Below are 45061 nucleotides of genomic sequence, written 5' to 3' on the forward strand. Positions count from 1 at the left end.
TCGGCCTGGTGCACGTGGACTTCGAGACGCAGGCACGGACGCCCAAGGCGTCGTACGCCTGGTATCAGGAGCTCCTCCGGGCCCAGAGGTGACCACGGCCTTCGCGGAACCCGTCGACCGGGTCGGTAAGGGCTGGACGGCGGCCCTGTCGCTGGCCAACGTGGCGATCTGGGTGGGCTGGTACGGCCCGTTGCAGATCCTGCTCGCCCGGCAGGCGGAGGACTTCGCGCCCGGTACGGGCATGTCGAAGGAGACGCTGCTGGCGTGGGTGGCGGCGGTGGGCGCCGTGGTGTCGCTGGCGGCCAACCCGTTCTTCGGCGCGCTGTCGGACCGCACCACGGCCCACTGGGGCCGCCGTACGCCGTGGATCGTGGCCGGCGCGGCGGGCGGCGCGCTGTCGCTGCTGCTCCTCGCGGGTGCGGGCGGGCTGTGGACGATGGCGGTGGGCTGGTGCCTGGTCCAGCTGACCCTGAACGCGTCCTTCGCGGCGGTCACGGCGGCGGTGCCGGACCGCGTGCCGCGGCTGCAACGGGGGTCGGTGGGCGGGTGGTTGGGGGCGGCGCAGATCCTGGGGGCCGTGGTCGGTACGGGGCTGGCGACGGCGGCGGGCGGGATCGCGGCGGGCTATGCGGCGTGCGCGGTGTTCGCGCTGGCGGGTGTCCTGCCGTACGTGCTGCGGTACGGGGATCTCAGGCTGGAGGCCGCGGACCGGCCGGCGTGGTCGGCGAAGACCTTCTTCGGGGGCTTCTGGCTGAGCCCGCGCCGCTACCCGGACTTCGGCTGGGCCTGGCTGACCCGCTTCCTGATCAACCTCAGCAACGCCCTCGTGATCCTCTACCTGCTCTACTACCTGCGGGACCGCCTCCACTACGACGACCCCGAGGAGGGCGTCCTGATCCTGACCGCGGTGAACAGCGTGACGCTGCTCGCCACGGTCGTCGTGGGCGGCATCTGGTCCGACCGCTCGGGCCGCCGCAAGCCCTTCGTGCGCTGGTCCGGAGTGCTGATGGCCGCGGCCACGGCCCTGCTGGCCGGCTGGCAGACCTGGACGAGCGCGATCATCGTGGCAGCGCTGCTGGGCCTGGGCCTCGGGGTGTTCATGTCGGTCGACTTCGCCCTGATGACGGACGTCCTGCCGAAGGCCCGGGACCGGGGCAAGGACCTCGGCGTCATCAACGTGGCCAACGCCCTGCCCCAGGCGGCGGCACCCGCCCTGGCCGCCCCCATCGTGACGCACCTGGGTGGCTACCGGGTGCTGTATCTGGTGGCCGCGGGGGTCGGGTTGGCCGGAGCGTTGCTGGTGAGCCGGATAAGAGGGGTGGACTAGGCGCCCCACAGGGGCGCGGGGAACTGCGCGACCAGCCACAACGGACCCGCAGACGAAAGACGGTGCCGCCCTACAGCGCTCCCGCGTCCCGAGCCGACCACACGCTCGGGAAAGTCGGCCGGAAACCAAGCTCCCGCCGAATCCGCTGCGTGGACATGATCCCGAACCACGGGTCCGGGTCCGTGTTGGTGTGCAGCTCCGCGGGGATCTCGACGCCGTTGAGCTGGTACAGCTCGACCGCCGTGACGGGCGCGTCGTCGGCGATGTTGTAGACACGGCCATCGGCTCCCGGCGCGTACAGCAGCCGCAACAGACCCTGGGCGACGTCCACATGGTGGGCCATCTGAAGCCGCTGGGCCGGCGCCCAGTTCGCGGCCCACATCAGCGACTGGGCGAGGTGCGGATCGCCCTCGCCGTACACGAAGGGGAGCCGGCCGACGCGCACGTCCATGCCGTCCAGCGCGAGCAGCTCCCGCTCGGCCTCGATCTTGGACTCGTTGTAGGCCCCCCACATCTCGCCGCCGGGCCGGGACTCGTCGTCCTCGGTCAGCGGGCGGCCCCGTCCGACGCCGTACACCATCCCTGTGCTGACCTGCACGAAGCGCTGTACACCGGAGGCCAGCGCGGCACGGCCCAGGGCCACGGCCGCGTCCCGGTTGACGGCCCACGCCTCCTCGTCGGGCACCCCGCGGAAGGACGCCGCGACGTTCACGACCGCGTCCACTCCCGCGACCGCCTTGCCGAGCGCGTCCTCGTCCCGCAGGTCCCCGACGACGACCTCAGCGCCCAGCTCCGCCAGCCGCTCCGCGCGCGCGGCATCACGCACGAGCACCCGCACCCTCTCCCCCGCCGCGGCCTGCGCCAGCAGCCTCGGCGTGAACCGTCGGCCGACCTGCCCCGTCGTCCCCGTCACCAGTGTCAGCATGATCTGCTCCTCACGAACCGGATGTTCTCGTGCCACCACCCTCGGAGAGACTCGCGCCGGCCGGGAGAGACCCGTTGATCAGGGGATCGAGAGTCCCTGGATAAGGCGGGCGGGCTGTCGCACGCTGGAGGGGTGAACCGAGCCGAACTCGCAGACTTCCTGCGCCGGGGCCGCGCCCGTCTCTCCCCGTCGGACGTGGGCCTGACGCCGGGCGCCCGCCGCCGTACGGCCGGTCTGCGGCGCGAGGAGGTGGCGCAGCTGGCGGGCATGTCGGTGGACTACTACACGCGCCTGGAGCAGTCCCGGGGTCCGCGCCCGTCCCGGCAGATGCTGGCGGCGCTGGCCCGCGCGCTGCGTCTCACCGCCGACGAGCGCGACCATCTGTTCCACCTGGCCGGCGAGGAGCCGCCGCGCCGCGAGACGGCGTCGACGCACGTCCCGCCCGGCCTGATGCTGATCCTGGACCGGCTGCACGACACACCGGCGCAGGTGGTGACGGACTGCGGCGAGGTGCTGGCCCAGAACACCATGGCGAGGGCACTGACCCACGATGTGATGTCCCGCCCCCGGGGCGAGCGCAACCTCCTCCGCCTCTATTTCCTGGACCCCGAGGCGCGCACCCTGTTCCCGGAGGAGGACCGGGCCGATCACGCACGCGCCCATGTGGCCAATCTGCGTGCGGTGGCCGCCGCCCGCCCCGACGACCCGGAGCCGGCCGCGCTGGTCGCCGAACTCCGGTCGTCGAGCGAGGAGTTCACGCGCCTGTGGGACGAGCACGAGGTGTCGCTGCGGCACCGGGCGACCAAACGCTTCCGGCACCCTGTGGTCGGCCTGCTCGACCTCGACTGCGAGGTCATGCTCAGCCACGAACACCACCAGCTCCTGGTCATCCACACCGCCCGCCCGGGCACGGAGTCCTACGAACGTCTACAGCTGCTGCGCGTGGTGGGCCTTCAGGACATGTCGGTGGGTAAACCCTGACCCCACCGAACGGTCACAGAGGGTAAGACCCATGAGCCGGTCCGATGAAAAGACCTACGGCGATGTCAGTCTCCCGGCGTACCCTTGAAATCGCCAGGCCGCCCTTGTGGCGGGCGAGATGTAATGAGGAGGACGTGCAGGCCTACAGAGCCGGCCCATGACTCAGACACCTACAGCTGACACTCCTGCGCAGGGGCAGGCACGAGCACAGTTCACCGTCCCCGCCCAGCACCCCATGGTCACCGTCCTGGGGTCCGGCGACTCCCTTCTGCGCGTGATCGAGAAGGCCTTCCCGGCGGCCGACATCCACGTCCGGGGCAATGAGATCAGCGCGGTCGGCGACGCCGCTGAAGTCGTCCTCATCCAGCGCCTGTTCGACGAGATGATGCTGGTGCTCCGCACCGGACAGCCGATGACGGAGGACGCAGTGGAACGCTCGATCGCCATGCTCAGGGCGAGTGAGAACGGGGAGAGCGACGGCGAGGAGACCCCCGCCGAGGTGCTCACCCAGAACATCCTCTCCTCCCGCGGCCGCACGATCCGCCCCAAGACCCTCAACCAGAAGCGGTACGTCGACGCGATCGACAAGCACACGATCGTCTTCGGCATCGGCCCCGCCGGTACCGGCAAGACCTATCTCGCCATGGCCAAGGCGGTGCAGGCCCTTCAGTCCAAGCAGGTCAACCGCATCATCCTGACGCGACCCGCGGTCGAGGCGGGCGAGCGGCTGGGCTTCCTGCCGGGCACGCTCTACGAGAAGATCGATCCCTATCTGCGGCCGTTGTACGACGCGCTGCACGACATGCTCGACCCCGACTCGATCCCGCGGCTCATGGCGGCGGGCACGATCGAGGTCGCGCCGCTGGCGTACATGCGCGGCCGTACGCTCAACGACGCGTTCATCATCCTGGACGAGGCCCAGAACACCAGCCCCGAACAGATGAAGATGTTCCTGACCCGCCTCGGCTTCGAATCGAAGATCGTGATCACGGGTGATGTGACACAGGTCGACCTGCCCAGCGGCACCAAGTCCGGTCTGCGTCAGGTCCAGGACATCCTGGAGGGCCTCGACGACGTCCACTTCTCCCGTCTGTCGTCCCAGGACGTCGTACGGCACAAGCTGGTCGGCCGTATCGTCGACGCGTACGAGAAGTACGACAGCCACCACGGCACGGAGAACGGCACCCACAAGGGCAGCCGTAACAAGCGGAAGTAGACAAGCCAGCACCATGTCGATCGACGTCAACAACGAGTCCGGAACCGAGGTCGACGAGCAGGCGGTCCTCGACATCGCCCGCTACGCGCTCGCGCGGATGCGCATCCACCCGCTCTCCGAGCTCTCGGTGATCGTCGTGGACGCCGACGCCATGGAACAGCTGCACATCCAGTGGATGGACCTGCCGGGCGCGACGGACGTCATGTCCTTCCCGATGGACGAGCTGCGTCCGCCGATGAAGGACGACGACGAGCCGCCGCAGGGTCTGCTCGGCGACATCGTGCTGTGCCCCGAGGTCGCCGAGAAGCAGGGCAAGGAAGCCGAGACGCAGCACTCCATGGACGAGGAGCTCCAGCTCCTGACCGTCCATGGAGTGCTGCACCTGCTCGGCTACGACCATGAGGAAGCGGACGAGAAGGCCGAGATGTTCGGTCTCCAGGCCGCCATCGTGGACGGGTGGCGTGCGGAGAAGGGCTTCACCGGCCCGTCCCCGGCCCCGACCGTGTCATGAGCCTCCCGCTGATCTCCGGCGCCGTCGCGCTGGTCGTCGTCGCCTGGCTCGCCGCCTGCGCGGAGGCAGGTCTGGCCCGCGTCTCCAGCTTCCGCGCCGAGGAGGCCGTCAGGTCCGGCCGCCGCGGCAGCGAGAAACTCGCCCAGGTCGCCGCCGACCCGACCCGCTACCTCAATGTCGCCCTGCTGGTCCGCGTCGCCTGCGAAATGGCCGCCGCCGCGCTGGTCACGTACGCCTGTCTGAAGGAGATCGACAGCACCACACAGGCCCTGCTCGCCGCGATCGGCGTCATGGTCCTCGTGTCGTACGTCGCCGTCGGCGTCTCTCCGCGCACCATCGGCCGCCAGCACCCGCTGAACACCGCGACGGCGGCGGCGTACGTCCTGCTGCCGCTGGCCCGGGTGATGGGCCCGATCCCGCCGCTGCTGATCCTCATCGGCAACGCCCTCACCCCCGGCAAGGGCTTCCGCCGCGGCCCCTTCGCCTCCGAGGCGGAGCTGCGCGCGCTGGTCGACCTCGCCGAGAAGGAGTCCCTCATCGAGGACGAGGAGCGCCGCATGGTGCACTCCGTCTTCGAGCTGGGTGACACGCTCGTGCGGGAGGTCATGGTCCCGCGCACCGACCTGGTGGTCATCGAGCGCTACAAGACCATCCGCCAGGCCCTCACCCTCGCCCTCCGCTCCGGTTTCTCCCGCATTCCGGTGACCGGCGAGAGCGAGGACGACATCGTCGGGATCGTGTACCTGAAGGACCTGGCCCGTAAGACGCACATCAGCCGGGACGCCGAGTCCGAGCTGGTGTCCACGGCCATGCGGCCCGCCGCCTTCGTGCCCGACACCAAGAACGCCGGCGATCTGCTCCGCGAGATGCAGCAGGACCGCAATCACGTCGCCGTCGTCATCGACGAGTACGGCGGCACGGCCGGCATCGTCACCATCGAGGACATCCTCGAGGAGATCGTCGGCGAGATCACCGACGAGTACGACCGCGAACTCCCGCCCGTCGAGGAGCTCGGCGACGACCGCCACCGCGTCACCGCCCGCCTCGACATCGGCGATCTCGGCGAGCTGTACGACCTGGAGTCGTACGACGACGAGGACGTGGAAACCGTCGGCGGACTCCTCGCCAAGGCCCTCGGCCGCGTCCCCATCGCCGGCGCGTCGTCCGTCGTCGAACTCCCCGACGGCCGCAAGCTGCGCCTCACCGCCGAGGCCGCCGCGGGCCGCCGGAACAAGATCGTGACGGTGCTGGTGGAGCCGGTGGGGCCACTGGATCCGCCGGAGGAGGAGAAGGAGTCGCAGTGACCCCTCAGCAGCTGCACGCCCTCTGTCTGTCCTTCAACGCGGCCGTGGAGGACTTTCCGTTCAACCCGGAGACGTCCGTCTTCAAGGTTCTGGGCAAGCTCTTCGCCCTGACGAACCTGGGCGCGCGGCCGCTGACGGTCAATCTCAAGTGCGACCCGGAGGACGCGATCCGGCTGCGTGGTGAGTACGAGGGCCTGATCATCCCGGGCTGGCACATGAACAAGCGGCACTGGAACACGGTCACCGTGGACGGAGAGCTCCCGGACCGGCTGGTCCGGGAGCTCGTCGAGGACTCGTACGACCTGGTGGTCGCCGGTCTACCGCGCGCCGACCGGCTTCGCCTCGACCGCCCCTGACACCCGCAGCCCGAGCGCGACCAGTACGGCCGCGGCCAGCACGATCGCCGCGTCGATCGCCACGACCGTGTGCACGCCGGACATCAGGTCCGAGGACGTCGTGGCCAGTACACCGAGCAGCGGGATGCCGATCGTGAGGCCCACCTGCTGGGTCGAGGTGACCAGCCCGGTGGCCAGCCCCTGTTCCCCGTCCGGGACGCCGGAGGTGACGGTCAGGCCGTACGAGATGATCGCGCCGAGGTGGCACATGCTGGCCAGGGAGACGGCGGCCGTGGCGAGCCAGACGGACCAGGTGCGCGTGTCGAGGCCCAGCAGGGCGGCCGTGAGTGCGCCCTGTCCGGCGAGCGAGGCGACCAGCGTGCGGCGGGCTCCGATGAGGCCGACGATCCTCGGCGTGTACACGCCCGCGACCACCGACAGCACGCCCTGGAAGCCGAAGACGAGGCCCGTCTCGAAGGCGGACAGGTCCAGGATCTCCTGGAGGTAGAGGGTCAGCACGAAGACCACCGTCGACATCATCGAGAAGGTGACCAGACCGCCCAGGTTGCCCCACGCCACCGTCCCGCGGCGCAGCATCGGCAGGGACACCAGCGGGGCGGCGGTGCGGGACTCGACGTAGCCGAAGGCCGCGAGCAGCAGGACGCCCGCGATGAGCGTCACGATGACGTCCGGACGGCCGAAGCCGTGGTCGGCGGCCGTCGACAGGGCGTAGATCAGCGAGAGCAGACCTCCGGTGACGGTGATCGCGCCGGGCACGTCCAGGTGCGGGCGCTCAGGGGTGCGGGACTCCGGCAGCAGGCCGGGCGCCAGCGGCAGTACGAGCATCGCGAACAGTGCGAGCAGGCCCATCGTCGAGCGCCAGCCGAACGCGTCCGTGAGGGTCCCGCCGGCCACCATGCCGACGGTGAAGCCCAGGGAGAGCAGCGTGCCGGAGATACCGACCGCGCGATCGCGGGCCGGGCCCTCCGGGAAGGTCGTCGTCAGCAGGGACATGCCGGTCGGGACGATCGCCGCCGCACCGACGCCCTGCAACGCCCGGCCCGCCAGGAACGACGCCGGATCCCATGCGAACGTCGCCAGCACCGAGGCCGCGCCGAACAGCGCCAGGCCGGTCAGGAACAGCCGGCGACGCCCGTACAGGTCGCCGATCCGGCCGAAGAGGAGCAGGAATCCGCCGGACGGCAGCGCGAACGCCGTGACCGCCCACTGGAGCGCGGACTGGCTCATGCCCAGGTCCGCGCCGAGGACGGGCAGCGCCACGTTCAGCACGGAGAAGTCGAGGGCGACCATGAACTGGGCGGCGCACAGGACGAAGAGGACGAGCCTGTCGCGGGGTGAGAGCCGGGCCGCGGGGGTGGTCGGGGGCGGAGGAGTGGATGCGGTGTCGATCGCCATGGGTACGAGCCTCGTGGCGCCGGAATAGCCGTGGGGAGCGGGAAGTTGTGCTGGTGGTGGCACCACCAGGCAGCGCACAACGGGGGGCGTACGTGGCGGACGTGATCGAGACCGGGCCGGGCAGGGCGCATCGGCGGCGTGAACTGCGCGAGTTCCTGATGAGCCGGCGGGCCCGGGTCTCCCCGGCCGAGGCGGGCCTGCCCGACGGCGGTGCGCGGCGCCGTACGCCGGGACTGCGCCGTGAGGAGGTCGCCGTACTCGCCGGAGTGGGCGCCTCCTGGTACCAGTGGCTGGAGCAGGGCCGGGACATCTCCGTCTCGCCGCAGGTCCTCGACGCCGTCGCCCGTGTGCTGCGGCTCAGCAACACCGAGCGGCGCCACCTGTACATCCTGGCCGGGCTCAACCCGCCGGTGCCCGAGGTCGAGCCCGAGAAGGAGGACATGTGCGAGGGGCTGCGGCGGCTCATCGACGCCTGGCAGCCGTATCCGGCCCACATCGTGGACATGTACTACAACTGCGTGTTGTACAACGACGCGGCCGCGGCGGTGCTCGGCATGCGGCCCGGCAGCACCCAGAACTGCGTCGTCGACTTCTTCACCGACCCGCTGTACCGCTCTCGGTCCAAGAGCTGGGAGCGAAACGCCCGTACGGTCGTCGCCCAGTTCCGGGCAGCGTGCTCGGCCTGCCCCGACGATGAGGGATTTCAAGCCGTGCTCGCCGAAGTGAAGGCGGCGAGCGCGGAGTTCACGGCGCTGTGGGAGCAACGGGACATCGAGGACGCCGGGCAGATCCGCAAGGAGCTGGACCATCCGGTGGTGGGGCTGCTGGTGGTCGAGTCGACGCAGATGAAACTGCCGGCGCGGCCCGACCTGACCGTCGTACTCCACACTCCGCTGGACGAGGCGAACAGCGCGGCCAAGCTGGAGTGGCTGGCCTCGCCGGAGGGGCGGCGCGGGGCGATGTACCCCGTGGCGGGATGAGCGGGCGGGTTCTTCGTATGCTCAGGTCATGACCGACAGCAGCGCGCTCGACCCCGAGGACCGCAAGATCGTCACCCTGGCCCGTTCCGCGCGGGCCCGCAACGGCGTGCCCGAGGGGGCGGCCGTACGGGACGAGACCGGCCGCACCTATGTCGCCGGGACCGTCGCCCTCGACTCCCTGAAGCTGAGCGCGTTGCGGACCGCGGTGGCCATGGCGGTGGCGTCCGGGGCGAAGTCGCTGGAGGCGGCGGCCGTGGTCACGGAGGCCGAGTCGGTGCCGGCCGAGGACCGGGCGGCGGTGGCGGACCTCGGCGGACCGGGGACGGCGGTGTTGATCGCCGGGCCCGACGGCACTGTGCGGAGCACCGTCACCGCAGGCTGAAAATCGTCGTTTTCAGAGTCGTCCGGAATTCGTCCTTGCCGACCCGCGTCTCACACGCATCAATGGGACCCGTAGTTCCGACGGTCCGTCAGATTCTTCCCCCCACCCCCCACCGAGCGTCCCGCACCGCGCGCGTCGACGGCCCCCGTCGGGCTCTCCCAATCCATCCCCACATGGCATTTCCCAGATACGGGAAGGGAGCCGGATTCCCCATGAAACGCATAGCAACGGGTGCGGCACTGACGGTCGGGGCCCTCGCGGTCACCGGCCTGGCCTTCGCCCCAGCCGCCCTCGCCGTCGCCCCAGGGTCGGCGACGATCACCGCCGACTGCGGCAGCTTCGGCGGTGGCGAGGCCACACTCACGGCCACGCAGGACGGCACCGCAGCAACCATGACCCTCACGTCCTCCGCCATCACCGCGCCGATCGCGCTGGGCGCGGACTCCATCACGTCCACCCTCACCCTCGTGAAGGCGAGCGGCGGCACCACCACCTTCACCGCCACGGAGAACCCGGCCATGGCGGCCGGCGACGACGTCCAGGTCGGTCCGCTCCCCGGGACCGTGGCCTCCGGCGACAGCCTGGAGGCGTTCGGCGGATCGCTGACGATGTCGGTCCTCGGCATCACCATCACCTGCACGGCGACCGGGCCGCAGTCGCCGGGTCCGTTCGTGTTCGACTGACAGACGGCAGCGCACCATAGCCGAGGGGTCGTCAGTTCCTGGTAGGAGCACAGGAACTGACGACCCGTCAGGAACTGGGCGCCGAGCGCATCATCGCCATGAGCTGCCACGCCTCCCGAGTCGGGGAGCGCGTCGTTCTTCGCGCTGCCGTGGCTGGTGGGCGTGGTGCTGCTGGTCGTGGCGGTGGTCGGGTCGTGCTCGTGATCAGAGCGCGTCGGGGCCGCGCTCGCCCGTCCGTACTCGTACGACCGTCTCCACGGGCAGCGCCCACACCTTCCCGTCCCCGATCTTCCCCGTCTGCGCGGCCTTGACGATCGTGTCGATGACGGCTTCCGAGTCGGCGTCCTCGACGACGACCTCGATACGGACCTTCGGCACCAGGTCGACCTGGTACTCGGCGCCGCGGTACACCTCGGTGTGGCCGCGCTGACGGCCGTAGCCGCTGGCCTCGGTGACGGTCAGGCCGTGCACGCCGAGCTCCTGGAGCGCGGTCTTGACCTCGTCGAGGCGGTACGGCTTGACGATCGCGGTGATCAGCTTCATGCCTGGCTCTTGACCTTCTGGGCGGAGGGGACGGGGGCGCGCCGACCGGGGCGCCGGGGCCCAGGACGCCGCGATCGTATGCCGTCTCGGCGTGCACCGTAAGGGCGCGGGGCGTGCGCTGGTGCGGCGGGGGCCTTTGGATCAGGGAGAATGGGCGCCATGAGCGTTCGCACCCAGTCATCCGAGCCGTCCGAGGCCACACACCGCGCCGGCTTCGCCTGCTTCGTGGGCCGCCCCAACGCGGGCAAGTCCACCCTGACGAACGCTCTGGTCGGCCAGAAGGTGGCGATCACCGCGAACCAGCCGCAGACCACGCGGCACACGGTACGGGGCATCGTGCACCGGCCCGACGCGCAGCTGATCCTGGTGGACACCCCGGGGCTGCACAAGCCGCGCACGCTGCTCGGCGAGCGGCTGAACGACATCGTCCGCACCACCTGGGCCGAGGTCGACGTGATCGGCTTCTGTCTGCCGGCGAACGAGAAGCTCGGCCCCGGTGACCGGTTCATCGCGAAGGAACTGGCGTCCATCAAGAAGACGCCGAAGATCGCGATCGTCACGAAGACCGACCTCGTGGACAGCAAGACGCTGGCCGAGCAGCTCATCGCCATCGACCAGCTCGGCAAGGAACTCGGTTTCGAGTGGTCGGAGATCGTGCCGGTGTCGGCGGTCGCGGACCAGCAGGTGGGCCTGCTGGCCGACCTGATCGTGCCGTTGCTGCCGGAGGGTCCCGCCCTCTATCCCGAGGGCGACCTGACCGACGAGCCGGAACAGGTCATGATCGCGGAGCTGATCCGCGAGGCCGCGCTGGAGGGCGTACGCGATGAGCTGCCGCACTCCATCGCGGTGGTGGTCGAGGAGATGCTGCCCCGCGAAGGGCGCCCCGCCGACAAGCCGCTCCTCGACATCCACGCCTTCGTCTACATCGAGCGCCCCAGCCAGAAGGGCATCATCATCGGCCCCAAGGGCAAGCGCCTGAAGGACGTCGGCATCAAGTCCCGCAAGCAGATCGAGGCACTGCTGGGCACGCCGGTCTTCTTGGACCTGCATGTGAAGGTGGCGAAGGACTGGCAGCGGGACCCGCGGCAGCTGCGGAAGCTGGGGTTCTGAGCCCTCAGGTCGTACGGCTGCCGGGTGGCCGTACGACGTCAGGCCGCCCGGCGTCAGGTCGACCCGCGGAAGCCGATCGTCGGGACCGCGCGGGCCAGTGGCCAAGGGCGGGCCGGGGCCTCCGGGACCAGGGGCTGAAGGAACGCGTACCGCTGGAGCGCTGCCTGGTCCTGGCCCTCCAGGGACCGCACCTCGCGCCACCAGGTGGCGATCTCGCTCCAGCCGGGGGCCGACAGGGAGCCGCCGAACTCCTGGACGGACAGGGCGGCGGTCAGACCGGCGAAGGCGAGGCGGTCGGCGAGGGGCCAGCCGGCCAGGGTGCCGGTGACGAAGCCGGCCACGAAGACATCTCCGGCACCGGTCGGGTCGAGGGCCTCCACGGCGATCGCGGGCACCTCGGCGGTCTCGCCGGTGCGCCGGTCGACGGCGTACGCACCATCCTTGCCGAGGGTGACGACGGCGAGCGGCACATGTTCGGCGAGGGCGTGGGCGGCGGCGCGCGGGCAGGTGGCGCCGGTGTAGCGCATGGCCTCGTCGGCGTTCGGCAGGAACGCCTCGCAGTACTTGAGGTCGGACAGGCCCGCCAGATCCCAGGCACCGGTGTCGTCCCAGCCGACGTCGGCGAAGATACGGGCGCCCTTGCTCGCGGCCTGGGCGACCCAGACGTCGGGCTTGCCCGGGGTGAGTGAGGCGATGGCGGCACGCGCGCGTGGCGGGCAGTCCGGCGCGGGCTCCTCCGGCGGCGGCTCGTGGCCGTGGGAGACCATCGTGCGCTCGCCCTCGTACGCCATGGAGACGGTGACCGAGGAGTGCCAGCCGGGCACCGTGCGCGACGGCGACAGGTCGATGCCCTCGCCGTGCGCGAGGGCGTCCCAGCAGTACTCGCCGTAGTGGTCGTCGCCGAACGCCGCGGCGAGGGACGTCTTCAGGCCGAGGCGGGCCAGCGCGGTCGCCATGTTGGCGACGCCGCCGGGGCTGGAACCCATCCCCCGCGCCCAGGACTCGGTGCCTCGCACGGGGGCCGAGTCGAGGCCGGTGAAGATGATGTCGAGGAAGACGGTGCCGGTGAGGTACACGTCCCACGGCGGGTCGCCGGGCCTGCGCAGAGCGGCCAAGGGGTCGACCTGGGCCTGGCAGTGGTGTCCCTCTCTGTTGGACGCGATCACGGTGCGCTCCCTGACATGGTGCGGATCAGGCCAGTCTGCCTCACACCACTGACAACGCGCCGCCGCTCACCGGCGGCCGTCCCCCGTATCAGCCCACCGCAGGTCCGGGGTGTGCGGTCCGGGCCGCGCCGGGCGTCACCTCGGGTGCCGTGGCCGTGGAAGCCTTCGCCGGCCGTGTACGGATCCGGTCATCGCGTCCGCCAGCCGGGTAACGCCTGGCCCCGCGCCCGACATCGATCAGCGCTACCAACGAGGCACTGTCGGCGTCACCCACCCCGGCTCGGCGACCCGCATCGCCGCCGCGTCGTCGCGCTCGCGCAGCGAACCGTCGTCGTCGAGCCACCTCTGGTGGAGGAACCGCAGCTTGTCCCGGTCGAGTTCGACACCCAGGCCGGGCGCGTCCGGGACGGCGACGCTGCCGTCCTCGAACACCAGCCGCTCGGTGAGCACGTCCTCCGACTGCCAGGGGTAGTGGGAGTCGCAGGCGTGGTGGAGATCGGGGACGGTGGACGCGACATGGGTCATCGCGGTCAGGGAGATGCCCAGGTGGGTGTTGGAGTGCATGGACACCCCGACGCCGAACGTGCGGCAGATGGCGGCCAGTTGCTGTGTGTTCCGCAGCCCGCCCCAGTAGTGATGGTCGGAGAGGACGACCTGCACGGCGTCCTTCGCGAACGCCTCCTTGATCTCGGCGAACGTCGTCACACACATGTTGGTGGCGAGCGGCACGTCGGTCGCCGCGGAGACCTCGGCCATGGCGGGCGTTCCGAGCGCCGGGTCCTCAAGGTATTCGAGGACATCCCCCAGCTCCTTCGCCACCTTCAGCGAAGTCTCCACGGACCAGGCGCCGTTGGGGTCGAGGCGCAACGGGTGCCCGGGGAAGGCCTCCGCGAGGGCGCGTACGGCGGCGATCTCCTCGTCGGGCGGGAAGACACCGCCCTTGAGCTTGAAGGACGTGAAGCCGTACCGCTCCTTGAACTTCCGCGCCTGCTCGACGACCCCGGCCGGGTCGACGGCGGCACCCCAGTCGTCCTTCTCGGCCGCGACGCCCTCGGGGTGGTCGGCCCACTTGTAGAAGAGGTACGCGCTGTACTCGACGGCATCCCGCACCTTGCCGCCGAGCAGCGCGTGCACGGGCAGCCCGAGCGCCTTGCCGAGCGCGTCCAGGCAGGCCACCTCGAAGCCGGAGACGACGGACAGCCGCAGCTTGTCGGCGGTCTGGACGCCGCGCAGCCCGCCGACGTCGACCTGGCCAGAGACCCGTGACCGGTCGACGGAGACCTCGTCGGCGACCGTGAACAGGCCGTTCAGATCGGAGACCTGCCGGCCGACCAGCTTCTCGGCGAAGGGGCGCGCCAGCTCCAGGTACTTCGTGTCGCCGTACGTCTCGCCGACTCCCGTGATCCCGTCGGCCGTCACGACCTCCACGATCAGCCGGGGCGTGTACGGCTGGTGGACGCCCTGGGTGTTCAGCAGGGGCGGGTCGGCGACGAGGATCGGCGTCAGCCGTACGTCGGTGATGGCGAGGTTCACAGGGCGGCTCCTACGAGGTCGAGTCCGGTGACGAGCAGGGTCCTGAGGCCGGCCAGATCGGCGGCCGACGGGTCGGTGAGCGGGGCGCGGACGGGTCCCACCGGACGGCCGCGCAGCCGTGCCGCCGCCTTCACCAGCGACACGGCGTACCCGGGGACGCGGTCGCGGAGTTCGACGAGCGGGACGTAGAAGTCGCGCAGCAGCTTCTCCACGGTGCCGTCGTCGCCGCCCTTCAGAGCCTCGAAGAAGGCGTTCGCGATCTCGGGGGCGAAGGCGTGGACGGCGGAGGAGTAGGCGGGGACGCCGACGGCGGCGTAGGCGCGGGCCTGGATCTCGGCGGTGGCGGCCCCGTTGAAGAACAGAAATCCCTCGGGTGCGGCGAGCGTGAGGCGCTGGAGCCGGTCGAGGTCGCTGTGGCCGTCCTTGAGACCGATGACGCCCGGGATCTCCGTGATCTGCCTCAACGCGTCCACCCCGAAGGCGACCTGGCCCCGCTGGTAGGCGATGAGCGGCAGCCGGGTGCGGGCGGCGAGCTGCTCCAGCTGGGCGACCAGCCCGTCCTGCGGAGCGGCGACGAGGTAGTGCGGCAGCACGAGCAGGGCGTCGGCGCCGGCCTCCTCGGCGATCCGCGCGAGGCGAGCGGCCTGCGCCCAGCCGTATCCGGTCCCGGCCACGACGGGCACGCTCCCCCACGCTCGAACACCCTCGCGCGGGGGGACCCCCATCGCCGCCTCCTCGACCGCGATGGTCACGACCGTCCGGTACTCGTCCTCGTCCAGCGAGAAGAACTCGCCGGTGCCGCAGGCGGGGAAGACGGCACCGGGAGCGGTGGCCAGCCGGTCGGCGACATGGGCCCGGAAGCCGTCGGGGTCGAGGGAGCCGTCGTCGTGGAAGGAAGTCAGCGGGAAGGACAGCACACCGCCCGCCATACCGTCCCGCAGTCGCCGGGTCACGGCCTCCGTGGCCGGTGCGCCGCCCATCACATCATCTCCCCATGTAGACGTCATCCACGTATGAAGACAGAGATTAGATACGCGAACAGGGACCGTCAATGGTTCTCACTGGTCCCGACCGCCGCGGATTACGATCGGCCCATGTCAGAGACAGGGGGCGTCCGCGAGGTGAAGTCCGCGGCGCGAACGGTCGAGTTGCTGGAAGTCCTGGCCGCGCGCGGCGACCGCCCGGCCCGGCTCCAGGAGCTGGCGGACGAGCTGGAGGTGCCGCGCAGCTCCATGTACGCACTCCTGAAGACCCTGATCTCCCGCGGCTGGGTCCGCACGGACGTCACCGGCTCTCTCTACGGCATCGGCATCCGCGCCCTGCTCACCGGCACGAGCTACCTCGACTCCGACCCGCGCGTGAGGGTCGTACGCCCCTATCTGGACGAGGCGTCCCAGGCGCTCGGCGAGACGATCCACCTGGGCCGGCTGGACGGCCGGGACGTGGCCTATCTGGCGACGCGCGAATCGCACGAATACCTGCGGACGATCAGCCGGGTCGGGCGGCGGCTGCCGGCGCACGTGGGCGCGCTCGGCAAGGCGCTGCTGGCCGAGCGCCCGGACACCGAGCTGCCGGAAGGGCCGTACGAGGCCAGCACGCCCAACACGCACACGAGCCGGGAGTCATTGGCGGCCGACCTCGCGGAGGTCCGCACGCGCGGCTACTCCATCGACCGCGAGGAGGGCGTGACCGGGATCGTCGGCTTCGGTTTCGCGCTGCGGTACGACTCTCCGGCCCAGGACGCGATCAGCTGCTCGGTGCCGGTGGCCCGGCTGACGCCGGAGCACGAGGGGCAGATCGTCGCGGTGATGCGGGAGATCCGGCTGAAGATCGAAACGACGGCGCCTGCGGCCGGCGGGGCCGTGCACTGGCGTTAGCGTCCGTAAACGCCGGACGGGCCGGAATGGGCTGACCGACGCCCTCGTCTACCCGGCATCGTCACCCCCAAACAGGACGTGCCTCAGATCACACCCCCCGAACTTCTCTCCCGAACCGCGTGCTTGATACAAATTGCCCGCGCGTTCCTGTCCGTCGACGGATGGCGCCCAACCCCCTTCTTGTCCCGTCGCTTTCGCATGCCCTGGGAACGCCCGTGTTCGCCCGCACCACCACGCCCTGGCCTCTCGTTGCCCTTTTCACGGCCGGGTACCTCGCCCCGTACCTCCTCCCGACCACCGTCGGCAGGCTCGACTCGGGACTCGCCCTCTCCGCCACCCAGGCGGGCGCCATCGGCAGTGCGCTGCTGCTGAGTTCGGCGTCGGCGGGCTTCCTGCTCGCCTCCCGCGTCGACCGCATCGGCCCGCGCACCCTCGCCCGCCTCGGCCTCGCCCTCGCCGCCGTCGGCTACGGCGGGGCCACGCTCACGCACACCGTCCCGGCCGTCGTCGCGGGCGCGGTCGTCGGTGGTTTCGGGTCGGGTACGGTCACCGCCGTCGCCGCCACCGGGATCGCCCGCCGGCCCGACCCGCACCGCGTCACCACGCTCGGGCTGCTCTGCGTCTCCGCGCTCGCGGGCGCCGTGTATCTGACGGTCCCGCATCTCGGTGCCGGGCACGGTCAGCCGCTTGCCGCCATCGCGCTCACAGCTCTGGCGGTATGGCCCGTGACCACTCGGCTCCCCGACCGGTCGGGCCCCGAACCGACGACCGGGCCCGAGCAGACCCCGCTCCCCCACCGGCGCTCCGGCCTCGTCCTCGCCGCCACCCTGCTGTGCTGGTCCCTCGCCCAGAACTCCCTCTGGGGCGTCAGCGGCCGCATCGGCCTGATCCAGGCGCACCTCACCGAAGTCACCGTCGGCGCGGTGTTCGCCGTAGGCCTGGGCACAGGACTGCTCGGGGTGGTCGGCGCGAGCGCGCTGGGCCCCCGCCTCGGGCTCGCACTGCCGATCGGCGCCGGCACGGCCGTCATCGCCGGCTGCATCGTGCTCAGCGCGTCCGCGACCGACCTGACGACCTTCGCGACCGGCGAGATCGCCTGGAACACCCTCTACCCGATCGTCCTGTCCTACCTCATCGGCCTCGCCGCCTCCCTCGACCCACGCGGCCGCTGGGCAGTCCTGGCCGGCTCCGCATCCTCACTGGGCACGGCAGCGGGCCCGCTGGCGGGGAGCGTTCTGTCCGCGCAGGCCGGTTTCCCTGCCATGGGCGCGATGCTCGCGATCGGACTCCTCGTCATCGCGGTCCCGATGACGGCGGTCGCGCTGCACGTCGGGCGTTCGCAGGTGACGGAGATCGTCGAGATCCCACTGGACACACTGCCCGGAGTCCCCGCCCAGCGCAGGGCATACGACACGGCAGGACCCCGGCGATCGGGTACCGATTGAGCGCCGACTGGTAAACGCCGGTGCAGTGCAGCGCCCCGTCAGGGGCGCGGGGAACTGCGCGACCAGCCCCCACCGGCCCGCAGCAAAGCGACTACTCAGCGGCTCTCAGCCGAACTCATACGCCTCGACCTCCGCGAGATACCCCGCCCGCCGCTCCTCATCGTGCTCCAGGAAGGACGCGAGGAAGGAGTTGCGGGCCAGCTCCCGCAGCCGTTCCTCACCAAGCCCCAGCGCCGAACGCACCGCGTCGAAGTTGTCGCCCGCATAGCCACCGAAGTAGGCAGGATCGTCGGAGTTGACCGTGCACAGCAGCCCGGCGTCGAGCATCGCAGGGAGGGGGTGGTCGGCGAGGACATCGACGGTGCGCAGCCGGACATTCGACAGAGGGCACAGAGTCAGCGGCACGCGATCCCGCACCAGCCTCTCGACGAGTCCCTCGTCCTCCATGCACCGAAGCCCGTGGTCGATCCGCTCGACTCCCAGCACATCCAGGGCCTCGACGATGTACGACGGCGGCCCCTCCTCCCCCGCGTGCGCGACGCGCCGCAGCCCCATCTCCGCCGCCGCCTCGTACACCTCGCGGAACTTCACCGGCGGATGCCCGACCTCGGCGGAGTCGAGTCCGATGCCGACGATCCGGTCGAGATACGGCCTGGCCGCCTGAAGGGTCGCCATGGCCGACTCGGCGGGCTGGTCGCGCAGGAAGCACATGATCAGCTGCGTGGAGACCCCGTGCGCCTCCTCGCTGCGGCCGAGTGCGCGGGACAGCCCCTCGACGACCGTCCCCATCGCCACCCCCCGGGCGATATGGGCCTGCGGGTCGAAGAAGATCTCCGCATGCCGCACACCCTGCGCGGCGGCGCGGGCGAGGTAGGCGTCGGCGAGGTCCTCGAAGTCCTGTTCCGTCCGCAGGACGGCCATGAGCTCGTAGTACAGGTTCAGGAACGACTGGAGATCATCGAAGAGATACGCCTTGCGCAGCTCTTCGGTGTCGGCGTACCGAAGCTTGACGCCGTTGCGCGCGGCGAGCTCGAAGGCCAGCTCGGGCTCGAGCGTGCCTTCGATATGGAGGTGCAGTTCTGCTTTGGGGAGGGGCATCGAAATATCGTACGGGCGGTTTACCGCCGTTTCGGAACCGGCACTCTCAGTAGATCGTGTGCCACGGTCAGCTCCCCCTCGAACCCGGCCGCCCGCGCCTGCCGCTCGAACTCCTCGGGGTCGGTGTACCGCTGGCTGAAGTGGGTGAGCACGAGATGCCGTACGCCACTCTCCTTCGCCACCCGCGCCGCCTGACCGGCCGTCAAATGACCATGATCTACGGCGAGTTGCTCGTCCTCGTCGAGGAACGTGGACTCGATGACGAGCAGGTCGCAGCCCTCGGCGAGGGCGTACGCCCCCTCGCACAGCCGGGTGTCCATGACGAACGCGAACCGCTGTCCGTGCCGGACCTCACTGACGTCCTCCAGCGTGACGCCGCCCAGGGCGCCCTCGCGCTGGATCCGGCCGACGTCCGGGCCCTTGATGCCGTGCGCGGCGAGCCGGTCGGGGAGCATGCGGCGGCCGTCGGGTTCGACGACGCGGTAGCCGTAGGACTCGACGGGGTGGGAGAGCTTTCGGGCTTCCAGCGTGTAGGCGGGCGCCTCGGCGAGCACGCCGTCGGCGGCCACGGGGGCCTGGGTGAGCCGGACCGTCTCCCGGTAGGCGGTGGCGTACCGCAGCCGGTCGAAGAAACGCTGTCCGGACTTCGGGTAGTGGGCGGTGATCTCGTGCGGGACCTGGTCGAGGTTGATGCGCTGGATGACACCGGCGAGGCCCAGCGAATGGTCCCCGTGGAAGTGGGTGACACAGATCCGGTTCAGGTCGTGTGCGGCGACGCCGGCGCGCAGCATCTGGCGCTGTGTGCCCTCGCCGGGGTCGAACAGGATGCCCTCGGCGTCCCAGCGCAGCAGATAGCCGTTGTGGTTGCGGTGCCGGGTCGGGACCTGGCTGGCCGTCCCGAGGACCACCAATTCACGTACGGACACGGCGACTTACCCGGGCGGCCACTGCATGCCGCGGCCGCCGAGGACATGGGCGTGGGCGTGGAAGACGGTCTGGCCGGCGCCGGTGCCGGTGTTGAAGATGACGCGGTAGCTCTCCAGCTTGTCCTCGTCGGCGACGGACTGCGCTTCGCGCAGGAGGTCGGCGGCGATCGCGGGTTCCGCGGCGGCCAGCTCGGCGGCGTTCGGGTAGTGCGCCCTCGGGATCACCAGGACGTGGGTGGGCGCCTGGGGGTTGATGTCCCGAAACGCGACCGTTGTCTCCGTCTCTCGGACGATCGTCGCCGGGATGTGCCCCTCGGCGATCTTGCAGAACAGGCAATCGTCCTGCGGTTCCCCTGCCATTCGGTTCCCTCCGAGGTTGGGCCGTGTACAGCTGGCATCGTATCGTCGTCGGCTGCGGGTGCTTCGTGGCTTGTCGCGCCCACGCGGCGGAGCCGCAAATCGATACAGCCCCGCGCCCCTAGGTCGGCAAAGGCGGCGGCGTTTTCGCGGGACTGTTCTCCAACGCCTCCAAAGCGATCCTCACCGCCTCGTCCAGCTGGACATCCCTCCCCGCCGCATAATCCTGCGGGCGCTGTACGACCTCCACGTCCGGATCCACCCCGTGGTTCTCGACGCCCCAGCCGTAATTCTCCAGCCAGAACGCGTACTTGGGCTGGGTGACGAGCGTGCCGTCGACGAGGCGGTAGCGGTTGTCGATGCCGATGACGCCGCCCCAGGTGCGGGTGCCCACCACCGGGCCGATGCCGAGCGCCTTGATCGCGGCGTTGACGATGTCGCCGTCGGAGCCGGAGTACTCGTTGGCGACGGCGACGACCGGGCCGCGCGGGGCGTCCTCGGGATAGCTGTAGGGCCGCATGCCGCGCGGTGACGCCCAGCCGACGATGCGCCGGGCGAGCTTCTCGACGACCAGCTGGGAGGTGTGGCCGCCCCGGTTCTCACGGACGTCGACGACCAGCCCCTCCCGGGCGACCTCCACCCGGAGGTCACGGTGGATCTGGGCCCAGCCGGGCGCCTGCATGTCGGGCACGTGGAGGTAGCCGAGCCGGCCGCCGGAGCGTTCGTGGACGTAGGCCCGCCGGTCGGCGACCCAGGCGTGGTAGCGGAGCGGCTCCTCGTCGGCGACGGGGACGACGACGGCGTGCCGGGGGTCCCCGCCGCCGGCGGGTGACACCGTCAGCTCGACCGGCTTGCCCGCCGTACCGACGAGGAGGGGGCCGGGTCCGGTCACCGGGTCGACCGGGACGCCGTTCACCGCCACGATGGCGTCTCCTGCCCGCACGGCCACGCCGGGCGCGGCGAGCGGGGCGCGGGCCTGCGGGTCGGACGTCTCCGAGGGCAGGATCCGGTCGATGCGCCAAGTGCCTTCCGGACCACGGGAGATGTCGGCGCCGAGCAGCCCCTGCCGGTCCCCGCCGTGACCGCCGCGCGGCATGACGTACGCGTGCGAGGTGCCCAGCTCGCCGTGCACCTCCCACAGCAGGTCGACCAGGTCGTCGTGGGTGGCGACCCGGTCGAGGAGGGGTCGGTAGCGGTCGAGGACGCCGGTCCAGTCGACGCCGCTGAGGTCGGGCCGCCAGAAGTTGTCCCGCATGATGCGGCCGTTCTCCTCGTACATCTGCCGCCACTCGGCTCCCGGGTCGACGGTCTGACGTACCCGGCCGAGGTCGACGGTGATGTTCGTGTCGCTGTCGTCGTCGTTCCCGGCGCGCCGGTCGCTGGGGACGACCTTCAGCTTGCCGTCGGTCCACAGCAGGACCCGCTTGCCGTCGCCGCTGACCCTGAAGTGGTCGGCGTCGTCCGCGAGATGCTCCACACGCCGCTGGACGAGGTCGTACCGCTCCAGCTCGGACTTGGGGTCGGGGTCGTCCGGGTTGGCCCGGGTGGCGCCCAGCGCCCCGCGCACGGGGTGGCGCAGCCACAGCACGCCGTCCTTCGCGGCGCGCAGGCCGGAGTAGCGGGCCGCCTCGACCGGGAACGGCACGATCCGGTCGGCGAGGCCCTCCAGGTCGACGCGGGTGGTCGGGGCGCCCTCGCTGTCCGGGGTCTCGTCCTTGTCCGGCGCGTCGAAGGGGCGGCCGTGCCGCTGCGGGCCGAAGGGGGACGGGGTCGTCGCGGCCAGCGTGATCAGGTGCGGGCGGGCGCCGACCACGAAGGCCAGGTCGAAGACGTGCTCGTCGTAGACCGGGTCGAACGAGCGTGTCGACAGGAAGGCGAGGTGCTTGCCGTCGAGGGTGAAGGCGGGCGCGTAGTCCTGGAAGCGCAGCGGGGTCGCCTCGGTGACCGACAGGTCGGTGGTGTTGGCGAGCTTGAGGTGGCGCAGTGGGCGCGGGCCGGGGTGCGACCAGGCCAGCCACCCCGAGTCCGGCGAGAAGACCAGGCCGGAGGCGTCGCCGTCCTCGCTGCGGTCGACCTCGCGCACCTCGCCCGTCTCGCGTTCGACGAGCAGGACGCGTCCGTCGTGCGAGGCGACGGCGGCCCGGCTGCCGTCGGGTGCCATCGCGAGGGCGAGGACGCGGCCGAGCTGCCCGGCGGCGAGCCGGCGCGGGGTCGCGCCCGGCGCGAGTCCGGTGGCCGGGGCGAACTCCAGGGCGTCGTCGCCCTCGGCGTCCGTCACCCACACCACCCACTCCTCGCCGTCCGCGCGGAACGTGCGCGGCAGCCGGGCCCGTACGCCGGGTTCGGCGGCGAGCGCGCGGGCCGGGCCCGAGCGGTGGGTGACCCAGTGCACGGCGCCGCGCACGGCGACCGCGCTGCCGCGCGCGGTGTGGTCGGGAGAGGCCGACCCGAACCAGCGGGCGGCGTTCACCGGGTAGGGCTGCCGGTCGGTGCGCTGCCCGCCCAGCCGGATGTCGAGCCTGCGCGGCTCGGCACCGTCGAGGTCGTCCAGGACCCGGAGTTCACCGGCACAGGAGTAGACGACGCGGGTGCCGTCGCCGGAGGCGTGCCGGGCGTAGAAGCCCTCGGCCGGAGTGTGCCGCCGTAGATCCGAACCGTCGGCGAGGGAGGAGTACAGCGCCCCGACACCCTCGTGGTCGGAGAGAAACGCGATCCGCTCCCCGGCCCACACCGGGTACTCGATGTTGCCGTCGACGGCTTCATGCAGCCGTACGAACTCCCCGTCCCCCTCGCGGTCGATCCACAACTTGCCCGCCGTACCGCCCCGGTACCGCTTCCACCACGCCGCCTCGCGTCCCATGGGCGAGGAGAGCAGCACAGCGCTCGGGCCGTAGGCGACGTGGCCGACCCAGCCGTACGGCAGGACGGTCGACGGTCCGCCGTCGAGCGGGACGGCGTGGGCCCAGCTGCGGCGGAGGTTGGCCTGGCCGTGGGTGGTGATGGCGAGGACCTGGCCGTCGGGGGTCCAGCCGCGCACCTGGGTGCGCGAACTGCCCCAGTGCGTCAGGCGCTTGGCGGGACCGCCGTCGACGGGGGCGATGTGCACCTCGGGGGCGCCGTCGCGGGTGGAGGTCCACGCCACCGTCGTACCGTCGGGCGAGATACGCGGCAGGGTGACCGGCACGTTGTCGGCGCTGACCCGCCAGGCCCGGCCGCCGTCGAGGGGCGCGAGCCAGACGTCGTCCTCGGCGGTGAAGGCGACCAGGTCGCCGTGCAGGTGCGGAAAGCGGAGATACGCGGCGGATCCAGGCTCTGTCACCCGATCACCCTATGCAGGGGCGGCGCCACTGGACAGGGCTTTGGATCACTTGCCCTCGGGCCAGCAGTCCGGTTGCTCCTTGCACCACAGGGTCTTGGTCTCGGTGACCGTGACCGTGGCTCCGGGCTGCTGCGGGTTGTTGACCGGCGGGGTGTTCGCCGCGTCGCAGTCACCGAGCCCCTCGACGTGGAACCACTCCTTGCCGTCGATCTTGGCGGTGAGGTCTCCGCGTACGCACTTGCCGTTGACCGCGCGGGTCACCTTGCCGGTGACGGTGATGTCCTGGCCCTGATCGGTGCGCCCCTGGCAGTCGACGGTGGCGACGGCGTTCGCGGTCGGGGTCGAACTTCCGGGCGTGCCGGCCTTGTTGCCGTCGTCGAACGTGGCCGTGCAGCTGAGCCAGCTCACGTTCGCGTGCTGCCGTTCCAGTTCCCTGGTGACGGTCTGGTCGGTCGTGTACGCCACCGTCACGGAACTCAGCCCGGCCGGATCACAGGCGACAGCGGTACCGACGGCGACCACGACGACCCCCGCCACGGCAGCCGTCCGCTGCATACGCGGGCGATCCCAAATCCGCCTCAATGCCCCCATGGACGGCAGCCTCCCACTGTCCCGGCCGACGCGGAAGAGTGCATACGGCCACTCAGAGCCCTCTCACGTCACAATCAAGTGCCGCCCAACTGAGGCGCCCCGAAGGGGCGCGGGGAACTGCGCGACCAGCCCCCACCGGGCCGCGGCTGCATCACCGCATATCCCTCCACGGCGGAGCGCTCACGTGCGTAGCAGCAGCCACTCCTGGAGTTCCACAAGGTTGCCCTCCGGGTCCTTCAGGTGGGCCACGCGCATGCGGGAGGTGGTATGGGCCGGCCCATGGAGCAGCGTGGCGCCGCGGGTGGTGATGCGGTCGCAGTAGGTGTCCAGGTCGTCGACGCGCAGGACGACCAGGGAGCGGTGGCCCGTGGCGGTGTCACCCAGCTCGCCGAGGACCTCGGCCATCATCGCCCGGTCCTGGAGCGCGATCCCCGCGGAGCCGATGGCGGGACTGAACTTCTCGTACGGGCCCTCGGTCGCCCCCGACTGGGGCTTGAGGCCGAGGACGTCGGCGTAGAAGCGGTAGCAGGTGGCGAAGTCGGTGACGAGCAGTCGTACTTGGGCGAGTTCCATGACCCACTCCCGGGTGTTCAGGACCACCGGCCGGTTCGGCCGAGGAGCAGGGCCGCCGCCGCGGTCCCGGCGGTGGACGTACGCAGCACACTGGGCCCGAGCCGGTACGCCTGCGCACCGGCCTCCTCGAACAGCGCCAACTCCTCGGGAGCGACGCCCCCTTCGGGCCCGACGACCAACACGATCTCACCCTCGGCGGGGAGTTCGACACCGGCCAGCGGCTCCGTACCGCTTTCATGCAGTACGGCGGCGAAGTCGGCCTTCGCCAGAAGTGCCGCGACCTGCTTGGAGGTTGCCGCGTCCGCGACCTCCGGGAAGCGCACCCGGCGGGACTGCTTGCCGGCCTCGCGTGCCGTGGCCCGCCACTTGGCCAGCGCCTTCAGGCCACGCTCGCCCTTCCACTGCGTGATGCAGCGGGAGGCCGCCCACGGGACGATCGCGTCCACGCCGACCTCGGTCATGGTCTCGACGGCGAGTTCACCGCGGTCGCCCTTGGGGAGTGCCTGGACGACCGTGATGCGGGGGGTCTCCTCCGGCTCCTCGCGCACGCCGTGCGGGCGGACGACGAGCCGGTCCTTGCCCTCGGCGGCGACCACCTCGCACTCGGCCCAGCGCCCGGCGCCGTCCGTGAGGACGACGGCCTCCCCGGACCGCAGCCGCTTCACGGAGACGGCGTGCCGCCCTTCGGGGCCGTCGAGCACGAACTCGGTCCCGACTCCCTTGAGTTGGTCGACGACGAAGACGGGGGCGGTCATCGTGGACCGCCTCCGGTGGGGGGAAAGGCCGACAACGCTGTCTTCGCGGCATGGACCTCGGCGGCCAGCACCTCCACCAGCTGTCCGGCGGGCAGTTCGCGGGCCATCCGGTGGCCCTGTCCCGCCCACAGCGCCATGCCCTGCGCGTCGCCCGCCTTGGCGGCCGCCTTGCGCAGCGGCGAGGTGAGGTGGTGGATCTCCGGGTAGGCGGCGGGCGCGTACGGGCCGTGCTCGCGCATGAAGCGGTTGACCAGACCGCGGGCCGGGCGTCCGGAGAACGCCCGCGTCAACTCCGTACGGACGAACAGGGGGTTGGTCAGCGCCCGCTTGTGCACGGCGTTGGCGCCGGACTCGGGCGTGGCGAGGAACGCCGTGCCGAGCTGGGCCGCGCCGGCGCCCGCGGCGAGGGCGGCGGCGATCTGGCTGCCGCGCATCAGGCCGCCGGCGGCGACGAGCGGCAGCGACACGGTCTCCCGGACCTGCGCGATCAGCGACAGAAGGCCGATGCCACTGCCGTCCATCTCCTGGACGTCCCGGTGGGTGCCCTGATGGCCGCCCGCCTCGACGCCCTGCACGACCACCCCGTCGGCGCCGGCCCGCTGCACGGCGAGGGCCTCCTCGGCGGTGGTCGCGGTGACCAGCGTGAAGGTGCCGACGCGGCGCAGGGAGTCCAGGACGTCCCGGCTGGGCACGCCGAAGTGGAAGGAGACCAGCGGCACCGGGTTGTCGAGCAGGACGGCGAGCTTGGCGTCGTAGCCGTCGTCGCGGCCGCTCTCGGGGTCGCCGAGCTCCGTCTCGTACCAGGCGGCCTCGCCGGCCAGCTGGTGGGCGTAGACGTCGACGGCGGCGGGGTCCGCGTACTCCGGCTGCGGCATGAACAGATTCACGCCGAAGGGCCGGCTCGTCAGGCTCCGCAGCTGCTTGATCTCCTGGTACAAGCCGTCGGCGGTCTTGTACCCGGCGGCCAGGAACCCGAGCCCGCCGGCCTCGGACACGGCGGCCGCGAGATGCGGGACGGATACTCCGCCCGCCATGGGGGCCTGCACGATCGGATGAGGGAAGAGATCGGTCAGTGCGGAGGACATGACGGCATGTTGTCACGTCCTCCGAACAAGTCCGAATCCGGCCTTCCCCTTGGCATAGGCCATCGGCATACGAGGTACGGCGACCGCCGAAGGCGATCTCAACGGCCGCCGAGACACGACGTCAGCGCCCGTTGAAGGCATCCTTCAGCCGCGAGAACAACCCTTGCTGCCCCGGCTGGAACTGCCCCGTGGGCCGTTCCTCGCCGCGCAGCTTGGCCAGTTCTCGGAGGAGGCGTTCCTGTTCCGGGTCCAGCTTGGACGGGGTGGTGACCTCGACGTGGACGATGAGGTCACCGCGTCCGCCGCCGCGCAGGTGCGTGACGCCCCGGCCGTGCTTCGGGATCGACTGGCCGGACTGGGTGCCGGGCCGGATGTCGACCTCCTCCATGCCGTCCAGGGTCTCCAGCGGCACCTTCGTGCCGAGGGACGCCGCGGTCATCGGGATGGTGACCGTGCAGTGCAGGTCGTCCCCGCGCCGCTGGAAGGTCGAGTGCGGCAGCTCGTGGATCTCGACGTACAGGTCACCGGCGGGGCCGCCGCCCGGGCCGACCTCGCCCTCGCCCGCGAGCTGGATGCGGGTGCCGTTGTCGACACCGGCCGGGATCTTGACCGTCAGGGTGCGACGGGACCGTACCCGCCCGTCGCCCGCGCACTCCGGGCACGGGGTCGGGACGACGGTGCCGAAGCCCTGGCACTGGGGGCAGGGGCGGGACGTCATGACCTGGCCCAGGAAGGACCGGGTGACCTGCGACACCTCACCGCGGCCACGGCACATGTCACACGTCTGGGCGGTGGTGCCCGGTGCCGCGCCCTCGCCGTTGCAGGTGTTGCAGACGATCGCCGTGTCGACCTGGATGTCCTTCGTCGTGCCGAAGGCAGCCTCGTCGAGCTCGATGTCCAGCCGGATCATCGCGTCCTGGCCGCGCCGCGTACGGGACCGCGGGCCCCGCTGCGACGCCGTACCGAAGAACGCGTCCATGATGTCCGAGAAGTTCCCGAAGCCGCCCGCGCCGAAGCCGCCCGCGCCACCGGCGCCGCCGGCCTGCGAGAGCGGGTCGCCGCCGAGGTCGTAGACCTGCTTCTTCTGCGGGTCCGACAGCACCTCGTAGGCGGCGTTGATCTCCTTGAACCGCTCTTGGGTCTTCGGATCCGGATTGACGTCCGGGTGCAGCTCGCGTGCGAGCCGCCGGAAGGCCTTCTTGATCTCTTCCTGCGACGCGTCGCGGCGCACGCCGAGAACGGCGTAGTAGTCCGTGGCCACTTACGACTCCGCCAGGATCTGTCCGACGTACCGTGCCACTGCGCGTACCGCTCCCATCGTTCCCGGGTAATCCATGCGGGTCGGTCCGACCACGCCGAGCTTGGCGACTGCCTCGCCGCCCGAACCGTAGCCGACCGACACGACGGACGTGGAGTTGAGTCCCTCATAGGCGTTCTCATGACCGATGCGTACGGTCATGCCCGAATCCCCGGCCTCACCAAGCAACTTGAGGAGCACGACCTGCTCCTCCAGCGCTTCGAGCACCGGCCGGATCGTGAGGGGAAAGTCATGCCCGAAGCGGGTCAGATTGGCGGTGCCGCCGATCATCAGCCGCTCTTCGTTCTCCTCGACGAGGGTCTCCAGGAGGGTGGAGAGCACCGTCGAGACCGTACCGCGGTCCTCTACGTCGAAGCCCTCGGGCAGGTCCTCGACCAACAGCGGGACATCGGAGAACCGCCGTCCCGCGACCCGGCTGTTGAGCCGCGCGCGTAGATCGGCCAGAGAGGCCTCCCCGAACGGCGCCGGACAGTCGACCATCCGCTGCTCGACCCGCCCGGTGTCCGTGATCAGCACGAGCATCACGCGCGCGGGAGCGAGCGAGAGCAGTTCCACGTGCCGCACGGTGGAGCGGGTGAGCGACGGGTACTGCACGATGGCGACCTGCCGCGTCAGCTGCGCCAGCAGCCGCACGGTCCGGGCCACCACGTCGTCGAGATCGACGGCGCCGTCGAGGAAGTGGTGAATGGCACGCCGCTCGGGCGCGCTCATCGGCTTGACGCCGGCCAGCTTGTCGACGAAGAGGCGGTAGCCCTTGTCCGTCGGAATGCGCCCGGCGCTGGTGTGCGGCTGGGCGATGAACCCCTCGTCCTCCAGGGCGGCCATGTCGTTGCGCACGGTCGCCGGGGAGACACCGAGGTTGTGCCGCTCGGTGAGCGCCTTGGAGCCGACCGGCTCCTCCGTGCCGACATAGTCCTGGACGATCGCGCGCAGCACCTGAAGCCTGCGTTCACTCAGCACTGCGCACACCTCCAGAAGTCGTCCTCTCGGCGCTTCGCCTGGCACTCTTCACTTCCGAGTGCCAGAGTTCCCCGGCCCAGTGTACGGCCGTGGGGTACGCCCCGGGCAAGGCCGGTCCTGCGACGTCGTGCTGCGACTCAGGGTCCCCGCTAGCGTCGCCCTATGAAGGTGACTTGGGAAGAGCTGGGGTGGGAGCCGCTGGCGGCCGGGGTGGGGCGGTGCCGGCTGCCCGTGTGGGACTGCACGGCGGGGCTGGTCGTCGGGGCGGGCGCGGCCCTGGTGATCGACGCCGGGTCGAGCCTGGCGGAGGGTGCACGCGTGCGTGCCGGGGCGCAGGAGCTCGCCGGGCACCGTGTGACCCACCTCGCGCTCACGCATCCGCACTTCGACCATGTCTTCGGGGCGGCGGCGTTCGCGGGCGCGGAGCTGTACGCCGCTGTGGGCATCGACACGGTGTACACGCACGCCGGCCGCGAGGAGCTGCGCGCGGACGCGGTGCGCCACGGTCTGGACGCCGGACCGGCGGACGAGGCGGTGGAGGCCCTCGCGCCGCCCCGCCATCACGTCTCCGGCGAGTGGACCCTCGACCTGGGCGGCGGCCGTCAGGTCCTCCTCGCCAACGTCGGCCCCGGCCACACCGCCCACGACCTCGCAGTCCTCGTCCCCGGCGACCCCGAGGTCGTCTTCTGCGGCGATCTGGTCGAGGAGTCCGGCGAGCCGCAGGCGGGCCCCGACGCCGTACCGACGCACTGGCCCGCGGCCCTGGACCGCCTGCTGGATCTCGGCGGCGAGGACGCGCTGTACGTGCCCGGTCACGGAGCGGTGGTGGACGCGGCGTTCGTACGAGCACAGCGGAACGCGCTGGCAAGGCAATTCGGCGTGTCGTAACCGCTCCCCGCCGGCTTCTCCTATCGTCATCCGAATGCGCCAGTACTCTCGGGACCTGACCCCACCGTGGAAGAAGCCCAAACCTGTCCCCGAGGTCCCGGCCGATCCCGGTCTGGTGGTCGAGGAGCCCGGCACCGGTTTCTGCGGCGCGGTGATCCGCTGCGAGGCGGGCACGGTGACGTTGGAGGACCGCTTCGGCAAGCACCGGGTGTTTCCGCTGGAGCCGCGGGGGTTTCTGCTGGAGGGCAAGGTGGTGACGCTCGTACGGCCTTCCGCTTCGGCTCCGGTACGTCCCACCCGTACGGCCTCCGGCTCGGTCGCCGTCCCCGGCGCACGCGCGCGTGTCGCCCGCGCCGGGCGCATCTACGTCGAGGGCCGGCACGACGCGGAACTCGTCGAGAAGGTCTGGGGCGACGACCTGCGCATCGAGGGCGTCGTCGTGGAGTACCTGGAGGGCATCGACGACCTGCCGTCCATCGTGGCCGAATTCGCACCGGGCCCGGATGCCCGGCTGGGCGTGCTGGTGGACCACTTGGTGCCGGGCACGAAGGAGTGGCGCATCGCACAGGCGGTGACGAGCGAACACGCCCTGGTCGTCGGCCACCCGTACATCGACGTCTGGGAGGCCGTGAAGCCGTCCTCGCTGGGGATCGCGGGCTGGCCGCGGATCCCGCACGGGCAGGACTGGAAGACGGGGGTGTGCCGGGCACTGGGATGGCCGGAAAACACCGGTGCGGCCTGGCAGGGGATTCTCGGGCGAGTGGGGTCCTACCGGGACCTTGAGCCGGAGCTGCTGGGGAGGGTGGAGGAGCTGATCGACTTCGTCACGGGCAGCGGTGGGGCCTGACGCACCGATTCACCCGTCGTGGTGATCAGTCCACCAAATCCCTGACCACCGCGTCCGCCAGCAACCGTCCCCGAAGCGTCAGCACGGCACGCCCCTCGTCATACGGTCGTTCCTGAAGCAGCCCTTCCGCGAGCGCCCGCCGAGCGGCCGCCAGCCCCTCCTCCCGCAGCAGCGACAGCGGCACGCCCTCCCGCAGCCGCAGCTCCAGCAGAACCCGCTCCACCCGACGGTCCTCGTCCGTCAGGATCTCCCGCCCCGCCCCGGGCGAGCGACCGGCGGCCAGCGCCCCCGCATAAGCCCCCGGATGCTTGACGTTCCACCACCGCACCCCGCCCACGTGCGAGTGCGCCCCCGGCCCGGCCCCCCACCAGTCGGCGCCCCGCCAGTACAGCTCGTTGTGCAGGCAGCGCCCCGCATCCGACGTCGCCCAGTTCGACACCTCGTACCACTCGAAGCCGGCCCCCGACAGCACCGACTCCGCGATCAGGTACCGGTCCGCGTGGACGTCGTCGTCGGTCATCGGAACCTCGCCCCGGCGGATGCGCCGAGCCAGCTGCGTGCCCTCCTCGACGATCAGTGCGTACGCCGAGACGTGGTCCGGTCCCGCGCCGATCGCCGCCTCCAGCGAGGCCCGCCAGTCGTCGTCCGACTCCCCCGGGGTGCCGTAGATCAGGTCCAGGTTGACGTGGCCGAAACCCGCCGCCCGGGCCTCCGCCACGCACGCCTCAGGACGTCCCGGAGTGTGCGTACGGTCCAGCACCCGCAGCACGTGCTGCTTCGCGCTCTGCATGCCGAAGGAGATCCGGTTGAAACCGCCCCGGCGGAGCGTGGCCAGATACGCGGGGTCCACCGACTCCGGGTTCGCCTCCGTCGTGATCTCGGCGTCGGGCGCCAGGCCGAACTCGTCCCGGATCGCGCCCAGCATGCGTACGAGATCGTCCGCGGCCAGCAGTGTCGGCGTACCGCCTCCGACGAAGACCGTCCGGACGGGGCGCGGATCGTTGCCCAGCACCTTCCTCGCCAGCCGGACCTCGTCGATCAGGGTGTCGGCGTAGTTGTCGCGGGAGGCGAGGACGCCGCCCGTGCCGCGCAGCTCGGTCGCCGTGTACGTGTTGAAGTCGCAGTAGCCGCAGCGTGTGGCGCAGTACGGGACGTGCAGGTAGAACCCGAGGGGGCGGTCGGCGGCGCCGGCGAGCGCGGGGGCGGGCAGCGCGCCGTCGTCGGGGACGGGCTCGCCGTCGGGAAGTGCGGAAGGCATGCCTTCCATTGTCCAGCACCGGCGCCGCTACTCGGCCTGGAGCACCAGCAGCGCCAGGTCGTCCTCCGGCGGTCCTCCCCCGAACTCGTGCACCATCCTCCGGATCCGCTCCGCGATCAGTTCGGCGCTGAGCCCCACGCACCCCGCCAGCGCCTCCGCCAGCCCGTCGCCGTCGTCGAACTGCCGTGAGCCGGAGCGCCGCTCCGTCACTCCGTCGGTCACACAGAGCAGGGTGTCGCCCGGGCGCAGCTCGAAGGTCTCGCAGCGGTATGTCTCGTCCTCGACGACGCCGAGGAGGGTCTGCGGGCGGGCGGTCGGACGGACGGAACCGTCCGGGCCGAGCAGCAGCGGCAGCGGATGGCCCGCGGACGCGAGCGTGCAGCGTACGCCGCCGTCGAAGGGGGCCAGTTCGCCGTACAACAGGGAGAGGAAGCGGGTCTGCGGGCCGTCGCCGGGGCCGATCGGCCGGCCGCCCGCCGCCACCAGCACGCGGGCCGCCGCGTCCGCGGCCTCGGTGGCGTCGTCGAGGAGGAGCTGGTTGAGGCGGTCGAGGACATCGGCGACGCCATAGCCCTCGCGGGCCAGCAGCCGCAACCACGGCCGGGCCAGGCCGATCACGACGGCGGCCTCGGGGCCCTTGCCCTGCACATCGCCGACCGCGAAGCACCAGCGGCCGTCGCCGGCCGGGAAGAGGTCGTAGAAGTCGCCGCTGGGTCCGCCCTTGTCGCAGGGTTCGTAGACGAGTGCGCTGTGCACGCCGGGGATCTCGGCGACGGCGCCGGGCAGCAGTCCGCGCTGGAGTACGGCGCTGATGGTGGCCTGGCGGGCGTACTGGCGGGCGGCGCCGATCGCGAGCGCCACCCGGCGGCCGAGGTCCTCGACGAGCCCGGTGATCTCGTCGGGGAAGCGGATCATCCCGGACCGTCCGATGACGAGCGTGCCGAGCGGCCGGCCGCCCGCGATCAGCCGGTACGCCAGCGCCGAGCCGCGCTCCGCGCGCGGACCGAGCGCGTCGCCGGGCCAGGGGTAGGAGACGGGACCGGAGCGGATGGGGTCGGGGGCACGCGGCGGGTCCTTCTCCAGGGCCCGGCGCAGGTCCTCGATGCGGTTCTCGCTGCTGTGCCAGACCCGGGCGAGCCGTGGCCCGGTTCCGGAGACCCCGTCGGACCAGCCTCCGCGCCCCGTCACCTCGTCCTCCAGCCACACCGCGCACCACTCGGCGAGGCGCGGCACGATCAGCTGTCCGGTGAGCGCGGCGACCAGGTCCTCGTCGAGCTGTCCGGCGAGCAGGTCGGAGGCCTCGGCGAGAAAGGACAGGGCGCCACGGTTGAGCCAGTCCCGGTCCCGCTCGGCCTGTAGCGGTTCGGGGGCCAGGAAGTCGGCGACGTGGAGGCTGCACTCCCCGTCGTACGCCCCGGGCGGCTCGGCGGGCAGTCGCGCCCACACCGTCTTGGCGCCCCGGCGGTAGGTGACGCCCCAGTCCTCCGAGAGCGCGGCGACGAGGCGCAGGCCACGGCCGAACTCCGGTGTCTCGTACGACGGTTCGCCGTCACTGTCGCGCGGGGCGCGCGAGGGATGGTGGTCGGAGATCTCGACGACCAGGTCACCGGTCGCCGCTTCCAGCCGGCACACCAGCCCGACGTCGGTGCCGGCGTGCACGACGGCGTTGGTGACGAGTTCACTGACGACCACGACGGCGTCGTCGGCGAGCCGCACGGTGAGGTGTTCGGTGCCGGGCAGGCCCAGTTCGGTCCACTCTGCAAGTGCGGCACGCAGAAGTGCGCGGGCGGAGCCGGGCGCGAGGGGGCTTCCGCAGAGGGTCGTACTCACCTCCGCGCGCGGGTGCGGGCTCCCCGGCCCTTGTGCATCAGAGGCACGGGGGTCTGTCTCCCGTTGCATCGGAATGGCCCCCATGTCCAGCTCCCCGAGCAGTTCGGACGAATACACCTCGATCGATGCGGACAGAGTGACAGACTGGCCACGCCCATAAGCGCCGAGTTACCGAAGTGGGCCGCCATGAGTGAGAACAGTGCTACACGAGTGCTCGAAGACGAACAGATTCGAGCATCGGATTTGCGCCCGCTGCTAGCCGCGATGACCGCCGCCCGGGACGGGGACTTCTCCAAGGTGCCGGAATCCGGCCATGGGCTGGTGGCCGAACTCGCCACCGTCTTCAACCAGATCATGGACCGCAGCAATCACTTCAACACGGAAGTGCAGCGCGTACGACGCGAGCTGGTCCGGCACGGCAGACTCGACGAACGCCTCTCGGCAAGCCCCGGCCAGGGCGCCTGGACGTCCCGGGTCGACGAAGTGAACCAGCTGCTGGACGCCCTGGTGGCCCCGGCCGCGAACGCCACGCGCGTGCTGGACGCGGTGGCCGGCGGCGACCTCACCCAGCGGGTCGATCTGCACGACGGCAACCGGCAGTTGCGCGGTGATCTACGACGGCTCGGCCGGGCCGTGAACAAGATGGTCGACCAACTCTCCCTGTTCACCGGCGAGGTGACCCGCGTCGCCCGGGAGGTCGGCACCGAGGGGCGGCTCGGCGGACGGGCCAAGGTGACCGGTCTGTCGGGCAGTTGGCGGGATGTCACCGAGGCGGTCAACACCATGGCGTCCCGGCTGACCGCCCAGGTGCGTGACATCGCCCTGGTGACCACGGCCGTGGCCCGCGGCGACCTGACCCGCACGGTCACGGTCGAGGCGACCGGTGAGCTGCTGGAGCTGAAGCTCACCGTGAACACGATGGTCGACCAGCTGTCGGCCTTCGCGGACGAGGTGACCCGCGTGGCCCGCGAGGTCGGCACCGAGGGGCAGTTGGGCGGGCGGGCGCAGGTGCGGGGCGTGTCCGGCGTCTGGAAAGACCTCACCGACAACGTCAACTTCATGGCGTCGAACCTGACTTCACAGGTCCGCAACATCGCCCAGGTCACCACCGCCGTGGCCAACGGCGACCTGAGCCAGAAGATCACGGTGGACGCCCAGGGCGAGATCCTGGAGCTGAAGTCGACCATCAACACGATGGTGGACCAGCTCTCCGCCTTCGCCGACGAAGTCACCCGCGTGGCCCGCGAGGTCGGCACCGAAGGAAACCTCGGCGGCCGGGCCCAGGTCCGCGGCGTGTCCGGCGTCTGGAAAGACCTCACCGACAACGTCAACTTCATGGCCGACAACCTGACGTCCCAGGTGCGGAACATCGCCCTGGTGTCGACGGCCGTCGCCCAGGGCGACCTCGGCAAGAAGATCACGGTCGAGGCGAAGGGCGAGATCCTGGAGCTGAAGTCCACGATCAACACGATGGTCGACCAGCTCTCCGCCTTCGCCGACGAAGTCACCCGCGTGGCCCGCGAGGTCGGCACCGAAGGAAACCTCGGCGGCCAGGCGCAGGTCCGCGGCGTGTCCGGCGTCTGGAAAGACCTCACCGACAACGTCAACTTCATGGCGTTGAACCTGACTTCACAGGTCCGCAACATCGCCCAGGTGACCACCGCCGTCGCCAACGGCGATCTCTCCAAGAAGATCACCGTCGACGCGCGCGGCGAGATCCTCGAACTGAAGGACACCGTCAACACGATGGTGGAGCAGCTGCGCGCCTTCGCCGACGAGGTCACCCGCGTCGCCCGCGAGGTCGGCACCGACGGCCGGCTCGGCGGACGTGCCCAGGTGCTGGGCGTCTCCGGCGTCTGGCGGGACCTGACGGACAACGTCAACTACATGGCCGACAACCTGACTTCGCAGGTGCGGAACATCGCCCAGGTGACCACCGCCGTGGCCAACGGCGACCTCTCCAAGAAGATCGACGTGGACGCACGCGGCGAGATCCTGGAGCTGAAGACCGCCATCAACACGATGGTCGACACCCTGTCCTCCTTCTCCTCCGAGGTCACACGGGTGGCCCGCGAGGTGGGCAGCGAGGGCCAACTCGGCGGCCAGGCCCGGGTGGAGGGCGTCTACGGCACCTGGAAGCGCCTGACGACGAACGTGAACGAACTCGCGTCGAACCTCACCACCCAGGTCCGCGCCATCGCCGAAGTGGCCTCCGCCGTGGCCCAGGGCGACATGTCCCGCTCGATCACCGTGGAGACCCAGGGCGAGGTCGCCGAGCTCAAGGACAACATCAACCTGATGGTGGCCAACCTCCGCGAGACGACCCGCGCGAAGGACTGGCTGGAGTCCAACCTGGCCCGCCTCGCCGCCCTGATGCAGGGACACCGGGACCTGATGGAGGTCGCCGACCTGATCCTGCGCGAGCTGACCCCGCTGGTGAACGCCCAGTACGGCGCGTTCTTCCTGGCCGACCCGGAGGAGGACAGCGCGACCCTGCGCACCACCGTGCCCGCGAAGGGACTCGCGTTCATCGCCGGCTACGGCTCGGCCCAGGGCGCGACCGTCGACACGGGCGGCATGCCGGTGCACGGGCTGGTCCGCCAGGCGGCCCGCGAGCGGAAGCGGATCCTGGTGGAGGAGGCCCCGCCGGACTACATCAAGATCAACAGCGGGCTCGGCGAGGCCGCCCCGAGCAGCGTGGTCATCATCCCGATCCCCTTCGAGGACAAGCTCCTCGGCGTGATCGAGCTGGCGTCCTTCTCCCGCTTCTCCGACGTCCACCTCGCGTTCTTCGACCAGTTCGTGAACACCATCGGCGTCGCCATCAACACCATCATCGCCAACTCCCGCACCGAGTCCCTGCTCGGCGAGTCCCAGCGCCTCGCCATGCAGCTCCAGGAGCGCTCGGACGAACTCCAGATGCAGCAGGCGGAGTTGCAGCGCTCGAACGCCGAACTGGAGGAGAAAGCGGCCCTGTTGGCCACCTCGTCCCAGTACAAGTCCGAGTTCCTGGCGAACATGTCGCACGAACTGCGCACCCCGCTGAACTCCCTGCTGATCCTCGCCCGGCTGCTATCGGACAACCCGGACGGCCATCTCTCCGACCAGGAGGTCCAGTTCGCGACGACGATCCACCGCTCCGGATCGGACCTCCTGCAACTGATCAACGACATCCTCGACCTGTCGAAGATCGAGGCGGGCCGGATGGACGTACGCCCGAAGAAACTGCCGCTGATCAAGCTGCTCGACTACGTCCACGCCACCTTCCGCCCGCTCACCCTCGACCGCGGGCTGTCCTTCGAGGTGGCGGTCGGCGACGACGTGCCCCACGAGATGTACTCGGACGAGCAGCGGCTCCAGCAGATCCTGCGCAATCTGCTCTCCAACGCGATCAAGTTCACCGCGACCGGCCGCGTCGAACTGCGCGTCAGCCGGGTCAAGGACCCCGAGCACCAGTACGTCCGCGACACCGACGAGGTGATCGCCTTCGGTGTCTCGGACACCGGCATCGGTATCGCGCCGGAGAAACTCCCGGTGATCTTCGAGGCGTTCCAGCAGGCCGACGGCACCACCAACCGCAAATACGGCGGCACGGGACTGGGGCTGTCGATCAGCCGGGAGATCGCCGGCCTGCTGGGCGGCCGTATCGTCGCCGAGAGCGAGCCCGGCAAGGGGTCCACCTTCACGTTGTACGTCCCTGTCGTCAGCCCCGGCCACTCGGCGACCGGACCGGTCCCCGAGAGCCGTCCGCTGCCGATGCCGGAGCAGCTGTCGGCCGAGCCGTACACCACGCACGAGCCCGTCGACAACTGGCCCACACCCACCAAGCTGGAGGAGTGGAAGTCCGGCCGGGCGGGTCAAGTGCTGCCCGGGCGGCGGGTGTTGATCGTCGATGACGACATCCGCAACGTCTTCGCGCTCACCCATGTGCTGGGCCGCGTCGGAATGCCCGTGCTGTACGCGGAGAACGGCCGCGAGGGCATCGAGACCCTGGAGCGCAACCCGGACGTCGAACTCGTCCTGATGGACATCATGATGCCGGAGATGGACGGCTACGAAACCATCTCCGCCATCCGCCGCACCCCCCGCTGGACGGGCCTGCCCATCGTCGCGCTGACCGCGAAGGCGATGCCGGGAGACCGCGAGAAGTCCATCGCGGGGGGCGCCAACGACTACGTCCCCAAGCCCGTCGACGTCGATCAGTTGCTGACCGTCGTCTGCGCCCTCCTTGATCCGGAGGGCGTGAGCGTCCGGCAGACCGAGGGCGATACGGAGACAGCAGTACCGGAACCGTACACGGCAGGGGAGGCCGCGGTTCCGCCGACTACCGAGTGAGGCACAGTCATCATGAGCGCTGAGGCAACGACCGACGAGCGCGCCAACATCCTCCTGGTGGACGACATGGAGGACAACCTGATCGCGCTGGAGGCCGTCCTGGGGTCCCTCAACGAACCGCTCGTACGCGCGCGTTCGGGCGAGGAGGCGATGAAGGCGCTGCTGCGGCAGCAGTTCGCCCTCGTCCTGCTCGACGTCCGCATGCCGGGCATGGACGGGTTCGAGACCGCCGCGAACATCAAACGGCTCGACCAGACCAAGGACGTCCCCATCATCTTCCTGACGGGCGCGGAGGACGACTCCGGCTACGCCTTCCGCGGCTACGCCACCGGCGCCGCGGACTACCTGACGAAACCCTTCGACCCCTGGGTCCTACGAGCGAAGGTCAGCGTCTTCCTGGACCTGCACCGCAAGAACCGGCAGCTGGAGAAGCTGAGCGGGGAGGTGAGCACCCGACTGGCCGTACTGGAGGAGCACTTGGCAGGGGGCGACCCCACGGACAAGGCGACACTGTTGAGGCAGGTAAGAGAGCTACGTGAACTGGTGAACAGGGGCCGCACGTCCTGACCTAGGGGCGCGGGGAACTGCGCGACAAGCCACAACGGACCCGCGGCCGCCACACAGCCCCCCGCCACCCCCTACGCCTCGCGAGAGCCCTCGTACATCTCCTCGATGAGGTACTTGTACTCCCGCTCCACAACCGGCCGCTTCAACTTCAGGCTCGGCGTCAACTCACCGTGCTCGACATCGAGATCCCGCGGCAGCAGCCGGAACTTCTTGACGGTCTGCCACCGCTGGAGCCCCTCGTTGAGCTGCTTCACATACCCCTCGATGAGAGCCACCGTGGCGGGCGCGGCGACGACTTCCTCGTACGACTTGCCCTCCAGGCCGTTGTCCTTCGCCCAGCCCATGATCGACGGCTCGTCGAGGGCGATGAGGGCACTGCAGAAGTTCCGGTCGGCGCCGATCAGCACGATGTTCGAGGTGTACGGGCACACCGCCTTGAAGCCGCCCTCGACCTCGGTCGGCGCGACGTACTTGCCACCGGACGTCTTGAACAGGTCCTTCTTGCGGTCGGTGATGCGCAGGTAGCCGTCGGGGGACAGCTCGCCGATGTCGCCGGTGTGGAACCAGCCGTCCGCCTCGAGCACCTCGGCGGTCTTCTCGGGCAGCCCGTGGTAGCCCTCCATGATGCCGGGGCCGCGCAGCAGGATCTCGCCGTCGTCGGCGATACGGACCTCCGTGCCGGGCAGCGGCTTGCCGACCGTGCCGGTGCGGTAGGCCTCGCCGGGGTTCACGAAGGAGGCGGCGGAGGACTCGGTGAGGCCGTAGCCCTCGAGGATGTGGATGCCGGCGCCGGCGAAGAAGTAGCCGATCTCCGGTGCCAGGGCCACCGAGCCGGAGACACAGGCCCGCAGATTGCCGCCGAAGGCCTCGCGCAGCTTGGCGTAGACGAGCGCGTCGGCGACCTTGTGCTTTGCGGCGAGCCCGAAGGGCACGGAGTGGTTGCCGGTGCGGCGGAAGTTGTCCTGGGTGGCCTTGGCGTACTCGCGGGCGACCTCGGAGGCCCACTGGAAGATCTTGTACTTGGCGGGACCGCCCGCACGGGCCTTGGCCACGACGCCGTTGTAGACCTTCTCGAAGATCCGCGGCACCGCCGCCATGTACGTCGGCTGCACCACCGGCAGATTCTCGATGATCTTGTCGACGCGACCGTCGACGGCGGTGACGTGTCCGACCTCGATATGGCCGGACGTGAGCACCTTGCCGAAGACGTGTGCCAGCGGCAGCCACAGGTACTGCACGTCCTCGGGATACACCAGCCCGGTCGCGGCGATCGCCTTCGCCATGTAGGACCAGTTGTCGTGCGGGAGGCGGACGCCCTTCGGGCGGCCCGTGGTGCCCGAGGTGTAGATGAGGGTGGCGAGCTGGTCCTTGGTGATCGCGCCGACCCGCTCCTTGACCAGGTCGGGGTTCTTCTCCAGGTGGGCGGCGCCCCGGCGCTCCAGTTCGGCGAGGGTGAGCACCCAGTCACCGGTTTCGACGCCGGCCGGGTCGATGACCACGACATGGGTGAGCTCGGGCAGCTCGGCGCGCTTCTCCTGCGCCTTGGCCAGCTGCTCGGCGTTCTCCGCGACGAGCACCCGGCTCCCGGAGTCGGAGAGGATGAACGCCGACTCCTCGGCGTTGGTCTGCGGGTAGATCGTGGTCGTGGCGGCGCCCGCGCACATGATGCCGAGGTCGGCGAGGATCCACTCGATCCTGGTGGCGGAGGCCAGCGCGACGCGCTCCTCGGGCTGTACGCCCAGTTCGATCAGTCCGGCGGCGATCGCGTAGACCCGCTCGGCGGTCTGTGCCCAGCTCAGCGACTTCCAGTCGTCGGCGCCCTGCCCGGTGGCCGGGGGTACCGGGTAGCGGTATGCCTCGGCATCCGGCGTGGCGGCCACCCGCTCCAGGAAGAGGCCCGCGACGGACGGCGGACGGTTCTCGATCAAGGTCTGTGTGTCGCTCACGACATCCTCCGGGGCCCGCGACTGCGCGGCTGGCTCATTGCGGCTGTTTTCACTGCTGCTGCTTCACTCGCAAGCTGTTGTTTAACTCGCGAGTAACTACCGAGCAGAGATCAGAGTAGAGCGCGACCGGCCGGTGCGTAAGAGGCTGCGGCCTGTCACTTCCTGGATCGAGGAGCCGTACGGACGCGCAGGGGCCCGTCGCGCTGTGACGCGACGAGCCCCAATTTTCGCGGGTGACGGCGGACTATTTCTTGCCCTTGCCCGAACCGGCGTTCTCTTCGCTGGACAGGACGGCGATGAAGGCCTCCTGAGGAACCTCCACGGAACCCACCATCTTCATCCGCTTCTTGCCCTCCTTCTGCTTCTCCAGCAGCTTCCGCTTACGGGAGATGTCACCGCCGTAGCACTTGGCGAGGACGTCCTTGCGGATGGCGCGGATGGTCTCGCGGGCGATGACCCGGGAGCCGATGGCGGCCTGGATCGGCACCTCGAACGCCTGCCGCGGGATCAGCTCGCGCAGCTTGGCGACGAGCCGCACCCCGTACGCGTATGCGGCGTCCTTGTGCGTGATGGCGGAGAAGGCGTCCACCTTGTCGCCGTGCAGCAGGATGTCGACCTTGACCAGGCTGGAGGTCTGCTCGCCGGTGGGCTCGTAGTCGAGGGACGCATAGCCGCGGGTCTTGGACTTCAGCTGGTCGAAGAAGTCGAAGACGATCTCGGCGAGCGGCAGGGTGTAGCGGATCTCGACCCGGTCCTCGGAGAGGTAGTCCATGCCGAGCAGGGTGCCGCGCCTGGTCTGGCACAGCTCCATGATCGAGCCGATGAACTCGGTCGGCGCGAGGATCGTGGCGCGTACGACGGGCTCGTACACCTCGCTGATCTTGCCCTCGGGGAACTCGCTCGGGTTCGTCACCGTGTGCTCGGTGCCGTCCTCCATGAGCACGCGGTAGACCACGTTCGGAGCGGTGGCGATGAGGCCGAGGCCGAACTCGCGCTCCAGCCGCTCACGGATGACGTCGAGGTGGAGGAGCCCCAGGAAGCCGACTCGGAAGCCGAAGCCGAGGGCGGCGGAGGTCTCCGGCTCGTAGACGAGCGCGGCGTCGTTGAGCTGGAGCTTGTCGAGGGCCTCGCGCAGCTCGGGGTAGTCGGAGCCGTCGAGCGGATACAGGCCCGAGAACACCATCGGCTTGGGGTCCTTGTACCCGCCGAGCGCCTCGGTCGCCCCCTTGTTCAGGGTGGTGATCGTGTCACCGACCTTGGACTGACGGACGTCCTTCACGCCGGTGATGAGATAGCCGACCTCACCGACGCCGAGACCGTCGGCCGACTTCATCTCGGGGGACGAGACACCGATCTCCAGCAGCTCGTGGGTCGCGCCGGTGGACATCATCCGGATCCGCTCGCGCTTGTTGAGCTGGCCGTCGATGACTCGGACATACGTGACGACGCCCCGATAGGAGTCGTAGACGGAGTCGAAGATCATCGCGCGGGCGGGCGCATCGGCGACACCGACCGGGGCCGGGACCTCGGCGACGACCTTGTCGAGCAGCGCCTCGACGCCGAGTCCGGTCTTGGCGGAGACCTTGAGAACGTCCCCGGGGTCGCAGCCGATGAGGTTCGCGAGCTCCTCGGAGAACTTCTCCGGCTGGGCGGCCGGCAGGTCGATCTTGTTCAGTACGGGGATGATCTTGAGGTCGTTCTCCATCGCCAGGTAGAGGTTGGCGAGGGTCTGGGCCTCGATGCCCTGAGCTGCGTCGACGAGGAGGACGGTGCCCTCGCAGGCGGCGAGCGACCGCGAGACCTCGTAGGTGAAGTCGACGTGCCCCGGGGTGTCGATCATGTTGAGGATGTGCGTGTTGCCGGGCTCATGAGTCGGAGCCCAGGGCAGACGCACCGCCTGGGACTTGATCGTGATGCCGCGCTCGCGCTCGATGTCCATACGGTCGAGGTACTGAGCGCGCATCTGCCGCTGCTCGACCACCCCGGTCAGCTGGAGCATCCGGTCGGCGAGCGTGGACTTGCCGTGGTCGATGTGCGCGATGATGCAGAAATTGCGGATCAGAGCCGGGGCGGTACGGCTCGGCTCGGGCACATTGTTAGGGGTCGCGGGCACGCAGGGTCCTGTCTCTTGAGGCGCCTTATGCCTCGGGTCGGATCGATACGTAGGCTCCATGGTCCCACGGGCGGCGACCGGAGACCGGTTTGGGCCGCTCGCCGGGCCACTGGTACTCTGGGTGGCTGTGTCTCATGCCCTTTCTGCAGGAGACACTCCCTCAAGAAATCACCGGCACGGGTCCCGCGTGGCCCCGTGCCAGAACCTGAGAAGGCTCATTCGTGGCGAACATCAAGTCCCAGATCAAGCGGATCAAGACCAACGAGAAGGCCCGGCTGCGCAACAAGGCCGTCAAGTCCTCCCTGAAGACCGCGATCCGCAAGGCCCGCGAGGCCGCTGCCGCGGGTGACACCGAGAAGGCCACCGAGTACCAGCGCGCTGCTGCGCGTCAGCTCGACAAGGCCGTCTCCAAGGGCGTCATCCACAAGAACCAGGCCGCCAACAAGAAGTCGGCGCTGGCTTCCAAGGTCGCTGACCTCAAGGGCTGACACTTGATTTGATCGCCGGAGGGAATCGAGCGGGCCCTCTCTCATCCGCTCCCGTCCGGCACCCCGAGCCTGTACGCGGCCTGCGTTCGCCACGCGGGTACGGGCTCACTGTCTTGAACCGAAGGCCCCGGCACCTCACCCTTCCCCAGGGCGGGTGCCGGGGCCTTCGGTATGCGCCGGCCTGTACAGCGGTTAAGACCAGAACGCGTTGCTCCTGTCGATGTCCGCGATGCACTCGTCGAGATCGCTGATCTTGTCCCCGACGACCCGGAAGACGATCGCACCGTCCTCGTCGATGCTCTTGCCCTGACGCTCCGCGCGGAAGCGATGCACGGCGACCGCGTGCCCGCGGCCGTCGACAAGGATGCTGCGCAGCTCGACCTGCATCGAGCCGGCCGTCTCCTCGAAGAGCCGCCCGTACATGTCGATGACCGCGTCCTGCCCCTTGAAGTCGCCCGACAGCGGGTGGCTGCCTGGTACGTGGTGCGTGCAGTCCGACGTCATCAGCCCCCGCAGGGCGTCCATGTCACCGCGGGTGAAGGCTTCGTAGCCCTTGCGGACGAGAGTTGCGTGCGGGTGTTCAGCCATGCCAGTCGCCACCTTTCCGTTCTATCGGCGATCTACGGCTGATACGCCCGATTCTCCTCTCTTCGTGCTACGCCCGCCCCCTGGACCGAGCGGCCCGCGCAATCGCGACAACCGCCTTCTCCAGGGCGTACTCGGGATCGTCCCCGCCGCCCTTCACTCCCGCGTCCGCCTCGGCCACGGCCCGCAGCGCGATGGCGACCCCGTCCGGCGTCCACCCCCGCATCTGCTGACGCACCCGGTCGATCTTCCACGGCGGCATGCCCAACTCGCGCGCCAGATCGGCCGGCCGGCCACCGCGCGCCGAGGACAGCTTCCCGATCGCCCGCACGCCCTGCGCGAGCGCGCTGGTGATCAGCACCGGAGCCACGCCCGTCGACAACGACCACCTCAGCGCCTCCAGCGCCTCAGCGGCCCGCCCCTCGACGGCCCGGTCGGCGACGGTGAAACTCGACGCCTCGGCCCGCCCCGTGTAGTACCGCCCGACGACGGCCTCGTCGATCGTCCCCTCGACATCGGCGACCAGCTGGGAGACGGCGGAAGCGAGCTCCCGCAGGTCACTGCCGATGGCGTCGACGAGCGTCTGACACGCCTCGGGCGTGGCCGACCGCCCGAGTGCCCGGAACTCACCTCTGACGAAGGCCAGCCGATCCGCCGGCTTCGTCATCTTGGGACACGCGACCTCCCGCGCCCCGACCTTCCGCGCGGCGTCGAGCAGCCCCTTCCCCTTGGCCCCGCCCGCGTGCAGCAGCACGAGGGTGATCTCCTCGGCGGGCGCCCCGAGATAGGCCTTCACGTCCTTGACCGTGTCGGCGGACAGGTCCTGCGCATTCCGTACGACCACGACCTTCCGCTCCGCGAAGAGCGACGGACTGGTGAGCTCGGCCAACGTCCCCGGCTGAACCTGGTCCGATGTGAGGTCACGTACATCCGTGTCGGCGTCGGCAGCCCTGGCAGCGGCCACCACCTCCTGCACGGCACGGTCGAGCAGGAGATCCTCCTGGCCCACGGCAAGCGTGACAGGGGCGAGAGGGTCGTCTTGTGCAGTCTTCCTGGCCATCGCGACAAGCATGTCACGGGGCACTGACAACGGGGGATGCCAGCCGGTCGGCAGGCAGGCGGGCAGGCGGGCAGGCGGGCAGGCAGCCGAGCCGTCAAGCTACGGGCAGCCAGCCGCCAGTCTGCGGGCATTCGTGCCGCCTAGGGCGGCTCCCGACCCAAAGAAAAGGCGGCGGCAACCCGTCAGCGCCGGGCTGCGCGATCCACCCCGCCCAGCCCCAACCCCGCGCACCCTCAAGGCAAGCCCGACCCGCACGCACCCCGCCGGCAAAGCACAGCGCAGCGCTACGGCTCCCCCCCCCACCCCCCCCCCCCCCCCCCCCACGCCCCCACCCCCGCCGGATCCAACCGCCCCTCCTCATCCCGCAGAACAACAAGCCACTGCGCATCCTCGGCATCGTCCTCACCGGCCAGCGCATCCCGCACCAG

At 70.5% G+C, this 45061-nt stretch carries 40 protein-coding genes (1 of these 40 cut by a window edge); 18 read left to right on the forward strand and 22 right to left on the reverse strand.

The annotated features are described in order from the left end of the window. Nucleotides 1-92, forward strand: partial view of a GH1 family beta-glucosidase gene (locus KCH87_RS30330; RefSeq protein ID WP_210589557.1) — the end only. It extends 1213 nt beyond the left edge of the window; the window shows 92 of its 1305 coding nt (coding positions 1214-1305); its start codon lies beyond the left edge, outside the window; it ends in the stop codon at nucleotides 90-92. Further along, on the forward strand, nucleotides 89-1327 hold the full coding sequence (locus tag KCH87_RS30335) for an MFS transporter (protein ID WP_210589560.1): 1239 nt from the start codon (nucleotides 89-91) through the stop codon (nucleotides 1325-1327). Before KCH87_RS30330 ends, KCH87_RS30335 begins: the two co-directional genes overlap by 4 nt. A gap of 70 nt (nucleotides 1328-1397) precedes the next feature. Here the strand turns inward: KCH87_RS30335 and KCH87_RS30340 are convergent, their stop codons facing one another. After that, nucleotides 1398-2252: an NAD(P)-dependent oxidoreductase gene (locus tag KCH87_RS30340; protein ID WP_210589562.1), complete on the reverse strand. Its 855-nt coding sequence runs from the start codon at nucleotides 2250-2252 to the stop codon at nucleotides 1398-1400. Nucleotides 2253-2384: 132 nt separating this feature from the next. Here KCH87_RS30340 and KCH87_RS30345 point away from each other — a divergent pair, with 132 nt between their 5' ends. The 5 genes from KCH87_RS30345 to KCH87_RS30365 all read left to right on the forward strand — a co-directional run bounded on the left by KCH87_RS30345 (nucleotide 2385) and on the right by KCH87_RS30365 (nucleotide 6620). Further along, a complete protein-coding gene (locus KCH87_RS30345; protein WP_210589564.1) occupies nucleotides 2385-3233 on the forward strand; it encodes a helix-turn-helix transcriptional regulator in 849 nt (282 codons plus the stop codon). Between the two features lie 157 nt (nucleotides 3234-3390). Then, nucleotides 3391-4449 carry a PhoH family protein gene (locus tag KCH87_RS30350; RefSeq protein WP_210589565.1) on the forward strand — a complete coding sequence of 353 codons (1059 nt, stop codon included), beginning with the start codon at nucleotides 3391-3393 and terminating at the stop codon, nucleotides 4447-4449. 13 nt (nucleotides 4450-4462) lie between these two features. Beyond that, nucleotides 4463-4960 (forward strand): rRNA maturation RNase YbeY, encoded by a 498-nt coding sequence (ybeY, locus tag KCH87_RS30355; protein ID WP_210589567.1) that lies wholly within the window; start codon nucleotides 4463-4465, stop codon nucleotides 4958-4960. Beyond that, nucleotides 4957-6264 (forward strand): hemolysin family protein, encoded by a 1308-nt coding sequence (locus tag KCH87_RS30360; protein ID WP_210589568.1) that lies wholly within the window; start codon nucleotides 4957-4959, stop codon nucleotides 6262-6264. The genes ybeY and KCH87_RS30360 overlap by 4 nt, the downstream gene beginning before the upstream one ends. Then, entirely contained in the window at nucleotides 6261-6620 is a 360-nt protein-coding gene (locus tag KCH87_RS30365) for an MmcQ/YjbR family DNA-binding protein (protein WP_210589570.1), read from the forward strand. Before KCH87_RS30360 ends, KCH87_RS30365 begins: the two co-directional genes overlap by 4 nt. Here the strand turns inward: KCH87_RS30365 and KCH87_RS30370 are convergent. Next, nucleotides 6582-8015: an MFS transporter gene (locus KCH87_RS30370; protein ID WP_210589572.1), complete on the reverse strand. Its 1434-nt coding sequence runs from the start codon at nucleotides 8013-8015 to the stop codon at nucleotides 6582-6584. The two genes, KCH87_RS30365 and KCH87_RS30370, sit on opposite strands and share 39 nt — an antisense overlap. 158 nt (nucleotides 8016-8173) lie before the next feature. On the opposite strand from KCH87_RS30370, the gene KCH87_RS30375 reads away from it, so the two are divergent. The 3 genes from KCH87_RS30375 (at nucleotide 8174) to KCH87_RS30385 (ending at nucleotide 10060) form a co-directional block, all read left to right on the forward strand. Then, the gene (locus KCH87_RS30375) at nucleotides 8174-8995 is read left to right on the forward strand and encodes a helix-turn-helix transcriptional regulator (protein ID WP_247197065.1); all 822 of its coding nucleotides are present in this window, start codon (nucleotides 8174-8176) and stop codon (nucleotides 8993-8995) included. A 28-nt stretch (nucleotides 8996-9023) separates the two neighbouring features. Next, entirely contained in the window at nucleotides 9024-9377 is a 354-nt protein-coding gene (locus tag KCH87_RS30380; protein WP_210589578.1) for a cytidine deaminase, read from the forward strand. Between the two features lie 212 nt (nucleotides 9378-9589). Further along, nucleotides 9590-10060 carry a hypothetical protein gene (locus KCH87_RS30385; protein ID WP_210589581.1) on the forward strand — a complete coding sequence of 157 codons (471 nt, stop codon included), beginning with the start codon at nucleotides 9590-9592 and terminating at the stop codon, nucleotides 10058-10060. Between the two features lie 204 nt (nucleotides 10061-10264). Here the strand turns inward: KCH87_RS30385 and KCH87_RS30390 are convergent, their stop codons facing one another. Further along, nucleotides 10265-10603, reverse strand: a complete 339-nt coding sequence (locus tag KCH87_RS30390) for a P-II family nitrogen regulator (protein ID WP_210589584.1) — start codon at nucleotides 10601-10603, stop codon at nucleotides 10265-10267. A 150-nt stretch (nucleotides 10604-10753) separates the two neighbouring features. Here KCH87_RS30390 and era point away from each other — a divergent pair, with 150 nt between their 5' ends. Next, nucleotides 10754-11713 carry a GTPase Era gene (era, locus tag KCH87_RS30395; protein WP_210589586.1) on the forward strand — a complete coding sequence of 320 codons (960 nt, stop codon included), beginning with the start codon at nucleotides 10754-10756 and terminating at the stop codon, nucleotides 11711-11713. A gap of 53 nt (nucleotides 11714-11766) precedes the next feature. On the opposite strand, the gene KCH87_RS30400 is transcribed toward era, so the two are convergent. From KCH87_RS30400 to KCH87_RS30410, 3 genes are all read right to left on the reverse strand, one after another. Beyond that, nucleotides 11767-12879 carry a PfkB family carbohydrate kinase gene (locus KCH87_RS30400; RefSeq protein ID WP_210589587.1) on the reverse strand — a complete coding sequence of 371 codons (1113 nt, stop codon included), beginning with the start codon at nucleotides 12877-12879 and terminating at the stop codon, nucleotides 11767-11769. Nucleotides 12880-13122: 243 nt separating this feature from the next. Further along, entirely contained in the window at nucleotides 13123-14412 is a 1290-nt protein-coding gene (locus KCH87_RS30405; RefSeq protein ID WP_210589589.1) for a glucarate dehydratase family protein, read from the reverse strand. Further along, nucleotides 14409-15392, reverse strand: a complete 984-nt coding sequence (locus tag KCH87_RS30410; protein WP_210589591.1) for a 5-dehydro-4-deoxyglucarate dehydratase — start codon at nucleotides 15390-15392, stop codon at nucleotides 14409-14411. The genes KCH87_RS30405 and KCH87_RS30410 overlap by 4 nt, the downstream gene beginning before the upstream one ends. A 114-nt stretch (nucleotides 15393-15506) precedes the next feature. Here KCH87_RS30410 and KCH87_RS30415 point away from each other — a divergent pair, with 114 nt between their 5' ends. Continuing rightward, nucleotides 15507-16289 (forward strand): IclR family transcriptional regulator, encoded by a 783-nt coding sequence (locus KCH87_RS30415; protein WP_210589593.1) that lies wholly within the window; start codon nucleotides 15507-15509, stop codon nucleotides 16287-16289. A gap of 215 nt (nucleotides 16290-16504) precedes the next feature. Next, nucleotides 16505-17734 (forward strand): MFS transporter, encoded by a 1230-nt coding sequence (locus tag KCH87_RS30420; RefSeq protein WP_210589596.1) that lies wholly within the window; start codon nucleotides 16505-16507, stop codon nucleotides 17732-17734. A 105-nt stretch (nucleotides 17735-17839) separates the two neighbouring features. Here the strand turns inward: KCH87_RS30420 and KCH87_RS30425 are convergent, their stop codons facing one another. The 10 genes from KCH87_RS30425 to hrcA all read right to left on the reverse strand — a co-directional run bounded on the left by KCH87_RS30425 (nucleotide 17840) and on the right by hrcA (nucleotide 28716). Continuing rightward, entirely contained in the window at nucleotides 17840-18832 is a 993-nt protein-coding gene (locus tag KCH87_RS30425) for an adenosine deaminase (protein WP_210589599.1), read from the reverse strand. 20 nt (nucleotides 18833-18852) lie between these two features. Then, nucleotides 18853-19758, reverse strand: a complete 906-nt coding sequence (locus tag KCH87_RS30430; protein WP_210589602.1) for a ribonuclease Z — start codon at nucleotides 19756-19758, stop codon at nucleotides 18853-18855. A 6-nt stretch (nucleotides 19759-19764) separates the two neighbouring features. Next, complete coding sequence (locus KCH87_RS30435; RefSeq protein ID WP_210589606.1) at nucleotides 19765-20118, reverse strand: histidine triad nucleotide-binding protein; 354 nt, start codon at nucleotides 20116-20118, stop codon at nucleotides 19765-19767. Nucleotides 20119-20236: 118 nt separating this feature from the next. After that, nucleotides 20237-23434 carry a S41 family peptidase gene (locus tag KCH87_RS30440; RefSeq protein WP_210589609.1) on the reverse strand — a complete coding sequence of 1066 codons (3198 nt, stop codon included), beginning with the start codon at nucleotides 23432-23434 and terminating at the stop codon, nucleotides 20237-20239. A 45-nt stretch (nucleotides 23435-23479) separates the two neighbouring features. Next, the gene (locus KCH87_RS30445) at nucleotides 23480-23989 is read right to left on the reverse strand and encodes a hypothetical protein (protein WP_247197036.1); all 510 of its coding nucleotides are present in this window, start codon (nucleotides 23987-23989) and stop codon (nucleotides 23480-23482) included. Nucleotides 23990-24205: 216 nt separating this feature from the next. Next, a complete protein-coding gene (locus KCH87_RS30450; protein WP_210589614.1) occupies nucleotides 24206-24598 on the reverse strand; it encodes a VOC family protein in 393 nt (130 codons plus the stop codon). 17 nt (nucleotides 24599-24615) lie between these two features. Then, on the reverse strand, nucleotides 24616-25353 hold the full coding sequence (locus KCH87_RS30455) for a 16S rRNA (uracil(1498)-N(3))-methyltransferase (RefSeq protein WP_210589617.1): 738 nt from the start codon (nucleotides 25351-25353) through the stop codon (nucleotides 24616-24618). After that, entirely contained in the window at nucleotides 25350-26438 is a 1089-nt protein-coding gene (locus tag KCH87_RS30460) for a nitronate monooxygenase (protein ID WP_210589620.1), read from the reverse strand. Before KCH87_RS30460 ends, KCH87_RS30455 begins: the two co-directional genes overlap by 4 nt. Before the next feature lie 121 nt (nucleotides 26439-26559). Beyond that, nucleotides 26560-27699, reverse strand: a complete 1140-nt coding sequence (dnaJ, locus tag KCH87_RS30465) for a molecular chaperone DnaJ (protein ID WP_210589622.1) — start codon at nucleotides 27697-27699, stop codon at nucleotides 26560-26562. Further along, nucleotides 27700-28716: a heat-inducible transcriptional repressor HrcA gene (gene hrcA / locus KCH87_RS30470; RefSeq protein ID WP_210589625.1), complete on the reverse strand. Its 1017-nt coding sequence runs from the start codon at nucleotides 28714-28716 to the stop codon at nucleotides 27700-27702. A 162-nt stretch (nucleotides 28717-28878) separates the two neighbouring features. On the opposite strand from hrcA, the gene KCH87_RS30475 reads away from it, so the two are divergent. Beyond that, nucleotides 28879-29604 (forward strand): MBL fold metallo-hydrolase, encoded by a 726-nt coding sequence (locus KCH87_RS30475; protein ID WP_210589627.1) that lies wholly within the window; start codon nucleotides 28879-28881, stop codon nucleotides 29602-29604. 34 nt (nucleotides 29605-29638) lie between these two features. After that, on the forward strand, nucleotides 29639-30451 hold the full coding sequence (locus KCH87_RS30480; RefSeq protein WP_210589630.1) for a DUF3097 domain-containing protein: 813 nt from the start codon (nucleotides 29639-29641) through the stop codon (nucleotides 30449-30451). Nucleotides 30452-30476: 25 nt separating this feature from the next. Here the strand turns inward: KCH87_RS30480 and hemW are convergent, their stop codons facing one another. Then, entirely contained in the window at nucleotides 30477-31709 is a 1233-nt protein-coding gene (gene hemW / locus KCH87_RS30485) for a radical SAM family heme chaperone HemW (RefSeq protein WP_210589633.1), read from the reverse strand. Nucleotides 31710-31736: 27 nt separating this feature from the next. Next, nucleotides 31737-33623 carry a SpoIIE family protein phosphatase gene (locus KCH87_RS30490; RefSeq protein WP_210589636.1) on the reverse strand — a complete coding sequence of 629 codons (1887 nt, stop codon included), beginning with the start codon at nucleotides 33621-33623 and terminating at the stop codon, nucleotides 31737-31739. 180 nt (nucleotides 33624-33803) lie between these two features. On the opposite strand from KCH87_RS30490, the gene KCH87_RS30495 reads away from it, so the two are divergent. Further along, complete coding sequence (locus KCH87_RS30495) at nucleotides 33804-37874, forward strand: HAMP domain-containing protein (protein WP_247197037.1); 4071 nt, start codon at nucleotides 33804-33806, stop codon at nucleotides 37872-37874. A 12-nt stretch (nucleotides 37875-37886) separates the two neighbouring features. Then, a complete protein-coding gene (locus KCH87_RS30500; RefSeq protein ID WP_210589642.1) occupies nucleotides 37887-38441 on the forward strand; it encodes a two-component system response regulator in 555 nt (184 codons plus the stop codon). A gap of 71 nt (nucleotides 38442-38512) precedes the next feature. Here the strand turns inward: KCH87_RS30500 and KCH87_RS30505 are convergent, their stop codons facing one another. After that, complete coding sequence (locus KCH87_RS30505; RefSeq protein ID WP_210589644.1) at nucleotides 38513-40387, reverse strand: long-chain fatty acid--CoA ligase; 1875 nt, start codon at nucleotides 40385-40387, stop codon at nucleotides 38513-38515. Nucleotides 40388-40631: 244 nt separating this feature from the next. After that, a complete protein-coding gene (gene lepA, locus KCH87_RS30510) occupies nucleotides 40632-42500 on the reverse strand; it encodes a translation elongation factor 4 (RefSeq protein ID WP_210589646.1) in 1869 nt (622 codons plus the stop codon). Between the two features lie 221 nt (nucleotides 42501-42721). Between lepA and rpsT the strand changes: the two genes are divergently transcribed. After that, complete coding sequence (rpsT, locus tag KCH87_RS30515; RefSeq protein ID WP_210589649.1) at nucleotides 42722-42988, forward strand: 30S ribosomal protein S20; 267 nt, start codon at nucleotides 42722-42724, stop codon at nucleotides 42986-42988. A 192-nt stretch (nucleotides 42989-43180) separates the two neighbouring features. Here rpsT and KCH87_RS30520 read toward each other — a convergent pair whose 3' ends face one another. Further along, nucleotides 43181-43576 carry a nuclear transport factor 2 family protein gene (locus KCH87_RS30520; RefSeq protein ID WP_210589652.1) on the reverse strand — a complete coding sequence of 132 codons (396 nt, stop codon included), beginning with the start codon at nucleotides 43574-43576 and terminating at the stop codon, nucleotides 43181-43183. 67 nt (nucleotides 43577-43643) lie between these two features. After that, nucleotides 43644-44633, reverse strand: a complete 990-nt coding sequence (holA, locus tag KCH87_RS30525; protein WP_210589653.1) for a DNA polymerase III subunit delta — start codon at nucleotides 44631-44633, stop codon at nucleotides 43644-43646. Between the last annotated feature and the right edge of the window lie 428 nt (nucleotides 44634-45061).

Source organism: Streptomyces sp. GESEQ-35, from assembly GCF_017948485.1.
In the GTDB taxonomy this organism is placed as follows: domain Bacteria; phylum Actinomycetota; class Actinomycetes; order Streptomycetales; family Streptomycetaceae; genus Streptomyces.

Bases quoted from the DNA above. Each gene is read 5' to 3' on its own strand.
- KCH87_RS30445 (WP_247197036.1), bottom strand. From the start codon at position 23,989: ATGCAGCGGACGGCTGCCGTGGCGGGGGTCGTCGTGGTCGCCGTCGGT.
- KCH87_RS30455 (WP_210589617.1), bottom strand. From the start codon at position 25,353: ATGACCGCCCCCGTCTTCGTCGTCGACCAACTCAAGGGAGTCGGGACC.
- KCH87_RS30375 (WP_247197065.1), top strand. From the start codon at position 8,174: ATGAGCCGGCGGGCCCGGGTCTCCCCGGCCGAGGCGGGCCTGCCCGAC.
- KCH87_RS30480 (WP_210589630.1), top strand. From the start codon at position 29,639: ATGCGCCAGTACTCTCGGGACCTGACCCCACCGTGGAAGAAGCCCAAA.
- KCH87_RS30360 (WP_210589568.1), top strand. From the start codon at position 4,957: ATGAGCCTCCCGCTGATCTCCGGCGCCGTCGCGCTGGTCGTCGTCGCC.
- KCH87_RS30385 (WP_210589581.1), top strand. From the start codon at position 9,590: ATGAAACGCATAGCAACGGGTGCGGCACTGACGGTCGGGGCCCTCGCG.
- KCH87_RS30475 (WP_210589627.1), top strand. From the start codon at position 28,879: ATGAAGGTGACTTGGGAAGAGCTGGGGTGGGAGCCGCTGGCGGCCGGG.
- KCH87_RS30495 (WP_247197037.1), top strand. From the start codon at position 33,804: ATGACCGCCGCCCGGGACGGGGACTTCTCCAAGGTGCCGGAATCCGGC.
- era (WP_210589586.1), top strand. From the start codon at position 10,754: ATGGGCGCCATGAGCGTTCGCACCCAGTCATCCGAGCCGTCCGAGGCC.
- KCH87_RS30450 (WP_210589614.1), bottom strand. From the start codon at position 24,598: ATGGAACTCGCCCAAGTACGACTGCTCGTCACCGACTTCGCCACCTGC.
- KCH87_RS30380 (WP_210589578.1), top strand. From the start codon at position 9,024: ATGACCGACAGCAGCGCGCTCGACCCCGAGGACCGCAAGATCGTCACC.
- KCH87_RS30340 (WP_210589562.1), bottom strand. From the start codon at position 2,252: ATGCTGACACTGGTGACGGGGACGACGGGGCAGGTCGGCCGACGGTTC.
- KCH87_RS30425 (WP_210589599.1), bottom strand. From the start codon at position 18,832: ATGCCCCTCCCCAAAGCAGAACTGCACCTCCATATCGAAGGCACGCTC.
- holA (WP_210589653.1), bottom strand. From the start codon at position 44,633: ATGGCCAGGAAGACTGCACAAGACGACCCTCTCGCCCCTGTCACGCTT.
- KCH87_RS30500 (WP_210589642.1), top strand. From the start codon at position 37,887: ATGAGCGCTGAGGCAACGACCGACGAGCGCGCCAACATCCTCCTGGTG.
- KCH87_RS30390 (WP_210589584.1), bottom strand. From the start codon at position 10,603: ATGAAGCTGATCACCGCGATCGTCAAGCCGTACCGCCTCGACGAGGTC.
- KCH87_RS30460 (WP_210589620.1), bottom strand. From the start codon at position 26,438: ATGTCCTCCGCACTGACCGATCTCTTCCCTCATCCGATCGTGCAGGCC.
- KCH87_RS30370 (WP_210589572.1), bottom strand. From the start codon at position 8,015: ATGGCGATCGACACCGCATCCACTCCTCCGCCCCCGACCACCCCCGCG.
- KCH87_RS30415 (WP_210589593.1), top strand. From the start codon at position 15,507: ATGTCAGAGACAGGGGGCGTCCGCGAGGTGAAGTCCGCGGCGCGAACG.
- hemW (WP_210589633.1), bottom strand. From the start codon at position 31,709: ATGCCTTCCGCACTTCCCGACGGCGAGCCCGTCCCCGACGACGGCGCG.
- ybeY (WP_210589567.1), top strand. From the start codon at position 4,463: ATGTCGATCGACGTCAACAACGAGTCCGGAACCGAGGTCGACGAGCAG.
- KCH87_RS30490 (WP_210589636.1), bottom strand. From the start codon at position 33,623: ATGGGGGCCATTCCGATGCAACGGGAGACAGACCCCCGTGCCTCTGAT.
- KCH87_RS30435 (WP_210589606.1), bottom strand. From the start codon at position 20,118: ATGGCAGGGGAACCGCAGGACGATTGCCTGTTCTGCAAGATCGCCGAG.
- KCH87_RS30520 (WP_210589652.1), bottom strand. From the start codon at position 43,576: ATGGCTGAACACCCGCACGCAACTCTCGTCCGCAAGGGCTACGAAGCC.
- KCH87_RS30410 (WP_210589591.1), bottom strand. From the start codon at position 15,392: ATGGGCGGCGCACCGGCCACGGAGGCCGTGACCCGGCGACTGCGGGAC.
- KCH87_RS30350 (WP_210589565.1), top strand. From the start codon at position 3,391: ATGACTCAGACACCTACAGCTGACACTCCTGCGCAGGGGCAGGCACGA.